The following is a 57,671-nucleotide window of genomic DNA, read 5'->3' on the forward strand; positions in this document are numbered from 1 at the left end:
AACCGGTACCCGAACTCCGGGTCGTCTCGGTGTGCGTCGAACAGGGCGTTGGCCCGGTACGCCTCATCGAGTTCGGCTGCTGTCACAGGCTCGGCCAGCCAGCGGTAGTAGGGCTGACGAGCAATCTTCAATACCCGGCACATCCGCCGCCACGGGGATCCCGTCGGCGGCCAGCTCGCTCACGAGCGGGTAGAGCCTTTTCCCGGCAGGTTCGCCTGCGACAGGTACGCGGCGGCCCGGCGCAGGACCTCGTTCTCCTGCTCGAGCAGCCGGATCCGTTTCCGTGCTTCCCGCAGCTCGGAGTTCTCGCTCGCAGTGGTTCCGGGCTTGATTCCGTCCTCGACGTCGGCGGCCTTCATCCAGTTCGTCAGGCAGGACTCGCTGATCCCGAAGTCAGCGGCGATCTGCTTCAGCTGCTGGCCCGGCTCGCGGTTGCGAGCCACGCGGACGACGTCGTCACGGAACTCCCTGGGATACGGCTTCGGCACGGGGCACATCCTTCCAGCAGTGCCTCCCGGCACCACAGATCAGATGTCACCTATCCGTGCAGCAGTCCCGAACAATGTGGGTCGAGTGAGAGTACTCATTGCCGAGCCGCCCCTCGATACGGCGCCCCGTTCGTTGCGGAGGCTGTCTGAACCCGCAAACGATCGCGATCGATCTCGCCGCGGCTGAGCGCGTCCGGGCGGTGCCCGATGTGAAACAGGCCGTCAGTGTGTGGGCAGATGAACACTGCGATTCCCTTGTCTCCGTGGTGCCGTTTGCGGACCGCTTTTGCGTCTGCACGGCGGTGGTAGCCGCGATGTCTGCAGTCCGCGCACCAGGTCCAGCGGGCGGCGGGATTGTGGGCTCGAGGGACCTGGGTGCGGGTGCTCATACGGCGCGTCCGATCTGCAGGTTGAGCCAGTCCGAGAGCCACTCGATGGCGCTGCGGCCGGCGTTGTCGACCACGAGGGTGTTGTAGTCGGTGTGGGCGCCGGAGGTGAAGAAGTCTGCGGCGGAGAGTCCTTCGCCGACCAGGGAGGCGAGGTCTTCGGCGTCTTGGGACTGGGACAGCTTGGTCAGCGAGTTCGACAGCGCGGGCAGGTCGAGGTTCTCGGCTTGGGTGGTGATGCTGGTCGTTACGGCGTTGGTCTGTTTGCCGAGCAGTTCGGGTGAGGTTTTGGCTGCTTTGCCCGTGAGCATGTTCATCGCCATGGACGCGAGGTCGAGACCGACGGGGACGAGGCCGGTCATGGCCGCGCCCGCACCGAGCGGATCCGCGAGCTGTCCGGGTGGTGGTAGCAGCTTCTCGACAGCGGCCCAGGCGATCTCCTGGATCTGCCCGACGAGGTTGGCGAGCCGGATGACGTCGACGTTGCCGAGGATTGACGCCACGAGCGCTGCGATCTGGGTTGCGCCGGATGGGTCCGGGATGATCGCGAGCACCTGTGCGACCCACTTCAGGTCCACGGCGGCGGCCATCTTCACCAGTGGGGAGAGCTGGTTGTTGAGCTGGCCGGCGATCTCGTGCGCGCCGTGTGCGTCGAGGGCAGAGACCTTCTGCGGCAGCAGGGTCAGGTTGTTCAGGATGCCGGGCATGTCGAGCGAGGTGATGCCGGTGGCGACGCCCAGGATCTGGTTGACCACGACTGTCGGTTTGAGCACCGACAGCACGCTGGTGGCCGAGGTGAGGGCATCGATCGGGGTCGATGCTACCGGGGCGATCTGGCGGTCGAGGGTGTCTGCGGCTTTTACCAGGGTGTGCACCTCCGGAGCGGTCGACGGTAGCTCGAATGCGTTGCCACCGGTCAGCTTGGTGGCGGTGTTGGCGAGTTTCGTTGCGGTGTCCACCGCGCTGGTGAGATCGGATTGACCTGCGTGGGTGAGGACTTGGGAGGCGGCGTGTTCGGCGGTGCCGACCGGTGCGGCGGCGAGTCGGCCGTTCTCTGCCGGGTTGGCGGCACCGGAGGCGAGCAGATCGGCCAGCGGTGCGAGGGTCGTGGCGATGGATGTCGCTGTGGAGGCGACCTGTGCGAGGTCGACGATCGGCTCGGCGAGCTGCCGGCCGAGGGTGGCGACGTTCGCTCCGAGTGCGGGCAGATCTGCATCGGAGAAATCGGAGGTCAGCGCCGCGGCGAGCCGGCTGTTTCCACCGTTCATCTCGTCTGGGGCGGTGCTGCTGGGACTCTTACTCAGGATCGAACCGAGCGAGCCCAGCAGGGGGCTCTCGCCCTTCTCGATCGAGCAGTACAGATCGTCCGGTGCGCAGATCGACGCGACGCGGCCCGACAGCGTGCCCATCCCCTGCGGGCGCGGGTCCGCGATACCGGTGCCGGAGGTTCGCGGCCCCACCGTCGCCGAGCCCTTCGTTCCGGCGCCGGGGTCGGCGAGCAGACCGACGGCGAGAACCCGGCTCGACTCGACCGGGCCCGTGCCGTGGCCGATGTCCGAGGCGAGGTCGCCGGCGGCGTCGGCGCCTTGCGAGTAGCCGGTGATGGTGAACTTCGTGCTGGGGCAGGAGTTCGCGACCTTCTCGAGGACCTGCCTGGCTTTGGTGACGGCGTCGGACTTGCTGTCGGCGTAGGTGTGCCCGTTGTCGAAGGCCCGGGCCATGTAGGGCAGCGTGTACACCTCGGCCTGGTCGCCGTGCTCGGCTGTGAGAGCGTCCGCGACAGGTCTGAGCATCCCCACCGGGGCACCGGGGTCGGCGTTCTCACTGGTCTCCCAGGTACCCGGGATAAGCAGGTTGAACGTGGCGGCGCAGCTCGTCGGGGCGGCGTTCGCGATCGCCGGTGCACTCAGCAGGACGCCGCTGCCCGCAACGGTCACAGCGACAATCAGTGTGACCGAGCGGCAGATTCTCGAACGTCTGGCGGGCATGGACACCTCGATGGGTGAAAGGGGCACGGGTGCCCACGTTCACCCAGTTCGGCATCGAAACTCAACGAGGTATCCCCCACCCTTGATCCCCTACCCTTTGCAGCAGCCTGCGCAGGGCCAGTGGCGGTGCCTCCGCAGGCTGCGCGGCCGTCGACGGGTGGGGCTGCGGTCTGGAGACTCCAGCGGGATCCGTACATCGGTCGGCGAATGATCCTCGTACACGGGAGCGCCGTCGGCGCTGCCCGCGAGGGGGTTCCGGCGCGAGCTGGTGCGATCGCGGCGGCCATCGCCGTCCCCTCACCAGCGCCGGAAGCGCCGGCGATCCCGGCTGGACCGTCGAGCAGACCGAGTGCGGTGCGGCGTGTGCTGAACTGCCCGCGGATCCCGCCTCGTTGGATGGCGATGAGTACGCCGGTGCTCCCGGAGCGCACGTATCGGATTCGACCCGTACAGCGCGGACGACAGGATGCGGTCGAGTCCGAGCGCATTGATGATCGCCTGGTACGACACCAGCAGCCGGGAGCCGCGCCGCGTGGAGACAATCGTGGTGACCGCGGAGATCGACCGACCCTCGAGAACCCGTCGACCGGAATTTCGATTGCAGGGAATCTTTACCCGAAAAGCTCAGTGGTGCAGCCACATTGTGTGAGTCGAGAATCTCACCGGATTGTCGGTCGGCGTGATCTGCCGGGTCCTTGTCGAAGCTGTAATGGAGCGCAGCTGGGTTAGACGGTCAGTTCGAGGCCCGGGGACGGTCACCGATCGTCACCAGCCGGTCCGACATTTCCTCGGACATAGGAGTCGACGAGCGGGGGATCGGCGGACACTCCTCCATCTCCAAGGCGGCGGCCACCGCTCGCGACATCGCTTGCACCGCTCGGGCTTGAATTTCGATCGCCGCGTCGACCGCGCCGAGCGCGATCACGATCGGTCCGCCGATCCACAGTGGGATTCTCACAGTTCTCTCCTCGATGTCTACTTCCCCGACTCGGACAAATGCCTGCGATGCAGAGCTGCCCGCCGGCTCACATGGAGAGCAGGCCGGCGAGCCTTCGCCGTTCCATATAGAGGCGACAGCGACGTGACGCCAGAGTAGTTGTGCACCAATATGGCTCGCGAGTAAGAGACCGACGAGTTGTTTTCTTTCGGGGGCGCCTTCGCTCGCAGGACACCCGTGGGCGCTTACCTCAGCGATTCGACCCCAGATCCGAGATGTCGCGAACTGATTCCCAGGTCAGCGAGTCGGCACTGGGCCGAGGCGAGCAGTGCGAGCCGTCACGAACGCGGCGCTCGCCGTCCTCGATCTACTGCCGACTGACATAGATAACTGTGTTAAATACCACATGGAAACGGCGCCGCCGCCTGTCTTATTCGATCCCGCAGCCGTCACCTACTCGCCGCTCCCTACCCTCCCGATTCGCGACCCCGCAGGAAGGAAGAGTGGCGACCCCCAAGGGTTCCATTTGCCTGCAAGGCCGAGCGCTCGCTCGAGCGGGTGTTCCGGCACCACTTCCGTCATTGACAGGAAGTCGTCATCGGATCTCGGTTTCGCTCAGCGGGATCTCCTGTCTATTCTTCTCTTCATCCCGCCTTCCCGCCTCCGGCGACAAGAAGTCCACGCATACTCGAACATGGTGAAGCAACTCCGATGAAAGGACGCTTCAATGGCGACTCGTAAGATTGTTGAATACGTCGATGACATTGATGAAACACCGATCCAGCCCGGAAAAGGCGAGACGATCCGTTTCGCGGTCAACGGAGCGGAGTACGAGATCGATCTGAATGCCAAGAACGCCAAAGAGTTTCATCGAAAGCTTGACTACTACATCTCTCATGCAACCCGTCTTCGCCGACGGAGGTCAACGTCGAGCAACGGGCAGACCGCAACGAAGCGAGACCCCTCGCAAACCAGAGCTATTCGCACATGGGCGGCGGCCAACGGGTACGAGGTATCGAGCCGAGGCCGGATCCCCGCGGAAATCGAAGAGGCCTACAATTCCGCACGGTAGTCAGCGCCGCTACACGCATGAGCGAACGCCCATGCGATCCTCGCGGAAATCTTCAGCATCCCCGGCGTGTAGGTATCCGACACGCCAAGGTCTCACCTACCTGGGTTGGTTTACTGAATAGTAGCCAGAATGGCCAGCCGAGCATGGGGAGACTGGCGGACCAAGGGCGGCACTCATGCCCTGGAGCGAGCGCTGCAAACCAGAGGTTCGCCACCAGATGACTGCACACTCTGCTACCGAATGACGTGTTTCGGTAGCGTCTGCGTCGGCTACCTGGAGTTCCGACAGTAATCGCGCGGAAAACAACGAAAATGGCTTGACCAGAGGTTATGTCGGCGGACGGGCTGTGTTCAGAACCGCACCTTGGTTGCGTCGGGGTCGTTCTCGTCGAGAGACGCCAACTCACAGGGTCGCCGACTGGCTTTCGACGAAATCGGGCGGATTTGCCGTAGTCGCTGGTTGAGGCGGGCCTGGGATTCAGGTGGTGGTAGATGGTTTGCGGAAGACGCTGAAGGTGTCGGATCCGGGTGACGGCGTATTTGCGTTTGCCGTGGTGGTCGAGTTCGTCGTATCTTGCGGGCCTCGAGTGCCTGTAGTCCGGTCAGGGCGCGGGTTCCCTCCGCCGACGCGGCCGCGGGCTCTTGCGGATTCCAGGCCTTCGAGGGTGCCTCGCGATGAGGTCGGCGGTCACCTCGGGGTGATGACCAGTTCGTCGCTGCGCCGTAGGTGATCGAAGGATTTGTCCCATTCCGGGCGCCGGCGTTTGCCGGAGGCCTTGTCCACCCGGATCCGTTCGCACCCGGCGGCGGTGAGGGGGCTGCTGTCACTTGGTGGTCGAACTGGGTCGCCTGTCATTCTCCGACTCGGAGAAAGCGGGCAAGGGGTGGCCCGCCGGGCGCGAGAACGCAGCGGAACTCGGCGAAGTACGAAGGCATGTCTTGTGGTGGAGCGTGAATGACCGAGTGCTGGACACGATGCCTTGTAGCGTGCCGTCGGCCATGTCCGGGGCGCTCGACAAATCGCCGGCTGCCTTCGGCGGGGAGGGTGCGTTGCGGTGCGTCACCGCTCACCGGCTGGACGCACATCACCGGCTGGCTGTTTGTTGGCTCTCCGGCGTTCCGCTCGGCGCTTGGCGTCCTCGTGTGCCTGACGAAGGAGGCGGTCTGCCAGCACGTATGTGCTTGCGCCTGGGTTGATGATCGACACCCAACCTTGCCTGCGATAGACCGGATGAGGAAGGACGACATCGGTAGCGGCGTAGTCACGAGGTCTCGCCTCGGCCCGGGGGTCCTCACCGGTGAGTTCAACGAATGTGTCCGTGCCGACGTGGATGTTCAGTCGCCAACGATCGGGATGGTCGAGGTCGCATGAGGCATCGTCGGGGTAGTTCTTCGTAACGATCGTGGCGTAGGGCTGCTCGCGCTGCGGCGCTTGGCCGTCGGGAGCGTAGTAGAAGAAGTGGTCGCCCCAAGCGATCTCCGGGAACGCGCTGCCCTGGCCGGGGGCAAGTTCAAGTACCCCGTCGAACGCTCGGATCGTTTCAAGAAGTTGGTCCATACTCATGGTTCAAGTGTGTAGTTGAAGTGCTTGTGGAGGGTTCGGTTGACCCGAGCGAACGAAGGGGTGCCACTGATGAACACCGCTGCCGTCGCGGCAGCGTCGAATTACTCCGCGCAACAGGTGCGTGATCTGGAGGCTCTGGGCGTGATCCCCGCTGCAGCCAGGTCACGCAACGGGTACCGACGGTTCTCGACACAGCACGTCCACGCCCTTCGCGCGTACCGTGACCTCGCTCAGGCTGTGGGGCCTGTCGAGGCGCGACGGGCAATGCGAGAGATTCGCCTCCTGCCGCGCGACAAAGCGGCGGCGCTGATTTGCGGGTTCCACGCCCAGCTCAACGAGGAGCGGCAGCAGGCACTCGCAGCACGCTGTGCGTTGGAGTCGATCCGAGCCGAGGCAACCACCGATGCGAAGCCCGTCGAAGGGGACTCGATGACCATCACCGAACTGTCCGACGCCCTCGGAGTGAGGGCGTCCACGCTCCGCTACTGGGAAAAGGTCGGCCTGGTGGCGCCTGAGCGGGTCACCACGCGAGCGGGAACAGCGCGGCGCTACACCCTCACCGCCATCCGGGAAGCACGAATCACCGCAGCCCTCCGAGCCGGTGGCTACCGCATCCCAGAGGTCCAGACGACGATCACAGCGGTCCGCGACCTCAACGAAGTGAGCCATTCGATCGCCGCGCTCGACACACGGCTGGAAGCCATCGCCCAACGCGCACTCGCTCTTCTGTGCGCCGGAACTCTGTTGGCAGGGATCATCGAGTCAGCCCGGACGGCATGACAATGCAGGCTGCGTTTTAGCTTCATCCGCGTCATCAACGTCCTGCCCCGCAACAACTGGACCTCTCCGCTGGGCTGACGAATGCCGATCGAACAGGTCCTCATCCAAGTGTCCACGAGGGGGCGGCAACCGCAGGTGAGCGAGGTCGGAACAGCGTGTCGCGGACCCGTAGCGGCTGGTATCCGGTGGGGCCGAGTGCGGAGGGTTCGGCGTCGATGTCGACCTCGATCGCACCGAAGAAGTTGATTTTCGCGCTGTGCGCGGGGCTGATCTGGGATGGCACCTCGTCGTCAGATGCGGCGCCCGGCTGGCCGCATCTGCTCAACCGCGAGGAGTTCCGCCTGGCTGGAATCAAACTGCGCGGCTTGGAAACCAAAGGACTCGCTGTCCGAAATCTGCCGGCCCCTGACCTTGGGCTTCAGTGCCAGTCGATGTGGATGTTGTCGATGGCGTCAAAGTGGAACCCGAACTGGTCGGTGTAGCGGTCGAATCCCTTGTTCTCGGGGTAGTCGATGGTCGCGTGGCGTTCGAGGATCGCGACGACGCGGGCTTGGTCGTCGTTGGCGAGCGCGGTGGCCAGTTCACGGGATTCGTCGGCGCTGAACGGGACGTCGGAGTTGGCGAAGTCGAGTGTGCGGGTGCGGTAGTCGTAGCCGACCTCGTCGCCGTTGCGGACGTGGACGCGGCCGGTGACGCGGATGACAGCCTGTTTGGGGGTGCCGTCGGGCCGCAGGACACCGGCCTTGCGCATCGTGTCGGTGGCTTTCGCGGCTTTCAGCTTGCTCTTGGCGTCGTTGCGCAGGTCGTTGGTCTGCCCGGACCGGTATTTGCGGACGGTGGACGGGCTGCGGCCGATCCGCTTGGCGACCGTGTTGACGCCACCGAGGCGTTCGATGGCGGCGCGGCGTTGGGCGAGTTCGGCGATCTCCGGGTTGGGGATCCGGTCCTGCTGGGCCCACCGACGCAGGGTGCGGTCCGAGGGTGGGGTGCGGCCGGCATCGACGGCGGCCTGGCGCAGGCCGGTGTTGCCGATCTCGGTGCGGATCTGCCGGACCGAGACCTTCGAGGTGAGGCCGGCGAGGCCGCGGCTGGTCTCCTGCGAGCGGGCGACGCCGTCGACGGCCGCGGCGGCGACGGTGACGTGCATGCCGTCGAGACCGGTCGCCTTGACCGGTGCGGTTTTCGAGCGCGGTGTCGGCAGGTGCAGTGCCACTACTCCCCCATTCCGCCATCATCATCGCCGGCCTCGAGGCCGGCATCGGTGTCCGTTCCGGCGTATGCGGCGGCGATCGCCAACCGCACATCGTGCGCGGTCTCCGCGGTGGCGAACGCGAGGAGGGTGTCGTCGGTGAGGTCGGCGTGCTTCTCGACGACCATCTTGCCGAGCGCGTCGCTGTCGTCGGCGACCGATTGTCCGTCACCGAGAAGGTAGACCCAGGAGTCGGTCATGGTGCGGATCGGCCAGCGGCCGGTCTCGCGTGCGATGCGCATGGCGACGCGGCGGCCGCGCCAGCGGCAGTGCGCCATGATCGCGGCCCGCCAGAGGGGTTGGTGGTGGTGTTGCATGCGGGTGGCGGTCCACATGTCGGGGTTGACCATGCGGCCGACGTAGCCCTTGTAGCAGGTGCCGATGAACCGTTTCATCGCGGTGTCACCGGTGGTGGTGGCAATAGCGCGGGCCTCGCGGAGGGTCTTGGCCCATTTGTCGAGGGCGCGGCCGTGTTCGGGGTAGGTCCAGGCTTCGGTGATGGCGAGGTCGTCGGTGTCGAGGCCCATGCCGCCGTCGGCGATCGGTGCGCGCAGTCCGTCGAGGCTGATGGTGGTGATCCAGGTGGTGACGGGTTGGTCGTGGCGCATGGCGGGGTGCGGCAGCGGAAGTTTGGTCGGGAGGGCGTATTGGGCGGCGGCGGGAAGGGTGACGCGCCAGATCCCGAATGGTGGTTTGTCGGCTGCGGCGGCGTCGGCAGCAGCGTCGCCGAGGAGCTGTGTCGGTGTGCCGTAGCCGAAGTCGAGCATGCCGGCGGAGGCGAGATAGGCGGCGCGTTGGTCGATGGTGACGATCGCGGTGGCGCCGTCGAGGTCGTCGGAGTCGAGGTGGTCGCGGATCCAGCCGGCGGCGGGTTCGAAGTCGCCTCGTGGCGTGTGGTCGATCGGTGGCATGGGGCCGGCGGTGGTGACGACGATGCCCTTTTTGGTGCGGGTGCGTTCGCGGCGGATCTTGTCGAGGACAGCGGCGCCTGTGCGGGCGGGAGTTGGGCCGGGCAGAACGCCGAGATACTCCGCGGACCAGGCGAGGCGGCGGCCGAGTTCGCGGGCAGCGGGCAGGTCGGCATCGGGGAGGTAGGTTCCGGCGGCCGGATTGCCGAGGATGCCCATGTCTCCGATGCGGTTGCCCCAGCCGAAGTCCTTGTTCCAGTAGGTCCAGACGTAGGGCTCGAGGACGACGTCGACCATCTGGGTGGCTTTGCCGATGCTGCGGGAGAGGTGGATGACGTGGCCGGGATCGCCGCGCAGTTCCCAGCCGGTGTCGGTGAGGGCGGGCAGTGTGGTGGTGATGACGTGGCTGAGGTCCTCAGCCGCGCGTAGGCGGAGTTTCTCGAGGTCGTCGACGTCGTCTTCGCTGCCGGGATCGATGGTCCAGCCGAGGAGCTGGCAGGCGTCGATGCCGACGATCCACACCTGAGCTGGGACGCCGAGGGGGGTCAGTGCGGCCCAGTGGATGAGTTTGTCGAGTTTGTCGATGGAGTCGACGGGGCCGGTCAGGCGTTGCCCGGACGGGCTGTAGGTAGCTGCGGCGGTGACGATGAGGGCGTGGCCGTCGGCGGCGGCTCCGACGGGTAGTTGTTCCCAGGGCTTGTGCTCGGTGTCGGGTTCTGTGGGTTCGCTGGATGGGGTGGGTTCGATGGACTCTTGTCCTACTGACGCAGCACGGTCCGGGGCTTGGTGTTCGCCGGTAGGGGGTTCAGCTGTCTCCTGCGGCGCTGCCGGTGTGGACGGGGCGTCGTCGGAGTCGGTGGGGGTTGCCTGAGTGTCGGTGTCTTCGGTCGCGGCGTTGTCTGTGTCGCGCGGTTCTGACTGGTCGTCGACAGGTTCAGGGTCGACATCGAAGAGTGCGAACTGCTCGCCGGGTGTGTTCACCACTCCCCCAATACCTCTCGTGACGCTTCCTGGCATGTGCGAGTGGACGCGCCCCAGCGGTGCACACCGAGGCTCGGGCTTCCGATGCGCTGGAAACCAGCGCCTGGCCGGCACACCACGAAGACTGTGGCAGCGTGGAGGACAGTCATCACCGGGTTGTCCTTTCGCAGTGTCCGGGACAGTGATGTGCGAGCGCGAAGGGTACGTGCATCATGGCGATAGAGCTTTTGCCACAATGTATTCCGCGCCACCGACATTGAACTGGTTCGATCGACGAGACGGGCCTGTGGCTGTGGCCCGCAGCCAGCCCCCCCCCCCCCCCCCCGATCCTGAAGGTGTTGGCTACGGGCCACCGCACACGCAGCGGCTCGCCGCTAGTCGAGGCCGAGTGCGTCGATCAGGGAACGCTGCTCCTCGGCGGTGAAGTGCCTGCGCACGGCCGCGGCGAGCACATCCGGCTCGACGCTGAGCTTGCGCAACGCCTGCAGAACCTTCTCCGCAGGTTCAACCTCGCCGGCAGGTTCCTTGGGTTCCTTCGGCTCCGACACCTCGGGTTCCGGATCGATGACGGGTGCGTCCTGGTCGCCGTCGGGGTTGTCCTGGGAGGCCTGCCACGCCGCGACCTGCTCCGCGCGGGGAACCTTCGCCAACGCGCGGGCCTCACGGATCGCGAGGTCACCTGCCCGCAGCGCATCCTGAAGTTCCGGTGCGAGTTTGAGCAGCGCGCGACGCTGGGACACCCAGCCCTGGGAGCGGCCGAGCTTCTTCGCCGCAGCTGTGGCACCGCCGAACTCGGTGACCATCAGCTCGACTGCCCTGGCTTCTTCGAGGACGTCGAAGTCGCGGCGGTCGATGTTCTCACTCGTCGCGGCCCAGAGGATCTCTCCCGTGCTGACGGCGATGCTGTCTCGGACGACGACGTCGAGGCCGGGTCGCGCGTACTTGGCGGCGGCGGCGAGGCGTCGGTTACCGTTGACGACAACGTATTTCGCGTCGCCGATCTCGTCCTCGTCACCGGGCCACAGGTTCAGCCACGCGGCGCGGCTGACCGCGGTGCCGGGCTGGAGCTGCCGGTCGACGATCGTGGACAGGTCCGACAGGTCTCCGACCTCGTCACGCGGATTGCGGGGGTTCGCCGCCAGATCAGTAAGCGGGACATCGGCGAGGAACTGACCGTCGACGATTTCGGCTACGACGGGTTCCGGCTTCACCGTCTTCTTCTGGTCAACCGGCGAGTTGTCCCCCACCGATCCGACCAGCGACGCGAAGTTTGCCCGCCCACCCTTGGGCGCCATCAGCGACCACCGTCCGCGAGCTCGAGGCTGAGCTTGTAGAAGTCCTCCCGCGCCTGGAGTGAGACACGGTTGGCTTCGTACTCGGTGACGACTCGGCCTTCGGCTGCGGCGCGGGTGTGCACTTTGTAATGGCGGATGACGGTGCGCGCGAGGGGCCATCCGTTGGCCTGGACGAACTCTCGGGTCTGTTCGAGGTCGGTTTTGCCGTCGCGGGGATCCCAGTTGTTGACGACGACGATGAACTTCTTGTTGAGCGGTTCGAGGACCTGCTTGATGGTGCGGGCTGTCGGGTCGAAGCACAGCGGTTCGGGTTCGATCGGAACGATGACGAGGTCCGCGACATCGAGGACTGCGCGTAGTGCGTCGCCGGAGCTGCCGGCGCCGAGGGCGTCGGTGCCGTCGTCGTTGCCGGACAGGTCGATCCATCCGGGGGTGTCGACGTAGACGTGCTTGATTCCGGGCAGTTTGTCGAGGTTGCGGAGGACATCGAGGTTGTCGTGCACCTGGTCGATGAGGAACGGGAGTTCCTCCACTCGCGATGCCCACCAGACAGCAGAGCCTTGGGGGTCGACTGAGATTGCTGCGACGGGCGACTGGACGTCGTCGTCATCGCGGGTGAGTACGTCCGCTTTCACGGCCGCGAGATTCATTGTCAGGGTGGATTTTCCGACTCCACCCTTCTGGTTGAGCATTACATGCACAGCCATCAGTTAACCTCCGTATACTTCGCCCCTGTTGGGGCTACTTCGGACTCCCACCGCCGCGATGCAATCGGGTGGTGATCAGCGCGTTCATCATCGTAATCGGTTCGAGGTCGAGTTTCGTACAGGACCTGGGGGCGACGATAGGCATCAGCGGGCGTGGACCTCAAGGAGGTGTCTTCGGGGGTTGCCGGGGACGGAGGGATCTGCGGGACGTTCGACAGACGACGGGTTGAGCCTCGGAGGTGGCCGCTCGTGCCTGGTTCTCGGAAATCGATTCTGCTGCAATCTGTTCGCTGGAACGTAATCCATTCTCGGCGTCGCATGCTGGGTCTTCGGGTTCGGCTGGCGGCGCCGTTCGGCGGGGAGCGCACCATGCCTGCCTGTCCCCCACGCCGCTCTTCTCACGCATCACTTCTTGTCAGAATTTTTGGTCACAGTTCGGCGTGTCGCGTGGGAGTGATCGCGCAGCGCTGTGCTAGGTCAACCAATGGTTGAGACTTTTCTCCCGGTGGATTCGATGCATTTTCGCAACGTCGATTGCCGAATGAATCACCTTGGCTCATTTCGTCACTGTGACACTAGTTCAGCCCGAGATACTCCGTCCGCGCCGGTCCTTCTCCGCGCACACCTGTTGGTGAGGAAGGTGTTATCGTGGCGGCCGCACCCGCTCGTAAGGGCTCAAACGGATAGAGCGCCGAACCTGCATCAAAGAGATCAACCGTACGAATGTCTTTACCGCGGTAAAGACAAGAAGACAGGCCTCATCGAACAGCGAACGATCCTCCACTACTCCGCGTATGCACTTCCCGCCAGTGCCCTCCAGAGAACCCGAGTGGTGCGCGTGCGTTCTCGCCCTCACCCCGCTGTGTTGTCGGCAGGCACCACTCTGTACTACTTCAACTCCCCGACCACTCCAGAAGGGTTGGGATTGCCGACACTATCGCAACCGTGCCAGCTATCAGAGGAACAGAACATCGATGCTCTTCCTAGCCCGCCAACCCCAAGATTCCCAGGCACGCTCCGAGACCTCTACGCACGGGAAACACCCCACCACCCATCGAAAAGTCGACCGAGACTCCCCCTTCAAGGCAACCGTCTTTACCGCGGTAAAGAGATGCGCGACCACCCAGATACCGGATGGGAAAGTGATTCAGCGAACAGACTCCAGCCTCGGCCCTGATCTTTACCGCGGTAAAGATCAGCCGCAGACATTGGACCGATAGATCACATAGCCCCGAAGATGCGATCCCCTCCGGCGTCCCAGAGAACCCGGACAAGGAGACGGCGCGATCCCCTCCCCCACCGAGATAACGCTGGATGATCGGGAATCTTTACCGCGGTAAAGACGACACTTGGTCCCGGCGACCCATAGCATCCAACGCGAAATACTTCGCCGGAATCCCGTCCAATCTTTACCGCGGTAAAGATCTCCCACAACCGACCATAAGACCCGACCTCCGAGGTCGTCACTCAACCAGTCCCCACTGTCTGACGCCGAAAGACGCCGACGCTCACCAAGCGTCACCGCAGTCTTTACCGCGGTAAAGACTGCCGTCACCGAGACAGGGCCGCCACTGTGTGTTGTGAAAGCGCAGCAGCTCGGAGGGCGAGCCCTCTAGAAGTCCTCTGGAAGCCCTCTCTTTACCGCGGTAAAGAACTGCACATTTCGGTGCCACAGGGATCTCGACCTGTGAACAGTAACCGGTCCGCACTCAATCTTTACCGCGGTAAACGCTCCTCCTCGGCCCTCTCGAATCACTCTGCCGACGGCTGACGTTACCCACCCTCCTTGACCGCGGTAAACGTCCGGGCGGAACGCAGACACGACTGCATGACACCGCGTCAGATCTACAAGACTTATGCGCCACCAACGGACCAGCTCTATGGCCGGTTGCTAATCGGCGTTGCAGATGCACACCACTCGCCCAGTCTTTACCGCGGTAAAGACTGGGCACAGCCTTGCGCGAAGCTGAGACACCCCGACGAAGCTGCCCTGAAAGGCGTTACGGCTCTCACGACACACGTCCCTCATGGCAACTCTTTACCGCGGTAAAGATGCAGGACAATCATTCGTGGTGAGGCTTCAGAGATTGCCTCACGAACTGGAGGCATGAAGAGTCTTGTCTTTACCGCGGTAAAGACTGGTCCTCTCGGGAGTGAGCTGCGGTCAGATGGCCTAGGAAGCAGCACCGACTACTGAACGCCATGACGGAAGGATCCCCTCTCTGTGCGCGCTCCGGTGCGCGAGAGATCCCCAACTTGCCTCTCAGCTCTTTACCGCGGTAAAGAGCTGATACGGGTGGGCTCAGAACCGCGCGCAGACTCGAACTTGCTTTACCGCGGCAAAGAGAGCGTGATGGTCGGTGAGATTCAAGCCTGATCAACATGGTTGTCGGGAAGGACAGTCTCGGCGCGCCGCCCCGAACGTTCTACCAAACATCCGGGATACCCGAACCGCCCTGGCATCGCGGCAGTCTTTACCGCGGTAAAGACTGCCGCGATGTAGACGGCCTTCCTCGAAGTGCTGCATGGCGTGGACGCGCTAGCACGCGCTCCGCCTCAACAGGAACATCACACGGCCTACCGACTGCGCCGCGATTCAGTCTTTACCGCGGCAAAGACTCACTGGTGGCGATGGAGACGGGCAAGCGCTATCTATGGAACTGTTGAAGTCCGGTGGCCCGAGCCGGCTCAGCACAACGACGAACACCCCGTACAGGCACGCTCGGATGTGGATGCAGAGGCTGAGGCTGAGTGCTGCTTCTTTACCGCGGTAAAGAAGCAGCACGGCGATGCCACTCGATCGAGATGGAGGCCGGGATGGATCGGCAGGAAGATCAAGGTCAAGTCGTCGGCGTGCGAGCGATTGCCACGCACGCACTGCTGCTGTTGTTGCCATGACTGCGCGCGAGGGTGTCAGTCTTTACCGCGGTAAAGACTGAACGCTGGTCAGCATCCTGAGTCGGCGGCCTGCAGCAAGCCACCTTGGATCCCGACTTAAGGCCGGGACAGGACGCACCCCACCATATGCAACACCGAACAATCTGTTGGCGAGACCGGAGCGGCGGATCGGGGAGTGGACCCAGTGAGTCTTTACCGCGGTAGAGACTCACTGGGTCGTCCAGGTCTCTAGGCGGTGAACGCGCTCGGTGCATATCTTGTCGGGAGGTCAATCGGATGGCCCCATGCGGCATTCTCGGATGGTTCGAGGAGCCGGCATCGGCTCGAGTCTTTACCGCGGTAAAGACTCGCAATCGGTATCAGCCCTGCTGCCGCGCGACAAGACGCTCGTGCGATGGTTCGCGTGGACATCGCGTAGCTCACAGCCCTACCCAGATCGGCCGGGATGAGTCAGCGTCTTTACCGCGGTAAAGAGATCAGGTCCTCGGTACGCATCATAGGGAACGGCCCGAGCAGACCTTTTCGCACGCGGCTTAGAGCGCCACTTCGACCGTTGATGCTCCGACTTGGCGTTTCAGTCTTTACCGCGGTAAAGACCCACTGGGGATGCCGCGTATGCGGAATCAAGTTGAGTTCGATGCGAGTTCTGGGATCTTGGGTCTTGGATGTAGAGCGCGCAGTCCTGTTGATGAGATTCTTTACCGCGGTAAAAATCGACGGCCGGTCACTTCGTCTTTAGGGCAGACCGTACATGTGCCATCGCAGCTTCACGGACGGACCTGGACGCGGTGTGCGCGGTTCGATCCCTCAACTCTCCTGCGGCCAACTGACGTTGGATCTGGCGGTCGTCCCGTGCCTTGATGGCGAGTTCAGTGGGGGAGGGGAGTGACCAATCGATTCGGGCAAGCCGCCAGCGGAGGAAGGCAACGGGATTCTTGAGTGCCCCCGCGTCAGGCCACAGCCAACCGCGGGCCTTGGTGTCGTCGCTCAGTGCTCGAGCGATGTCACGTCCGGACCACCGGTTCGGATCGACGGAATGGGCCCTGAGTGCGTCACAAACGGCCCCAATGTGTCCAGGAGGGTTCAAAGCTGGGGCGTGCCGAACTAGCGCTGCAGCAGCGATTTGAAGCGAGATTTCCCGCTGCTTGTGTGTAGGTGGGGATGATTGCCGCCTCGTGCACGTACGCGTGCGCGTTGTGGAGTTCTTCCTTACGGAAGAAGAAGAACTAAGAGTAGTACCAAGAGATTGGGGGCCACGGTCGCCTGATTGTGGATAACCGAGTCTCGGTCGCTTATCGGTGGGCGTGGCGGTCCGAGGGGACTCGACGATGGCGGTTCTGGGGGAGAGGAGCGCCCACACGCTGGTTGCCTTGGTTTGGTGGCGTCCGTGGTGGGCTTCGGCAGCCCACTGCTCGATCGTGCGGAGAAGCCGGCCGCGGACCATTTCTCGGGCTACTCCCAGCACGGACAACACTCGGCGGGCCCGTTTGAGGACGGTGACGGAGATGCCGGCCTTGTGTGCGAGGTGTTCTCTGGATGCGGTTACGCGTCGGCCGGTGCGGTGATCCGCCACGCTCGCCATGGTCACTGCGGCAGCGTAAACCCGTTCAGGGTCGATGCTGTGCTCTTTGCATCTTTGTAGGCCCGTCTCGGAATTGAGAATTTGCCGCACTTGGTGCTGCCATTGCTTTCGACTGGACCAAATCGGTGTTCTTGATTGCTCATTTGGATCGACGGGGAGGGACCAGGATCGCCCCTTTTGCTCGCTGGAATTATTGATTTCTTCGATTCGTGCGACATTTGTTGCTGCTGCTTTCGCGGCGACAGCCAATTGCTCGTCGAGAGTTTGTGAATCGGTATCGGTAGACGCACGCACTCCTGAAATCAGCGACGCGCCGAGAGAGTCGTGTGGATGTGTTGTTGCTTTGTCAGGGTATGCGCTACCCTGAGACGTACCGTTCACGGTAGTCCCTCCAGGGAAGTGGGCCAATCCGGTAGGAAAGCCCAGGTTGACGCAACACCCGAGTTCGAAGCGGCAACTTCGAACTCACCCAAAGAAAGCCGATTTCGGACAGAGAACTGAACAAGCTCGGCAGAGCTTCAACTCGGCGCGGTGGTGCGGGTCGAGTGACAAGGCCCCCGAAAGGGGGTTTTGTCTTGGGTTGTGCTGCTATGTAGTTCTGTACTTGTTACTGGTTGGTAACTTTTTGCCTCCTATTTGGGTTGGATACAGCCGCCCATATCTCACCATACTCAATCAATCGAATTGCGCAGCGACTCGCCCGACTAAAACTCCCGCGAGAATTTCTCTTGATCGTCGTGTGTGGAGAAATTCGGCCATGGGGCACACGACACCGCCTCGGGTCCCGGACCTTCATGCGTGAAAAACCAACACCGAACACAAAGTCCCGAAATGCTGGGATGGGTGGTGCGTTGCGACGATCCCGCTCCACATGGATCGACCGCACGGGCGACGAACCGGGTGGGTCCCGTCATGACACTGGCCGACGTCCTCGCTCGACAACCGCGAGCGCGAATGCCCCCACTTGACCGACCTGGTCTATCGACGCAGTTGCCGGGTCACGTGCGACAAGTTCCACAGTGTCGACGAACGCCGCATAACCAACCGATTCGGCAGCAGCGGGGGAGAGGACCACCGGCCCGCACGTCTCAACGAGATCGCATAGATCCATGGCAGCTGGCGACGTCTCCCCCTGTATGAGGCGGGCACGTAGAACCCCGTCTACCGACAGAAGCGCCCACCGACGACCGTCCCGGTCGGAGGCAAGTAGTGTCATGCGGTCCTCCTCACGTACGGATCGATCAGCGCCTCCCATTCGGCCAGCGCAGTGGCCACGAACCTGGCTGCACCCCGCGCGCTACACGAGGAGTGGACCGCGGCGAAGACTCCTAGGACCGCCTCGGTCCCACTGAACTGCCGACCGCTGATGTGGTCATACGCATCGGTCACCGTGTCAGCGATCGCCGACCACGCGAGCCTTTCACCGTTCGACGAGGCGTTGACGATTCCGGTCTCGACCAGACCCGCGACCCTCCGCCACATCGTGAGTGTCGCTCTCCCTAAACCAGTCAGCCGGCAGGCAACCGCGACCTGGTCCGTATAGCTGTATGGGAGAGTAGGGATAGCTGACACCAATCCCCACCGACGATCGGCATACAAACCGGCGAACCACGCCCATCGGTCGACCTCAGCGTGATCCTCGCTCGCAGGTGGATCAGTGATGCCCCATGCGATCGCCTCGAGTGGGCTGACGGTGATCACGCGGCTGCACCAGGGGCAGGTGTGACTGTGCTCGGAGAGGTTGCCTGTCTGCTGGGGCTCGACGAAGATTCGGCTTGAAACCCGCCGACCCGAGAGGTAGTCGCTGGTTTTGTCGTCTGTCGACGCTTCATGGCCTTCTTCGGCTTGCCGCAGGCTATCGCATAGGACTCAAGTCCATCGGACGAGATCTCGTCACCCGCAACACTGAACACGCGCCGGGCCATGATCTGCCCAGTGATCTTTTCGCCCCTCGCGAGTCTGCGCTCAAGCTCGCTGTCGCACTGTTGAAGTAGGGGGCATCTACCGCATGCCTCGAGTGCCCTTCGCCAGGGAGAGGGATCCCGTCCCCCGACGGTCCATCCAGCTCCCTTCCCCTCGCACAACCCGCTGTCGGCACGAGGCTGTGTGATGGCAGCTGCCCCTCGTGATTCGAGTTCGGCTGTGAGGCGTCGCAGTGTAGGGCAAGCCTGTACACCTGCGGTGTAGGTGAAACCACAGCGCCTGCAGCGTCGTTCGCCGCTGTGGTCTTGAGCCATCATGCGAAGTCGTGGCGTTTCGATGGCACTCAAGTTGATGTTGGTCGTCGGTCTTCGGTTCCCGGTTTTGGCGAGCTCGCGCAAGGCTAGAGCGACCGCGGGACACAGGGGAGCGACTGGCGTGAAAATGAAGCCACAAGCCATGCAGGAGGAGCCGCAGCGATCCGGTACGTGCATCCGGAGGGTCGATTGAGGACGTTCGGGAACAGTGCGGACGCTCCGACTATCTGCTGACTCTCTAGGTCTGGGGGCACTCTTCGAGGCTTCGTTGGCGACCCTAATCGGCAACAAGCTGCGAGCGGGAGCCGTGCTCGTATGCAACCTCATTGCGGCACCGGCCCCCTCGTGGATCGGGGACCATTTGTCATTGGGTGTCGATGTTCAACTTCGTGGAAGGCTGCGTGGGTTGGCGTTATTGGAGTTGAGCCTCGCCCGTGGAGCTTCCGGTAAGAGGTGAGTTCCCTGCTGGCGCATGAAGGGGCGCGGAAGGAGGAGATGCGAAAGTGTGTATGGTGCAGCATGTAGCTCAGCGCGCACAGACGCAGCTCAGATCTCGGCGTGGATTCGGTCTCGCTCGGGTCTACTGCGGCATCGCGGACGCGAGGATCGATTTCGACGCGAACCCCAACTAGGCGTGTGGTCCCGTGGCCATCTAACGTGTTCATTTGCAGGTCTCCGTGTATCTGCAATCGAGGCGGCGGGTGCTGACCCCACTGCCTCATGGCGGGTCGACTGCGCTAACAGCCGACTTGCTTCTCAGGGCAGCCCCTGACTGCGCTAACAGTCGGGGGCTGTTCATATCTCGTGGCCCAAGTGCGATCCTCCCAACCACGTGTTGCCAACAATATGTACCGACATAATTTGCCGACGTGCCGAGCCTATATCTGGAGGGGCATGGTGTCTACCAATCGTCGCCAACCTGCACTGAGGACTGATTCTGTGTCTCGTCGAGTGATGCGCGGCTTCGACCCGCACCGTTTGGTGGCGGCGCGGGTCCAGGCGGGCATGGAGCGTGGTGATCTCGCACGGCTTGCGGACATCAGTGTCGCTACGTTGTCCCGGTGGGAAACGGGTGCCCGTTCACCGCAAATCGATGTGCTGGCCAGGGTGGCGCGCGCCCTGGAGATCGAGATTGCGGCGCTGGTCTCGATCCCCAAGGATGACCGATTCCCTGGTGATTGGCGAATTCTGATCGGAATGACGCAGCCTGAACTCGGCGCCCGAGCTGGTGTCAGTACGGCGATGGTGGGTTCGATCGAGCGAGGCGAAGCGCGCCTAACCGACGAAGTGGCGACGAAACTATCGTCCGCTCTAGGGATTTCGCCAGATGACCTTCGCGCGGCGCATCGGCGTGCACGTAACCGTGAGGCGGGCACTCCAGCGTAGTAGCCGCAGTAGCCTTCCTGTGGCGCCCAGCGGGCCCCGCGGGCCCCGCGGTCTGCAGTACTGATAGCGGTCTGCAGTCCTGTAGCTGTCTGCAGGCTCGACAACGACACGTGACTGTGTATGGCCGGTTCGGCCGCATGCTCAGATCCGCTTCCTGGACGCACGTCAGTCACCGTATCGGAATAAAATCGGGAAAACAAAGGCAACACGGCGGTAGTGGCTCGATAGAGGATGCGGATAAGGCCGGTATGGAGGCGTCATGTTGGTGGTTGACGCCTGTATCATCCCTGTTATGGCGGAGGTTCTGACCAGTCCCGAGATCGCGCGTCTGGGCACTTTCATGTCCGCACGTCGCGTCGAGTTGGCCCTGACGTTCGAGCAGGTTGCCGAGCGTGGTGGACCCAGCCCCAAGAGCTTCACCCGCATCGTGCGCGGGTTGAAGCCGCGCCCGACTGGAACGACGTTGGCGAAGATTGACCAGGGGCTCGGCTGGGCCCAGGGCAGTGCAGCGGCCGTCCTCGCGGGCGGCACTCCTAGCGAGAAGCCCGCCTACAGCCAGGAAGACCTCGAGCGGCATGCGCGCCTCGTGGCCGAACTGCAACGTACCGGTGTGACGAGCGTGGCTGCTCGGGGAATCAAGGTCGAGGCTGACGGGACGCAGTTCGGTCCGGACGCGGTCGAGGCTCTACTCGAACTTCTTTCTCGGATGCCTGACGGGTCGCGACGATCCGATCAGCCCTCTTCCTAGCCTTGAGCCAATGCTCGGCAATCAGTGACGGATCCACACCCGTCGACGGCATCCGATCGGTCACCTCACGCTCTTCGCCCGCAGCAATCGCACGCGCAGTCAACACCAGTTCCACGGCATACCGGCTCAGGTACTTGCCGCGCTTCGGCATGCGTACAGAGTCGGGCAACGGCTCGATCCGTGGGGTCAGTTCGAGGAGTGCGTCGGCGATTTCGACCTTCATCCGGTGGAGCTGTTCTTCAGCGTCGAACTCGGAGTCTTCCAGGGTGAGCACCACATCGTGGATGGCCTTCGTGCAGTCCTCGTACATCGGTCGTAGGAGCCGGATCTCATGGCCGATCCACCACCGTTTGCCCGCGTCCTTGAGGCTCGGCAGGAACGACAGCAACACCACCAGGACGAACGGCAGCATGAACCGGCCGTGCACGCGTGAGATGGTGGCCGAGATCAGAATGTCGCTGGCGGTTCCGCGAGCCATCATGACGGCACCGAAGGCGATGCTCCCGACGCTGAGCGCGCCGATGAATCCACACGCCAGGATCATCCCCAGGCCGAGCCATTCCCGCAGGCCCTGCGCGCCGTTGTACTGGCGCGCGAACACCCACAGTGCGACCACGCACAGAGCGATCGGTACAAGCGCGTAGAGGACGAAGTAGGTAGCGAACCTCCAGTCGGGTTCTACGTACATCTCGTGGCCGGCAGAGGCGCTGGGGTAGCTGAGCGCCAGGAGCACGGCCACGATCACTGCGGGCATCGCATAGAACGCGAATCCCCGTCGGCGCGTGCCGTCCTCTTCGGGCTGGTCGAGATGGAGCACGAGTGCGACCAGCACGAAGCACGTGTAGATGAAGATCGCATGCCACAGGTCGGTCAGTTGGGGAGCACCCCAGGGGAGCACATGGCTGACGAGCAGCGCGACGGTCGGATCACATAGAACGACGACAAACCCGGCGGCCGCGGCCGCGCGATTGGCGGTGCGGTCCAACGTAGTGTCGTTGACCAACAGCAGCCGCAATCCGATGATCGCGACCATCAGCAGATAGCCCGCGTTCCACAGCAGGTACGACACCGGACGGTAGGGCGAGGGTGCGATGACGGCGACGAGCGTGAACGCCGCCAGCAGAGCGATGCTCGCCTGTGCTGCACGCCGACCGATGTCACTGCCGGTCCGCCTGCGGCGTCGACTGATGCTCAAAACAGCCGGAATGCCGCGGGTCGATCCCGCGCTGCACTGTGGTCGGGCTTCATCACCAGCAGTGTTCCGAACACCTCCGCCTCAAGTTCGATTCGGGTGCTGAACCGGGGCCTGAAGTCGGTGTCATGTTCGGAGAACATCGAGTTCACGCGCCGGAGCGCCGCGGTGCACACGTCGCGCGGGATGTTCGTTCCCATCAGCCGATTTGCGAGCTCGTGAGCGTCGAAGTCGTCGTCCGGGCTGTCGAAAGGCGCATCCAGATGCCCGAGCAGTATGTGGCCGAGTTCGTGGCCGCAACTCTGCTTCTGCTGTGCAGGCGAACTTGTCGGCCGCAGGAAGATCGTGTCGACACCACAGTTGCGTACCGTCAGACCGCAGGCAGTCGCGCCGCCGCGTGCTGTAGTGACGGCTGGGTCCATCGTTTCGACGACGATCTTGCGTCCGGTGACCCGGCTCGTGGCGGCGACGGCCTCGTTGATCGTCCACTTGCGTGAGAGGCCGAGACTGGTCACCACCGGCAGCAACTGCCCGCGCAAACCAGTGTCTGTGTGCGCTGGCACTCCAACGCTCATCAAGCACCCCCGATGCGACGTTTGAACCGCAGCCCTCCGAACTCGCGGTTCCGGACCCGGTGAAGTCTAGCCCTGCGAACGCGCACAAGCTGCGCGCAGGCTCATACACTGCAACCGACCTGTGCGCTAAGTCCGGTGTTCGGATGACGAGCGCGCCACCTGGATCGAAGGAGCCGTCGATGGGTGTTGTGCGCCCACCTCATCCGCCGAAGCGCGTGCCGTTGATCGGCGACATCATTGGTCTGGACGCGGTCAAGCCGATGCAGAACACGGCCCGGATCCTCGGCGAGATCGGACCGATCTATCAGCGTCGCATCCTCGGCATGCGGCTGACGTTCGTCGGCGGCGCCGACATCGCAGCCGAGGTCAACAACGACGCGACCTGGCAGAAGGCGGTGCCGCGGCCGCTCCAGTTGCTGCGCCCGATTGCTGAGGACGGTCTGTTCACCGCCTACAACGACGAACCGAACTGGCACAAAGCCCACGCGATCCTGGCGCCGGCATTCTCCCAGGCGTCGATGCGCTCGTACCACCAGACGATGGCCGACGTCGTCGACGAGATGTGTCGCGCGTGGGACGACGCGTCCGGGAACTTCGATGTCGCCGACGAGATGACCAAGTTCGCGCTCGAGACGATCGGCCGCTGCGGCTTCGGTTACCGATTCGACTCATTCACCCGAGCCGATGTCGACCCGTTCCTGCCGGCCCTGAAGGACTCACTCGGATACATTCAGGCGCAAGGGGTTCCGGTTCCGGGCCGCAAAATCATCGACGCCCTGACCGGTCGGACCGGCCAGCACCAGCGCAACGTCGAATACATGTTCCAGGTCGTCGACGACGTCATCGCGGATCGGCAGGCCCATCCGCACGACGAACCGCGTGATCTGCTCGACCTGATGCTCACCACGAAAGACCCGGAGACCGGCGAGCAGCTCGATGCGCGCAATGTCCGCAACCAGATCCTGACGTTCCTGGTCGCAGGCCACGAGACCACCGCCTCCGCGTTGTCGTTCGCGCTGTACCTGTTGGCTACCCATCCCGACGAAGCCGCGAAGGCTCGAGCCGAGGTCGACGCACTGTGGCCGGCCGACGACGTGGTGCGATTCGAGGACGTCGCGAAGCTGCGGACGGTGCGCCGGGCGATCGACGAGACGATGCGGCTGTGGCCGACCTCGCCCGGCTACTTCCGGGAAGCCAAGCGCAACACAGTCATCGACGGCCAATACCCGATCAAGCAGGGGCAATGGCTGATGGTCGTCCTGCAACAGGTACACCGCGACCCGGCGGTGTGGGGCGCAGACGCCGACCAGTTCCGACCTGACCGATTCCAGTCGGAGGAGGTTCGCGCGCGACCCGGCCATGGGTACAAGCCGTTCGGCACCGGCCTGCGAGCCTGCATCGGCCGCCAGTTCGCTTACCACGAGATGATTCTCGCGCTCGCCACGATCCTGCACCGCTACAACTTCACCGTCGACCCCGACTACACCCTCGAGGTCGCCGAGCAGATGACCCTCAAGCCGTCCGGCTTCCGACTCACGGTCACTCGGCGGGAGCGAAAAGACGCATCGGCTCCGTCCCCGGCTCAGTAGCCAAGGGACGGCCGCAGCGCCGACCCCGCACACCGAGCACCACACCCGCGACCAGCAACGCAGTACCGACAACGCCCGCGCCGATCGGTCCGTAGACCGTGCCCCACTGGATCATCCGTCGATATGTGGTGGCCATCTCGACCTGGTCGGCGCGGGTCGCCTCGTCGAACCCGGTGGTCATCTCGAGGAATGGCATCAAGTACATGTCGTCCGGGGTCCGGCCCCACGCCTGCCGGACACTCTCGCGGCCATCGAGCACCAGGCCGGTCACCGGCTCGACCCACAGATCACGGACCGTGCTGTAGATCCGGTGCATCGTCACCAGGTTTGAAGTGTCCATGCCCCACGTCGTCCCGGGCAACGTGAGTTCGGTGCCGGGGGCACCGAGCGCGTCGATCGTGTCCGACGGTCCCACCGTCTGGCTGAAATGATAGGCCGGCACACCGTCGATCTCGGTCTCCTCGACGAAGTCGAGGGGAAAGCTCTCGCGCATGTTCAGGTCGAAGTAGGGGTAGCTGCGCGGCTCCACCCCGAAGGGGAACTTGTACTGAAGCCCCTCACGCGGAACCTCGACCGCCGGCTCGGTTGGGCTGGTCTGGATCGTCGCGACATCCCCGGTCGGCATTCCGGTGGACCGGTTCACCGAAACCCGGTCGACGCTCGCGCTGAGGAGACCCGCATCGCCGCGCTTGTCGGTCCGGCGGATCGTGAGCCCGGCCTCGATCGTCGCCATGTCGGCGCTGACCGGGTCCTGCACCGTCACATGGCGCTGCGCGATCACCGGCACACCTGTCTCGATCTTCGGACGGCCCATCGCCAGCGCCACCGAATCCACCACCGTCGCTTCTGCCGTCGAGACCGTGGTCACGGCGAGATCGAGCGGCAGCTTCTTGATCCGCGGCGCCGCGTAGGTGGGTACCAGCACGGCAACGGTGAGCAGGAACGTACCCACCGCCATGAGCACGCTCGGCAGGGCGGATCGAAGACGGGACTGCATGGAAGAACCTCGGAATCATCGCACTGCTGCGGATGCAGCACTGTCCTCGTCGCCGCGAAGGCGGCGACACATACCTCTCGTGAACAGCTGGAACAACACGCCCACCGCGGTGGGGTGTCGCGACGCTTACTGGGATCCACGCAGCTCCGTATACGCTTCCTGTGCCTTCGGCAGGGCGGCGGCATACTCGCCGGCCGCGGTCTCGCCCTTCTTGTAGAAGTGCTCCGCCTCGTTGTATCCCCGCGGATCCGCCTTCTGGACGGCCAACGCGTAAGCACACGGGTCGTCAACGCTGATCGTGACAGTGCCGGCGTTGTCCATGAAGGTGTTGGTCGCAGCCCGGACGACATCCGCGGAGTCGGCCGCTAGGTTATACGCCAGCCGCCAGCCGAAGATGTCGCGGATGTCCGTCGCAGGCGGGGCCATCCGGCTCCCCGACCTCCATCCGGTCTCCGCCTCGGTCGCGAGAAGGGCTGCGATCGCCTGCTTCGGCGTGCCGCCGCGCTGCTCGACGGTTTCGACGATCGCGGTCGCATTGTCACGCTCGATCTTCACGCCGAGCTTGCTGATCGCGTCCGCGCCGAACGGCGACTCGGTCGCGGGTGCGGGTGCGGTCAGAATGCTGATCGGTGCAGCAGAGGGCTCTTCGTCGCTGCTGCACGCGGCCAGCCCTGCGGCGAGCGCAGCAGGGATCAGTGTTGCAGCAATGCTCTTGCGGGACACAGGTCCTCCGGGTCAGTAGCGAATATCGTCGATGAGCCAGCGGCCACCGTCGCGGACGACGGTGACCCATACCGTGGTGTCGGGATTGACCGTATCGGTACCGGTAGTGCCGATCGAAGTCTGCTTGATCGTGGCCACACGATGGACGACGGTATCGGTGTCCCCGGGGCAGCCGGAGCACCCGATCGTGACGTCGGCGATGACCTTGGCCTGGTCCTGAGCCCACTGGGACCACTCGATGCTCGGTCCACGTTCGGTGCGCGCGTCGACGTTCATGCGGTCTGCGAGGCTGTCGGTCAACCAATTTCGGGCCCGGGTGTAGGCATTGTTTTGGGTGGCATCGGTGGCCGGGTACCAGGTGAACACCACGGTCAGGCCCTGTCGGGCGGCCTCCTCAGCGCCGCGGGTGGCGCCCGGTTGCTCGGTCGTCGCGGCCTGAGCTTCGGTCACGACCGTCGGCGCGGCTGGCGCCGTCGTGGTGCTGGTCGTCGTCGCCGTCGCGGTCGACTCCTGGTTACCGTCGGTTCGCGAAAGGTAGGAGAAGGTCAGAACTCCCACTACGGCGATGATCACCGCCACGATGACGAGCTGTTGCGCCCTCATCGAATCCCCCTCCCAGGAACACCATTTGAGCCATTGACCAGGATAGGCGACACGTCCCCCAGGCTCCGAATGGGTGGTTCGGCGCGAGTGACGCGGCGGCATCGGCTCCGGATCCGAACGAGTGGCGCCCGTATCGGTGGAGAGGCGGTGAGCGAAAGGATCTGGGCGTGAGGGCAACTTCTCGAACGTCGTACGATTGTGACGCTGGGACTTGCATGGATGACACGTTCTCTCACATCATCCGACGGGCCTTCATTCCGGCCTGAAGTGGGGCTTCCTTGACGACGTCACCGGTGTTGGGGGCGTGCACCATCTGCCCGCCGCCGGTGTAGATCCCCACGTGCCCAGGACCGTTCGGCCCCCAGCTTCCGAATACAAGGTCGCCGGGTCGGGTCTGGTCGAGCGGGATCTCGACTCCGATCCGCCACTGCTCCTCGGACGTGCGGGGGAGGGTGACCTTGCCGGCGGTCGCCGCGTGCACCGCGTACGAGGTCAGGCCCGAGCAGTCGAATCCGCCTCCGGACGGGCCGGCGGTGCCGCCGCCGCCCCACACGTACGGGGTGCCGAGGTATTCGCGTGCTGCGGCGACGACTTGGCCGCTGTCGCCTGTGGCGTTCGGGACGAATCTGCCTTGCGAGTTGGGGTTGGCGAATGCTGCACGGGCCGTGGTGATCTTGGCGACGTAGTCGCGGGTTTCGGCGTAGGGAGGAATTCCGTCGTACTGCTGTACCGCACCGTTGCCGGCGTTGTACGCGGCCAGGGTCAACTCGACCGGATCACCAGGGGCCGAGGACACCTCCTGGTAGAGCGCGCACATGAAGTGGGCCTGCGACATCACTGCGTCGCCGATCGAGTTCGGATCCACGATGCCGTCGCCGTCGTAGTCCTTGCCCCAAGTGGCCCAGGTGCTGGGCATGAACTGTGCCGGGCCCATCGCACCGGCAGGGGAGACCGGGGCGCCCTGGCCGTGGCGGAATCCGTTCTCCTGTTGGAGTTGCGCCGCGAGCAGTGGTGAGTCGATCTCGGGACAGACGCTGCCGGCGCGGCGAAGCCACGGCTCGAATTCGGGTGGTACGCGGCCGAAGGCGAGCTCGCCGCCGCCGGCCATCCCGAACCCGGAGCAGTCGGCGGTCGACCGGGTGGCCGCGACGAGCCGGACGGGATCTCCGCGCTCGGGGTCGGTGGCAGCGGCACTGTCGCCGGACTGGCCGATGATCTGGGGAAGCATGGTGACCGGGTCAATCGCGGTGCCGCCCTGGAGGCGGCCGCCCTCCCAATATTCGAAATGCAGGTGAGCGCCGTTGGACTGGCCGTCGTTGCCGATGTCGGCGATGCGATCGCCGGCCTTGACCATCTGCCCCTCATGTACGTGCAGGCCGGTGTCGAACATGTGCCCGTACACGGTGCTGACCGGCCGCCCGTCGACGATCGAGTCGACGACGATCCAGTGTCCGAACCCGCTGGCCGGACCGGACTTCACGACGCGACCGTCGAGGGCGGCGAGTATCGGAGTGCCGATGGGCCCGGCGAGGTCGACCCCCTGGTGCTGTGTGCCCCACCGCTCACCGAAGCCGGAGGTATAGATGGTCGTTCCCGGCGCGACGGGCATACGGATCGGACCGGAGATGGTCAGCGCCAGGTCCTCGACGATCGACCCCGACCCGCCGCCGACATCGGATCCGGTGTCGGCGGGGACGATCCGGCACGGATCACGCGGGATGACCGGGGTGCCGAGCGAGCATGCGGAGATCCCGATGACGATGGCCGCCGCGCCGGTCAGCAGCAGCGCCCGACGGGCGCCGCCGATGCTCATCGGCCCCCCGGGATCGGGGTGTCGAGATCCGGGATCGGGATCGGCCCGGGCACCGGGACCGGATCGCTGCCACGGTCCCGCGTCGGTGCCGACGAGGGTTTGTCCAGGTCGAGCGTCGGTCCGACCGGCGTCGACGTCGAGGGAGACGATGTGTGCGGCGCGGTGGACAGTTCGGGCGCCTCGCTGGTCGTCATCGGCGTGGAGGTCCGCGGAACTGCCGTCGACGCGGGCAGTGAGAGGGTGTCGACCGGGGTCAGATCGAGGGTGGGCAGGGGAGTGTCGACCACCCACCGCTTCCCGCTGGCCGCGTCCGCGACGGTGACTGAGACCTTCAGGTCCCCGGCCTGGGTCGGGACGCTCACCCGCACCGTGGCGCCGTCGCTGCCCTCGGCCACGGTGCTGACGGTCGGACCGGTGATGACCACCGGCGTGCGCGGGCGGGCCGCGATGACGGTGTCGCCCGGCCTGTCGGCGGTGTGTCGGCCGAGGGCATTGGCCCACGTGCTGTCCGTAGCGGTGGTGTCGACGAACGCATGTGCGTACGCCATTGCAGTGGCCGGGGCGCTGGAGGCGGCCCATGCTGCGGTCTTCGTCACGACAAGCGATTCGCTCACCTCGTCGAGCTCGTAGCTGATCGATTCCGCCCCCGCGGCCGGCTCAGCCGCCGCCGCGGCAATCTCGTGCGTCGCAGCTCGGGGCGCCGGGTTCTCCCCGAACACCGCCCCGCCCGCGAACAACACCGCCGCGACACCGGCCACCGAGATCGCCAGGTGGGTGCGTGAGAAGAGCACCCACCGGCGGATCGGCGCGAGAACGGGATTGGGCCCAGAGGACGCCATCAGAGGTACCGGTCCTTCGGTGTCGAGGCGGACGGCGCCGAGGCGTTCCACACTTTCGCGGGTGCGGACTTGATCGACGACCGTGTCAGCGTCGCGGTGGCGTGCGCCGACTGCCGCTGCCGCGGCGCGGGGGTGAAGACCTTCATCGGCGCGATCGCCGAGCGGTCACCGCCGTCCCACCGCTGCCCGACGCTCGCGGTCAGCAGCTCCTTGCGGGCCTTGCGCTCCTGCACGATGGCGTCGGCCTCGTCCTGGTCGAATCGCTTCCACGCCGCGGCACCGGATTTCACAGCGCGGTCCGCATCCTTGGCGTCTACCTCGCCCTTGCCGCGGGCCAGATCCAGGCTGGTCACCGCCGCGATGCCCGCGATCCGCGCGTCCCGCTCGTCGCCGGCAGCGGCGGCCTGACCCATCCGTACGGCCCGGCCCAGGCCCTGCGCCTTGTGGGCATCGGTGCGCGACTTTGTGAGGGCCTGCTGACGCTGGTTGTTGAGCGCACGACCTTCGGGGCGAGTCGGCGCCCCGCCAGGGCCGGCGATTTCGCCACTGGTTCGACGTCCCCACCGTTCGCTGGCCTTATTGGCGATCGTGCCGGCGGCGGCGCCCGCGCCCGGGCCTCCGACAGTGGCGGCCGCGGCGGCGAACGCCTTGCGCTTGATCGCTTGCTTCGCGCCGCGGGCCTTGCGGTTGACCATGCTCGCGCTGTTCTGGGTGAACGTCTGGCTCATCCGCTTGAACGGACGCATGATCGCCCAGCACACGACAGTCAGCACGATCATGAACCACAACCGCCAGGACCCGTCAACGGCGCCGTTGGCGTTCACGTAGAGCTGCACCAGTGCCATCAGGTAGAGCGCGACGATGACCGCGCCGGCCACACCCCACATGTAGGCGGAGGCGAGCATGCGCATCACGCGCGAGAGCCAGCCACCGTGGGCGATCGCGATGGGAATCCAGATTGGCGCGAAAAGGACCGCGAACCGAATGGCAAGCAGCGCTACCAGTTTGAGCATGGACGCCCCGATCCACAGCAGCGACGGCATGGCGAGCTTGAGCATGCCCATGAACCCGATCGAGGTCCGGCCCGAATCCTTGCCCTGGAACTGGTAGTAGGAGAGCTGGTGGTCGGTCTCGAGGGAGGCGACGATATCGCGGAACTTGTCTGCCTTCCGCTCGGCAAGCTCGGTCTGAGCGGTCGGATCGTCCTTGACCGCGTGCTGCTCGTCGTAGGTGAATGCCAGCGAATCGCGCAGCTCCGGACCCAAATTGGCTTGATCCGTCGGGTCGTAGTTCTGGCCGAACCAGCCCTTACGCCAGTCGTCGAGGTACAGCTTGTCGATCAGCACATTCCGGGGATCAGTGGCGCCGGCGCCCAGCGTGTCCCCGTCCGGGCCGAACTGCACCGCGAAGATCTGGTCCTGCGTCTCGGTAATCAACGACCCGAACGTCTCGTCGGCCACCTGAAGGGCCTTCTGCGGTGCGCCGACCATCAACGCACCGAGCGTGAGTGCCGCTGCCGCGAACGCCGTCGTGCGGGTGACCCCGGCCGAGTCCTCTCGCAGTGCCTTCCACAGCACGATTCCCGCAACGACGGCCAGTGCGATGCCGATCCACTGGCCGTAGATGCTGCGCATGCCCTGGCTGATCGAGTAGACGATCTGGTCGAACTCCGCCAGTGCCGGCTCGACGCCGGCGTCGGCGGCGGCCTGGCCGGTCTTGGTCTGGTCGTCGAGCCAGAACGCGGCGGCCGCCATCGACTTGCCGATCGTCATGAACGTGTTGCCCACGGTGGTGTCACCGACCGCACCGGGCGCTTTGACCAGGTCCGCGCCGCAACCGAGATCGTAGGTGTGCCACTTGAGCCCGGCCCACCCGTAGGTCTGGTAGCCGCTGCCGCCGGCGCTCGGGCGGTCGGCGCTGGTGGAGTCGAAGTTCGTCTCGACGACCTCGTTGGGGAACTCCGGCGCCGGGACCTCCTTGCATTCGAAGCCGCTGGCCGCTGCCACCGCGCTGCCGAGGCCGATCCACGAGACGGCGGCGAGCATCAGCACCACCAGAAGCCGTCCCACGAGCCCCGTGTGCCGTCCCGAATGGCGTGCGAGGCTGAACTCCCCGCCCCGGCCGGTGCTGCGGCGCTGCGGGCTCATCCCACCGCTCCCACGGTGCGGGTGGCCCGCGAGTCCAGCGCCTCAAAGACATGCGCCAGGTGCACGAAATGCGTCCAGTCCGAGCGGATCAGTTCGATGTCGTCGGCCATCTTCACCACGAACCGACGGGCCTGGTCCAGGTGCTCGGTGTCGGTGTCCTCGTCGAGGGTGTCCTCCCCACCGCCGCCGAGACCGGCCAGCAGCGACTCGTAGCCCTCACCGGCCGGCAGATTCAGCAGCTTCAGCGCGCCGTCGATGGCGTGGGCGTTGCCGCCGAGGTCGCCGATGATCACCTCGTACGTCAGCGCGGACTTGTCGTCGGTGCCGTCGACACCGAGGTAGTCGTCCGGGAGCTGAGAGCAGACGAGAGCGCGGACCTTGTACTTGCGAGAGTCGCGGGCGATCCGCAGGTTCAGGGTGCGGCCGGCGCCGGTCTGCTCGAGGTACTTGTTCTCGTCGAGGAAGAGCACCTTGCGCTCGTAGCGTGGCAACTCGTAGACGAGGCGATTCGCCATCCACGCCGCCATGTGCATCAGCGGGCCGGCCATCCGCTGCTGCGGGGTCCACTGCGCCGGGTCGGTGCCCGCCGGCGGCAGTTGCAGACCCGGCATCGTCAGCACGGTCAGCCTCACTATCCGTTCCGCGTCCGAGGTATCACCGACGGTGCCCTCGCCCGGGAACAGCACCCGCGCTTCGGCGAGCTGCGACATCATCGACAGGTCCTGGTGGATCGACCGCGCGCACGAGATCAGGTCGACGTTGGTTTCGTTCTCGCCGTCACCGATCGCAGCGATCGCGGCCAACACCTCGTTCAGGTTGTGGTTTCGCCCACCGCCGACCATGTTCGCTGCGGTCTGGAGCACCGTCTCGGTCCACTGATGCTCGAGGCGAGCCGGGGTCAGCATCATCTTCAGCACCGACACCGCCACCGAGATCCGCTCGGCTTCGGCCGCGCGCACATCGGCCTCGTACTGCGCCTGCGCCGCCGCGAACGGGTCGGCATCGTCGGCGTAGTCGGCGCTGGCCGGGTCGTACTCCGGGTCGTCGCGTCGCGGGTCGACGATCACCCGGTACGGGTTGAGAGAGCCGGGCCGCGAGGTGCGACCGGTCAGGGCCTGCACTTCGGCGATGCCGCGGAACTCCGGGAGCTGCGCGAGCTTCTTGAGCGGTCCGGACGGGTCGAGCACCACACCGTAGGCACCGGCCCGCACCGCCTGGTAGACGAGCATCCCGGCGAGGAACGTCTTCCCGGATCCGGGCACCGCGACGATCGGGGTCAGGCCGGACTTGTGCTTGGATTCGTGCGCGGCAAACATGTTCCAGATCGCCGGTCGGGGTGCGATCGATGCCGTCTGACCGATCACCACTCCGGTGCGGTCACCGATCCGGTCCCCGACCGCCGCCATGCCCGCCGACAACGCCTCGACGCTCATCCGCCGGCAGTGCGCGACATTCGCCAGCGGCTCACCCGGAATGAACTCCCGCAGAAGCTGATACTGCCCGTGCTCGTGTTCGAGTCGAATGCGCGGTGAGTACATTTCCTGGAGGAGAGCGACCTTCTCCTTCGCCTCCTGCGGCGTCGACCCGACCACGAGCACGCGGTAGAAGCCCTCGGTTCGTACCGACAGCCCCGAATGGTCCTCCTCGATGTCGGAAATCACCTGCTGCGCAAGCGCGTGCTGCTCGGCCAACTCCGGCGGCGCGACCTGATCGTGCTCGACGGTGTAGTGGTCGAACTGGGATTCGATCCGTTCCGTCAGCCGACGCAGACTCCGCAACGTCTGACTCTTCGTCCTGAGCGTGATCCGCTCGGACCACTCCAATGGCTCACCCGACGGGTCGCCGATCACCTGCCAGGGCAGCATCTTCTCCGGGATCGGTAGTGGTGCCATCCGCCCGACCGTGAGCACGATTGCATAGCCGGTGTAGTCGCGGCCGCCGACCTGCCCGCGCACGGTGGTGTAGCCGTCGCCGGGCGTGAGTTCGAGGTTGGTCAGGTCTTCGAGGGCGGCGACGTCGGATTCGCCCCAGTCGCCGCCGCCGGAGATCACCCCGTCGGCATCGAGCGGCAGCCCGAGCGACGCCGACCGCAGCAGAAGGTAGTCCATCTGCGCGGCGGTGGCCGGCCTGGCGTTCACGCCCTGCCCGGACAGGTGCCGCTCGATCGTCGCGAGGTGATCGGCGATCGCCTTCTGCTCGCTGCGGAACGCCTCGCGCGCCCACCGGTGGATCAGCTTCGCGATCCGACCCAGCAGCGTCATGTCGACGACCGGGACCAGCCACTGACCGAGGGTGTCGAGGCCCTTCGCGAGCCACGAGCGCGGCGGCAGCTCCACACCCCAGTAGCGGCCCTTCTGCGTCGGGTTGCCCCACAGCATCGCGTGCTGCTGACCACGCAGGTAGTCCGCCCACGACAACGCGCCCGGCACGTCCGGGATCGGCTCGGCCCATGCGTCATGGTTCTGCGCCCACTGCCGCACCGGCCACGGTGTGCGCACCAACCGCCGATGCAGCCCGGTCACACCGGATTCGGCGAGGTTCGCGACCACCAGGGCTTCGTTCTGGATGTAGCGGCATTGCTTGCCGACCGGGCGCATGTTCCACGGGCCCGGCGGCTGCACGAACCACGCCGTCGACTGGCGTCGGGTGCGCGTGACGTTTCCCTCCACCCCGACCAGCGCGAGACGCACCGCCTTGCGCTCGCGGTCGACACGCTTGCGCGCCGCCGTGGCCTGCCGGGTGAACTCGGCGTCGGGATCGGTGCGGCGGCCCCGCCTTGTGCCCCGCTTCTTGCCTGGGGAGGCCGGCTCGATCAACGTCGGCGTGGGTTCTGGGATCACGTGCGGCGCGGGCGGCGCGACGCGACTGCGCGGAACCTGCGACCACGCCAACTCCTGCGTTGCCGCAGTCACGGGTGGCGCCGCAGCGGCGTTGCGGCTGGCTGCCATCGCCGCCGACCACGACGGCGGCAACGCACCCGGCGGAACAACGGTCGGTTCGGGCTCGTCGAAGTTCGGGTCGAACAGTGCGGCGATGTCGTTGTCGGACTGCATGGTCATCGGGGCAACTCGCCTTCGATCGGCGCGGACGTGGGAGCGCTGCGCTGCGCGCGGACAGTGGCAGGAATGCGAAGCACGACGGTCTGACCGGGCTTCGGCGGGCGCGGAGCGTTCAGGTCGTTCCACGCGGCCCGCAGCACCGACCGGACCGGGTGATCGGCGTTGACGTACTTCGTCACCTTCGCCGTCAGCACGATTGCGATGACGACCATCACCGCGAGCGACCGGAATCCCAGCGGAACGTGCACGATCGCGCGACCGACGAGGAAGACCATCACGAAGATCGTCGCTCCGAGCCCGATCGCGGCATAGCGAATCCGGAACGGGAACGTGAACCCGGTCGGGCCGAGGAAATGACGGTCCACGCGGTGCAGCAGGTCGTCGTTGTCGATCACGGTTGGCTCCCTTCGATCAGCGGACGCGAGAAGGCACGGCCGGGTCAGACCTGGATGCCGATGAGGCCGAGGAGCCAGTTGCCGACGCCGGTCGCCGCGGTCTCGCTCTGCGCGATCGAGAACCACGCCAACCCCACGAGCGACAGGCCGCCGACGGTGACGACCTTCGACAAGTTGCCGCGCATGCCGCCGATACCGATGACGCACGCACCGAGAAGCAGAATCGTGAAGACGATGTTGTCGCCGATCCACGAACGCACACCCTCGGTGTTGACGTCGGTCGTCTGGGCGAGTACATCGACGCTGAGGGGCGTGGTGGTTGCCAGGTCGACGACTGCGAACGTGAAGGACATGAGCACTCTCCATCGTGAGATTCGGTGGGTGCACCTGAATGTGGATGCACGCGAACCTATGTCGGTGTCCGCTTTCATCTCAACGGGGTGTCTGCGCTCCCATCGGGGTGTCGCCACAGGTCCGCGCGCTGCCAGATGCTGAGAAATTCGTCTTCACGGGTCGATGCGCAGCAGGATCCACCGTCGCTTGCGACGCCGCGATACACACGAGTAACAGCACTGCGCGCAAGTGGGATTCGTTCGGCAATCGATCAGCAGGCGAGTCGTCGGACGCGACAATGCGGCGAGCGGTTCGACGGCAGCGCGGCGGGACGAAAACGCAGGCGTGGCGACGGCGCCTCGATCGGCTGCTTGCCGACAGGTTTCGCGCGGTGATCGCGCGGGGTGATCGCGTGCCCTATGGGCCATAGCGCGGATGGTTCGCATATGGGCGCTATCGGGCACAGGGACTGTGGGGCGACATAGCGGTCCGAACAAGGCTGAGAGGGGCGGTGTGTCGGTGCGGTGCTGGGCACGGTGGTGCAGACCCGTGTACGCGGTGGTCTCGGCAGGCGGATCGAGGACCGGTGAACCAGTGCGTGGGACCTGCTCGTACGAGCGGTGAAAAATGCGCCGGATTTCTGTGGTGGAATCGAGCGCTCGAAAAAGGCGCCTCTCACATTACCCCCTCCGGGGGTCACTCCCCCCGGCGTTCCTTGGGGGGAGTTTAATCCAAAATCGACTACGCCGCAACGCTTTTCGATGGCGCCCATGTCGGACGCTATCCGGAGCGTTCAATCGATCGCCGCGAGAACGACCCGCCAACGAGACATGTAAGCGCTCTGCGTGACGTTCACATCACCGCCCGATCGGGCGGTCCCGCGGCGCTATCGGACCGCCTGTGAGTGTGCTCGACCAGGCGGTGGTGGAGCGCTCCGCACAGCGGTGGGAGAGGCGGTCGACGGGGTAGTGGTGAAACGGGTCGCGTAGCGCTCGGTGGCCCCGATGGTGGAGCGCTTCGCGTAGCGATCGACAGACAGTGTGGGAGAGCGGTCGCTGAGCGGTTCCTCGGGTCGAATCCGGTGTGTGCGAGCGGCGTCCCTCGGCACCGCGCACGTCGCTGGGGGAGTGGAGACACCCAGTTGTGGAAATTCGCGGGTTCTTGTCACTGTGCGCAAGACGCCTCGTCGAACGGCGTTGGGGAAGCGTCGAGGCGAACGAAAGGTGCAGGCGGTGAGCGGAAACCAGGATCCACTGAAGGACTGGTTGGTCGCGATGTGGCGTGACATCGTCGGTGAATCCGGCAACACCCGCGGCCAGCAGCTCGGTGAGGACGGCCGGCCGACCCGCATCCGCCGATTCACTCCGCTCTCGCCGATCGGCGTCGCCGCCGCTGCGTTCGCCGTCTGCGCCCCGCGCATGATGTCCGCGGCCACAGGAGACGAGCAGGTCACAGAGGTGCTGACGACACTGCACGGATACCGTGCGGTGCTGATCCTCGCCGCCGCCGTGCTCGTCGCGGTAGACGTGCTGCGTCACCGATCGCACCGGTGGTCGCAGGTGCTCGAGTCGGTGGTTCACCAGTGCCTGGGGGCTCTGCCGAAGAAGGTGTCGCTCGCGTTCCCGTCCGGGTGGCGGGTGCTTCGACGCGCGACGATCACGCTGCATCGAGGCACAGTCGTGCGGCCCAAACAGTTCGAGGAACTCTCGCGCGCCATCGAGGCGATCGCGGGCAGCAGTGGCGCCCAGAAGGTCAAGGTTCGCCACATGGCGCAACAGGACCGGATCGTCATCCGCCGGGAAACCAGGGAGCCGGACAACCGAAGCGAGCGGCACCAGGCACTGCAATCGACCCTGGATGCGACCTCGATCTTCACGAACCCGAAGGTGACGGTGTCGGCGCGCGCCGAGGACGGCGTCGAGACCGGCTACCGGATCTCGTTCGAGCGGTCGATGAACGCCGGTGCACGGGGCTTCCAGGCCAAGGTCGAAGAAGCACTCATCGCCAACGCCGGCGAACACGAATCCAGCAGGAACTGGACCACCGACTGGTACCCCGACAAGGGCTACCTGATCATGCGGCTGGTCGCCCCGATGCCCTCGCGCGTCGATCACCCGCTGGAGCTGGTCGACGAGAACCTACGGCACCTGCCCTATGCGACCGGTGAGGCCGAACGGACGATGTTCTGGGACGTCTCCACGAGGTCGAACAAGCCGCACTGCCTGATCGTCGGCCCGACCGGTGGCGGCAAGACCTCGGTGATCCGCACCCTGCTCACCGAGGCCGCGCGCCGCGGCATCCCGTTCGTCGGTGTTGATCCGAAGATGATCGAACTCGACGGCCTGGAGGGCTACCCCGGCTGCGGCGCGATCATCTACGACGCGGTGCGTGCGGCGATGTTCGTGCGTGCGCTGCACTCAGAGATGATGGCGCGCAACGCCTACATCCACGACATGAAGGTGGAGGGCTCGCAACTGCCCTTGATGATCGCGGTTCTCGACGAGTTCTTCATCCTGTCCGGCAAGTGGCAGCGGCTGATGAAGACCGGCGACGACGAGACCCGCGCTCAGCTCAAGGAACTCGACCCGCTCGGCGCGTGGGCCGACCTCGCCGTGCTCGCCCGCTCGGCCGGTATCCGTCTTCTGCTCGGCGTGCAACGCCCCGACGCCAGCCTGTTCGGCGGCGCGAGCGGTAATGCCCGCGACAACTTCGGCACCCGCATCAGCCTCGGTAACCTCTCGCAGGACGGCGCGCTGATGATGTGGGGCGACTCCACCGTCGGCCGCGAAGTCGACACCTCCGTCCCGGGCCGCGGCATCGCGATCGGTGAGGATGGCAGCCCCGTCGACGCGCAGATGTGGTGGACCCCGAACGTCGACCGCCACCCCAACAAGTGGAACCAGCTCTCCGAGGGCGAGATGGCGATCATCGACGGACTCGCTCCCGTCGAAGCGCCCGGGTTCACCTGCTACTCGACGGAGCTGGCCGGATTCATCGAAACCGAACGCGCGCTGGCCAAGCGGGCCCGCGAGTACGGTCGGGCCGCCGAACCGGTCGTCATCGGCACCGGTGATCACGCCGCTTCGGCCACAACCGACCCGACCGACACGGTGACCCCCGCGGAGATGGATCCGCAGCCGCAGGCCGACGCTGATGATGACGACTTCGCCGACGTCATCCCGGCTTCCGCGGTCGAGGCCGGGATGACCGTGCTCGTCGACGACGACAACGGCGAACTCGTCCCGGTCACCGTCGCCGCGGTCGACGTCCGCCGCGACGGCAAGGGTGATGTCACCTCGACCGTCCTGACCGTAGGCACCGGACGCGTGAAGACCCGCATCACCTTCGACGCCAGCGGCGTCGTCGTCCTGCCCGAACCCGACCTCGTCGGAGCAGCGGCATGACCACTCGGCTGTTCGCACGACCCACACCCAGCTCCACCGAAAGGGACCACCATGAGCCGCCGAATCTCCCAGTCGATCACCCCCACCGCCGACGACGTGACCGCACTGCGCAGCCCGTTCGTCTCCAAGGGCGCCAACGACCCCGTGATCAAGGCACTGCGGGACTACTTCAAGGACACCTCGCCGGGGTGGCTGATCAAGCTCACCGAGGAACAGGAACTCACACGTGACCGGCTCGCCGAGATCCGCGATGCCGCAACCAAGCGCCGCGCCGTGATCGAGGCACTGCCCGAGGGCGCCGCCCGCACCAAGGCCCTCGCCGAGCTGGAACAGGCCGAGTCCGTCGTCGCCGACATGGACACGGCACTGGCCGGTGCCAGTGCCTTCGGGGTCGACTAGCGATGCCCCCGCCGACCGTCGAGGTCGAGATCACCTCCAAGACCACCGCCCGCGCGAGGTTGGAGGACGCCGACGTGCCTCCGATGGAACTGGAAGCAACCGAGAACAAGACGTTGTCCGCGGTCGTGCACGAGTTCCTGCACACCATCGCCAAGGGGCAGGACTCCACTGTCGACGTTGTCTACCGGACCGGGAAGGACACCAAGTTCCTGACCGTCGGCCCGGACGGCCGCGCCGAGGAACGCGCACCGAGCATGCCCCTGCCGATCGTCACCGACGCCGCGCCCGCACCGAAGCCTGCCTCCACGTCGCCCGTCGGGCCGGCGGTGGTGGCCGCCGAGTCGATCGACTACGCCACCACCCCGGAGCCCGCCGCTTCCACATCACCGCCCGCGCCGCCCTTGCCTGCACAGGATGCTCCGCAACCGGTCTCTGCCCCAACACCTTCCCCAGTCGGGCAGCGGCCCGCAGAAGCGGCCACAGGGCCGATCACGGGTCCGCTCGACGTGCTCTCGCAGTTGTCCGCGCCGCGCGCGAATCCGGCATCGAGTGACCCAGCTCGGCTCGGGATGCGCGGGCGGCTCAACGCGATGCTCGGCCTCGAGCTCGCCCCGAAGTCCGGCTCCCACGAGATGTGGTTGCGCGGCTCGCAACAGGCGATCGCGAGGCCGCTGCCCGAGGGTGCGGTGATCACCGTCGCGAACGTCAAGGGCGGTGTGGGCAAGACCCCGACGTCGATCGGCCTGGCCGAGACGCTGGCCGAGTATCGCGGTCCCGCGACCGTTGCGTGCATGGATCTCGGGGAGGTCGGTGGCAGCTTCGCCGACCGGCTCGCCGTGCCCCCGGCCGCCGGGCAGGACATCACCAGCCTGCTCGGCTGTGTCGATCTCGCGTCCGCCGAGGTGCGCCCGTCCACTCTCGCCCGGTATCTGGCCCGGCAGCCGTCCGGCTCCTACGCCATCGCAGGGTGCCCCGGGGCCGAGGCGCCGTTGAGCTACGACCACGCCGCCGCACTCGGGGTGATCCTCGGTCGGCACCGAGAGGTGCTGGTCGCCGACACCGGCAACACCAGTCACTCCGGAGCCTGGCGATGGGCGATCACCGCCGCGCACGCGGTCCTCGTGCCTGTCCCGCTGCGCTTCGACGCAGCCGCGGCCGCGCAGCGGACCCTCAACACGATCGCCGCCGTGCGCCCGGACGTGCTCGCCCGCACGATCGTGGTCATCACCGACGGCCCCGGGGACGCGCCGATGGTCGAGACCGACACCGTCGACGCGTTCTCGAAGCTGGGGGTTCCGGTGTGCCGGATGCCGTTCGAGCCGTTGTTCGCCTCCGGTGAGCCCATCGCACTCACCGGACTGCGGTGTGCGACCCGGGACGCACTGACGGTGCTCGCGGCCACCGCCGTCGACCGGATGGCGGGCGCCGTGGGCTGATGCGCTGACCCACCCGGTCGCACCGTCCTAGCTCCGACCCCTCCCGATTCCCTTGGATCCGGGCCTCAACGAGAGGCCGATCCCAGACGAAAGGCGATGCTCGATGAACCACGACATCCACACCGGCAACCGCGCCGCACGCCGCAGCTCCGGCGGCCGGCACCGCAAGGTACAGCGCCAGGCGACCACCGCGCTCGTCGCGGCCGCCGCTGTCGCTGCTGGCCTCGCACTGGTCCCGTCCGCCGGGGCCGCGCCCACCCAGGGCGGCACCACCGGCGGCGGCACCCAGGGCGGCACCGTCGGTGGCGCCGCCCAGGGCGGCACCACCACCGCGCCCGCTCCGGCTCCGGCCTATGTGCCCGAGGCTCCGGCGCAGCCCACGACCTGGGTCGAGACCCCGCAGACGTACGCGCCGGAGAACATCGAGTGGCGGGCAATGCCGAACTATGACTACGAGATCGAGACCTACGTCGCCCCGGAGTACACCTACATCGCGCCGGTGCCGGTCGAGACGCTGCACCTGCCCGTCGCGGTCACCCCGACCGCGCCGATCATCTCGCCGCGCAACAAGATCCGCTTCGGTGATTCGCTGTTCGAGCAGCCGAACTGGGTCTCCGACTCGGACGCCGAACGCACCAACAACACGAGTGCGATCTTCGAAGCTCAGGTCACCGACTTCTGGCGGTCCATCGGCGTCGAGACCACGCGCGCCGAACGTCTCGCTGCCTCGCAGGTCGCCGGCGGTGTGACCGGTGCGATCGGCGGCGCCACCGCGGCCGGCGTCCCCGCCGCCCTCGTCGGCGGACTGATCGGCGGCACCATCGGCGGCGTCCAGGGCGCCTACCTCGGCACCGTCATCCCGACTCCGATCCCCGGGCTGCCGGTCGTGACCAGTGGTGCCGCCGGGACCGCTGGTGGTGCGGCGATCGGTGCGGCGGTCGCCGGTGTCCCGGCCGCCGCAGTCGGTGGTGTGGCCGGCGGTGCGGCCGGTGTCGCCGCGGCCACGAACTTCGGCGCTGGCGACCTCACCGAACCCCGGGAAGTCGCCGTCGACGACGTCGAGCACGACGCCATCGTCGAGCAGACCGCCGAGACGCTGGCCGACTGGGAGAATTCCGGCCCGGTCGGTGCGTCCGCCGCCGACGCGGTGCAGACCGTGGCCCACGCCGCGCCGGTCGTCGACCAGCAGGTCCGCGACTTCATCACCGCCCAGCCCGGCGGGCAGCAGGTCGTCGAGCAGGTCGACATGGCCCTGAACGACTTCTTCACCACCGCCACCCCCGGCCTGACCGCCAACCTCATCTCCACCGCGGTCGGCGACGGAATCGCCCAGTACCGCAACTGAACTGGAAGGGCGCTCACCATGAAGAAGTCAAACATCAGGCATCGGGTACAGCGTCATCCCGCCGTGATCGACCTTCTCGGTGGGGCGCCCACAAGCTCGTCGGGCCGAACAAGCTCGTCGGGTGCAGCCACCGCGGCTGCATCCGACGGCCCGGCCGGCCCGGGGCCGCGTTCGACCCGAACACTTGCCCTCGCCAGCGGCGCCGGGGTCGTGGCCACCGCGGTCATCGGCGCCGCCATCTGGGCCACCACCGGCAACAGCGGCGAACAACTCGAAAACACCGCGGCCGCAGCCACCACCACCGCCGTCGACGAGGACACCCTGCCGATCATCGACCTGCCCGACCCGGCCGCGACAACCACGGCCGCATCGCCGGAAGTCGACGACGAATGCCGCGCCGACCGCGGCGACCAGAACTCCGGCGCGGGCGTCATCGCCGCCTGGAATCACGCCTACTACGCCCAACGCAACGCGGCCGCCGCCCGAGCCCTTGCCACCCCGAACAGCACCATCGTCCCTGCCGACCAGCTCCAACCGTTCATCGATGCCGTCCCCGCGGGCACCAACTACTGCGTCGCCATCACCCCGATCTCCGAGAGCACGTACACCGTGGATCTGACCGAACTGCGGCCCGACGGCCCGGTACGCATCCCACAAACCATCACCACCAAGAAGATCGACGGCCGCTGGTTCATCGACGTCGTCAGCTGACAGGACCCGAGAGGACACCACCGACCGTGAACACCCCGCGCACCACCCTCGGCCGGACCGCCGCCGCCCTCGTTGCGGTCGCGGCTCTGGCCGGCTGCGGCAGCGACGACACCCGGGACGCCGCCTCGGTCACCACCTCCACGAGCGGAGCGATCGTCACCGACACCAGCACCGACCTCGGCAGCATCGTCATCGGCTGGGGAGATGCCCACTCCGACACCGAGATCACCACCCCCAAACCCGACGACGTCACCGCCCAATGCGCCGGCCACGGCGACGACCTCGCCGCCGACATCACCGCCCCGCACGGCTGGAACATCCACGCGGTCCACGGATCTCAGATCCTGACCGTCGAGAACGCCGACCTGAACCTGCCGGCCGCCGACATCGACACCACACACCACTTCCTCGACGTCCCCCAGTCCGTTGATTGGTCCGAACCCGACCAACTCGACATCGCCGCCACCACCGACGCCCCCACGGACTGGCCACGAACGCACAGCGGCCGCGTCCAACTCTCGATCCACATCGACTGCCGCTGACCTGAACCGACGACATACCCCCCGACGAGCCGTGGACGGAGATGAGAACCTGCTCGCATGCGCGCCACGCGTCGTGTCGATCCGGATCGCACGATCGGTCGCGAGGGTGGCACCACACTGCCTTCCGGGGCTGCCTTACGGTTATCTGTGGCGGGGGGCGCCCACGGTGGCCGCTGTCGACTGATCACCGGACTACGACTAGGGCGGGGGCCTTGCGGACAATGACCATCACCGCGGCGGGGACACCGCTGCTGCAGAAGACCTGTATTCACACTGTGCCTTGCCATCTACACCATCTCATCTGCCGAAGGAGCGCACACGCATGAACGACCCGCACGTGATCGAACTCGAGTTCACCGTCCGCGCCCGCGTCCGGCTGCCGAAGGACGTCTTCGTCGACGTGGTCGCAGAGAACCCCGACGCCTGGGAACGAGCCGTGGTCAACGAACTCCAGCGCGACATCGTCGGCGGAGACGCAAAAGCCAACTTCGAGAAGGTCACCGCGACCGTCTCGGACATCGCGATCGAGCACGACGACTTCCAACTCGCCGCTCACTGACCTTGCCACCTGCACCCGACCGAGAGGTCCTGTGCCACTTTCCCCAAGAGCAGGCCTCTCAGATTGGTTGGCTTCTCGCGGTGCGGCCGGCGGGTGCCGCCAAAGAGTGAGCCCACCTAACATTCAGGTGGATCGGCGGATGGCATCTGCAGCCGGAAAACCCTTGGCGACGAACGCGACAGCTCGGGAGCCAGGAGCGACTGCAAACTGGGCGAGCGCTGTTTCGTTCAGCCGGCAGTACGCGAGATCGGCGGGCCGCCCCAAGCCCGGAGGCACAGCCTCCGAGCCCGGCCCGGAGCCCGGTGAGCTCGAGACACGTCGGTGGGGAGCGGCCCGCTGCTCGCCGCTGACCCGACCATAGTCAGCGGTACCGACAACGGCACTGACGGTGCTACCGGCACGGCCGAACAGCTGGGGCCGGGATCCACTGGCGCACGGTGAGATAGCCCTTACCGTTGCTGGTCGGGATCGCGAACGCCGTCGACGTACAGTCAGCAGTGCGAGGAGGAGCAGGTCCTTCCGCGCAGGCGGCCGGTAGCCGCAGATCGGGCAGGTCAGCTGGTCTCCGCTGCGTGGGGGGCCATTGCCTGTGCCGGATCCGGTGCCGCGGCCTCGACCACCGTTGTGGGTGGGGCTGCGGTGACCGATTCGGCGGGACGTGGTGGCAGGTGCCGGTAGAGGGTCGATCGGGTCAGCCCGGTCTTGGCGGTGATCTCGGCGACGGTGGCGCCGGCGTCCCGTAACTGGGTGGCGTGGGCGATCTGGGATTCGGTGACCACCGACGGACGGCCGGTGCGCAGGCCCTTCGCGGTGGCGACCTGGCGGGCGTGGGCAGCGCGCTCGAGGGCGTAGGTGCGTTCCATCTGCGCGAACAGGGCGAGCAGCACGACCGCCAGTTGCGCCATCGGATCATCTGGATTGCTCGAGTCGATGCGGATCGGATCGGCCAGATTGCGGATCCCGACCCCACGCTCACGCAGGTCATGAATCAGGTTCAACGTGTCGCGGACGTTGCGGCCCAACCTGTCGAGAGTGTGGACCACGATCACATCCCCATCGCGGGCGTAGTCGAGCATCGCGGTCAGACCCGGGCGGTCGGTGGTGGCCCCGGACTTGCGGTCGACATAGATACGGTCCGGGTCGATACCGGTGGCGGTGAGGGCGTCGATCTGCCGTTCGAGGTCTTGTTTGGTCGTCGACACCCGCGCATACCCGAGTTCCATACTCCCAATCGTATCGAATGTCGTCTCCGTAGTATTTTTTCGAGACATTGTTGTGGAACTAACTTACGGCACGCCCTGGTGAACGGGCGTCGGTGCGGTGTTCGGCCGGTGTCGGGGCTGGTTTTTCTGCTCTGACCGAGCAACATTTTTTCGTATTACATTTTTGGGTATGGCTGACGAGACAATCAATGGAACCCCCGTCACCGACAAGATGATCACGCAGTGGGCGGACGAAGCCGAGGCCGGATACGACGTCGCCACCCTGCGCAAGCGTGGCCGCCCGACGATCGGGGACGGCCCCGGAACCGTCGTGCCGGTCCGCCTGGACGAAGCCTTGTTGCAGGCGTTGAACGCTCGTGCAGAACAAGAGCATGTGTCCAGGTCGGAAGCCATCCGGGAAGCGGTCCGCGCCTGGACTCAGGTCGCGTGAAAGCGCACAAATCCGCCCTCGAACATGGAATCGACGAAGCCGACAGTGTCTACGCAGTCCAACACCGCGCCTATGCCGTCGACTCGATGACGACAGCCTCGCACGGGAGTTCCGGCTTGGTTTCGACCCGAACGGCCGACTCCTGGAGCTGGTCGTCCTGAGCTTCGGCAGCAGCAACGAACTCCTCATCCACGCGATGAAAGCCCGCTTGCAGTACTTCGATCTCCTCCCTTGACCACCAACCGACCAGCCCCGGCAGCCTCCGTGCAGGGTCGTCAGTGCATCACGCCACCCCCGACTGAAAGCGCCGTCTCAAAACCAAGGAAATGAGAAGCCGGGCTACCGCCTACTCGGAGGCGTCGATCGCCTGTACCTGGGTGTGAGGAAGCAACTGCTGGACCAGTTCCTCATGTTCCCGCATCGCGTCAGCTCGTTCGGCTGCCTCGCGCTCCCGAAAGGTCTTGGGCCCCTGTGGGACAATTCCCGGCGACTTGGACAGCACGGCCGCGGGTGAAGGGGGTCAGGTTCCGTTGAGCACGTCTACACACTTCGACAGGTTTCTCAGGAACATCACGCTTACGGCCGATGAGCGAGCCGACGCGACCTCGCGAAGCAATGTGGTGGCGAAGAAGTTGCATGAGCACTTCTATCCGACGACCTCCTACACAGGCAGCACAAAACTCCTGATCGGCTCACACGGCAAGCGGACCAGGGTCCGACCCGTCCGAGACGTCGACCTCATCTTCCGCATACCGGGTTCGACCTTCCTCAGGTTCGACGACTACTCCGGAAACGGGCAGTCCGCACTGCTGCAGGAGATCCGTGGACTTCTCCTAGCTCGATACCCTTCCACGAAAGTGAAGGGAGACGGACCCGTCGTGGTGGTGCCGTTCACCAGCGGCCACACGGTTGAAGTATTGCCGGCCTACTACGCCGAAGATCGCGACACATACTGGATCCCGAACACGCGTGAGGGCGGAAGCTGGATGCCGTCGAACTATTCCGCAGAGTTCAAGTATCTGGATGACTCAGACAGGGCGACGAACGGGCAGACTCGCCGGTTGATCAAAATGATGAAAGTCTGGCAACAGCACTGCAACGTGCCCATCAAGTCGCTCTGCATCGAGCTGCGAGCCATCAACTTCCTGTCGACGTGGGAGCATCGCGGGAAGACGTCGACGTGGGATGACTGGATGGTCCGCGACTACCTGGCCGAACTGATCCGGTACGCAAACGGGACATGCAAGATTCCGGGAATCTCCGAGAAATGTGAGTACGGCGACGCGTGGGTCTCCAAGGCAAAGACCGCCCTCCGCAATGCCGAAGAGGCCTGCAACTATGAGGGCAACGACAGTGACGAGGCAGTCGCCGTGTACATGTGGACGAAGATCTTCGGAGACCAGTATGACGAATGACCCGATCCTCGGCGTAGTCCGGGAGACCTTCGGTCGTGTGGTCTACACCCATAAGACGCACGAGAAGGACCGCGAGTTCGCGACGCGGCGGGCCACCAGGCTGAAGAGGACCAACGTCGTGCTCATCGCGCTGACGTCAGGCGGACTGGTCGCGACGGCGATCGTCGGCGAGACGGGTTACCTGTGGATCAGCGCGATCCTTGCGACGCTGTCGCTCGGGTTTTCCGTGTTCGAACTCAACACTGACCCGTCGGAGGAAGCCGCTCGCCATCGGGCCGCTGCAAAGAGTTTGCTTGTGATCCGTGAGCGCTTCACGCATCTGATTGCTGACATCTGTACCGGACTTCCCACTGACGAGGCTCGCGCTCGCCGCGATTCAATCCAGGCCGACCTCGACGAGATCTACCACCAGGCACCGGACACCAGCCGTCGCGCATACAAGGCCGCGAGCCAGGCGCTCAAGGTGAACGAGGAAATGACGTTCACAGATGAGGAACTCGATCGCTTCCTTCCCGCACAGCTTCGGATGAGAGCTCAGCGCTATTGACCGGTGACGCATCCACTTGGCTCCCAGCTGTACCCCGACTGCTCGTTGGGACACCCGACCTCTACCGGTTCCGCGCGTCCACTGCGCCGGTAGTTGCTGCAGACCTTGTTGGGGCGCGTGTGTTGTGATGCGCGATGATGCACTTCTGACGCACGGGATGATGCAGACCGTGCGTCGACCGTTGGACGCGCACGCGCGTAAGCGTCCAACAGTCATCGTCGAGTGAGCCTTGTAAGGAGCGTTGTGAGCACCCTCGGTAGTTTCATCTGGTCGATCGCTGATCAACTTCGGGGTCCTTACCGCCCTAACCAGTACGGCAACGTGATCCTCCCGCTCACGATCCTGCGCCGCCTCGACTGCATCCTCGAGCCCGACCGGGCGACGGTGCGCGCGCTCGCCGCGAAGTACGACAACCCGAATCGGCTCAAGGTCGAGGTGAAGAAGGCCACCGGGCGGCCGTTCTACAACACCTCGAACTACTCCTTCGACAACCTCCTCAAAGACGCCGACGGTTTGGCGGACAACCTGGCCGACTACCTCGACCGGTTCTCACCCGATGTCGACGTGTTCGAGTACTTCGACTTCAAAAAGGAGATCCTCGCCCTGGAGAAGGCGGAGCTGCTGCGCGAGGTCGTCACCTCCTTCAAGGCCGTCGACCTGCATCCGGACGTTGTCTCCAACGCCGACATGGGCGATGCGTTCGAGTACATCATCCGCAAGTTCAACGAGGCCGCGAACGAGACCTCCGGTGACCACTACACCCCGCGGGACGCGATCCGGCTGCTGGTGGATCTGCTGTTCGCCGAGAAGGACGCCGACCTGACCGAGGCCGGCATCGTCCGCACGCTGTACGACCCGACTGCGGGCACCGGCGGCATGCTCGCCCTGGCCGAGGAGCACCTGCTCGCACAGAACCCGGACGCGAAGCTGAGCCTGTACGGCCAGGAGTACAACGGGCAGTCGTACGCGATCTGCAAGTCCGACCTGCTCGCCAAGGGCCACGACGCGACGAACATTGCCTTCGGCAACACCCTCACCGAGGATGCGTTCACGGGCCGGCACTTCGACTTCTGTATGTCGAACCCGCCGTACGGCGTCGACTGGAAGCAGTACGCCAAGGCGGTTACGAAGGAGCGCGACGAGGCCGGCCCCTACGGCCGGTTCGCGCCCGGCCTCCCGTCGACCTCGGACGGGCAGATGCTCTTCCTGCTGCACCTGGCACACAAGATGCGCGCCCCCGAGGACGGCGGCGGCCGGGTCGGCATCGTCATGAACGGTTCGCCGCTCTTCAACGGCGCCGCTGAATCCGGCCCCTCGAACATCCGCAGGTGGCTGCTGGAGAACGATCGGGTCGAGGCCATTGTCGCGCTGCCGACCAACATGTTCTTCAACACCGGGATCGCCACCTACATCTGGATCCTCGACAACACCAAGCACCCCGACCGCAAGGGCCTGGTCCAGCTCATCGACGGCACCTCGTTCTGGACCAAGATGCGCAAGAACCTCGGCTCCAAGGGCCGCGAGATCAGCGACGCCGACCGCGCCGAGGTCGTGAAGTTGTACGCCGACTTCACCGACGCCGACCCGGACTACTCCAAGGTGCTGCGCAACGACGAGTTCGGCTACTGGACGATCACCGTAGAGCACCCCCTCTTGAACGAGGACGGTAAGCCGGTTGTGGACCGCAAGGGCAAGCCCAAGTCGGACTCGAAGAAGCGCGACACCGAGAACGTCCCGTTCACCTACGGCGGTTCGACCGCCGGTGCCGCGGGCAAGGTCGAGGTCATCGAGGCGTACTTCGACGCCGAGGTGAAGCCGCACGTCCCCGACGCCTGGATCGATTGGGCGAAGGTCAAGACCGGGTACGAGATCCCCTTCACCCGCCACTTCTACAAGTACGTCCCGCCGCGGCCACTCGCAGAGATCGACGCTGACCTGGAGAAGCAGGTCGCCAAGATCCTGGGTCTCTTGCGGGAGGTGGAGCAATGACACGATTCGGGCATGCAATGGTGAAGATCGACGAGCGTATCCCGGGCATCGATCTTCCGCTGATGTCGGTCTCTCAGACCAGGGGCGTCATCCGGCGCAGTGAGCTAACGGATGCGCCCCAGCGTGCGGAATCGCTAGACGCGTACAAGGTATGCCGACGGAACGACATCGTATTCAACAAGATGAGCATTCGCGCCGGCGCCATGGGCGTCGTCGCGGAAGATGGTCTCGTGACCTACCACTACGAGGTCATGCGGCCACGCGAAGGAACCGACCCGATCTTCATCGCCTACTTGATGAAGTCCTCCTGGTTCACCGAGGAACTCATCAAGCGCGAACGCGGGATCGGCGCAGGCGATCAAGCCAACGTCCGCACCACTGAGGTTCCCTTCTCAGTGCTGAAGACCATTGACGCGTACCTTCCCGGATACGCCGCGCAGCGCGCAATCGCCGACTACCTCGACCGCGAGACTGCCCGCATCGACACGCTCATCAAGGAGCAGCAGCGCCTGATCGAGATGCTGCGCGAGCGTCGTCAGGCTGTCATCGATGAGTCGTTCTCGACTCTTGGTGAACCCAGTGTCCAACTGCGCCGATACATCAAGTTCTTGACGAGCGGCTCCCGTGGCTGGGGCGGCTACTACGCGGATCAGGGGGAGCGTTTCCTCCGGATCGGGAACCTGCCGCGAGCCAACCTCGAAATCCGTGGTGACATCCAGTTCGTGGACCTTCCGACCGACGTGACAGAGGGCTCACGGACGATGCTCCAGGAAAGCGATTTGCTCTTCTCAATCACCGCATATCTGGGATCCGTAGCCGTGGTCGAGGGCGATTGGGTGGGCGCGTATGTCAGTCAGCATGTCGCACTTTGCCGCCTGGAACGTGATCAAGTCGACCCCAGGTTCATCGGCTGGTTCATGCTCACCACAACAGGTCAGCACCAGCTCAACGAAGGCGCAGCGGGTGGCACAAAGATGCAGTTGGCGCTCGACGACATCAGAGGTCTTCGGGTGCCCACGGCTCCCATTGAGCAGCAGCACCGCATTGCTGCACACCTGGACGTGCAGACCACGAAGATCGACACGCTGATCGTCGAGACCGAGCGGTTCATCGAACTCGCCCGCGAGCGGCGATCGGCGCTGATCACGGCGGCGGTGACGGGGCAGATCGACGTGCGCAAGGTGGCGTGATGGCGGATCACAACGAGGTCGTCTTCGAGTCCGAGATCTGCGCGGACCTGGAGTCCGATGGGTGGCTGTACTCGGCGAATGACGTCGGGTACGACCGGGCGCGGGCGCTCTTCCCCGAGGACCTGTTCGCGTGGCTGGAGCAGACCCAGCAGGCGGCGTACGAGAAGGCGTTGAAGGCCGCGGGGTCGCAGGCGAAGTTCCTCGACGTGCTGACCGCGGCGCTCGACAAGCCCCTCGAACATGGTGGCGGGACGCTGAACATCCTGCGCAACGGGGTGCAGTACATCGGCGGTGGCCGGTTGAAGATGGCGCAGTTCCGCCCGGAGACCAGCCTGAACGCGACCACCAACGAGCAGTACGCGGCGATGCGGGTGCGGGTGATGCGGCAGGTGCACTTCTCCACCGCCGACCAGCGCAGCATCGACCTGGTTTTCTTCGTCAACGGGCTCCCGGTGGCCACCGTCGAGCTGAAGACCGACTTCACCCAGTCTCTCGACGAGGCGATCAACCAGTACCGCAAGGACCGGAATCCGCTGACCAACGGGCGGCCCGAGCCGCTGCTGTCGTTCGGGCACCGGGCGCTGGTGCACTTCGCGGTCTCCAACGACCTGGCCGCGATGACCACCCGGCTCGAGGGCGAGAAAACCCACTTCCTGCCGTTCAACATGGGTCACAAGGGTGGCGCGGGGAACCCGCCGGGTGAGGCCGGCCGGTCGGCGACGGCGTACCTGTGGGAGCGGGTCTGGGACAAGGACTCCTGGCTGAGCATCATCGGCCGGCTGATGATCGTGGAAACCAAGGAAGAGTGGGATGTCGCGACCGGGACGTCGGTGCGGCGCACCGGCATGCTCTTCCCGCGGTTCCACCAGTGGGAGGCCGTGACGAACATCGTGGCCGCTGTCCGTGAGGAAGGGGTGGGGCAGCGCTACCTGATCGAGCACTCGGCAGGGTCGGGGAAGACGAACACCATCGCTTGGACCGCGCACCGGCTGGCGCGACTGCACGTGGACGACAAGAAGGTCTTCGACTCGGTGATCGTGGTCGTGGACCGCACCGTGCTCGACGGGCAGCTCCAGGAGGCGATCCGGCAGATCGACGGGTCCGGGAAGATCGTGGCCACGATCAGCCCGGAGGACGTCCGGAAGGCGGGGGCGAAGTCGAAATCCGGTCTGCTGGCAACCGCACTCAAGAACGGGGAGCTGATCATCGCGGTGACGGTGCAGACCTTCCCGTACGCCCTCGAAGAGATTCGCAAGGATTCATCGCTCAAGGGGCGACGGTTCGCGGTGATCGCCGACGAGGCGCACTCCTCGCAGTCCGGCCAGATCTCCTCCAAGCTCAAGGCGGTACTGACCGCGGAGGAGGTCACCGAGATCGAGGAGAGCGGTGAGATCGACGTCGAGGCGATCCTGGCCTCGGAGATGACCGAGCGGGCCGAGTCGGAGAACATCTCCTACCTCGCGTTCACCGCAACACCGAAGAACAAGACCCTCGAGCTCTTCGGTCGTAAGGGGACTGACGGGAAGCCGACCTCGTTCCACCTCTACTCGATGCGCCAGGCGATCGAGGAGGGCTACATCCTCGACGTGCTCAAGGGCTACCAGACCTACGACACCGCGCTGAAGATCGCCGGCCAGACCGAGAGCCGCGACGGCGGCGAGGTGGAGGAGTCCGCGGCTCGGAAGGGCCTGATGCGCTGGGTGAAACTGCACCCGACCAACATCAGCCAGAAGGTGCAGATTATCGTCGAGCACTTTCACATCAACGTCGCCCACCTGCTCGCCGGCAAGGCGAAGGCAATGGTCGTGACCGACTCACGCAAGGCCGCGGTGAAGTACAAGAAGGCGATCGACGCCTACATCGCCAAGCGGGCCGCTGAGGATGCCTCGTACAACTACCGCACCCTGGTCGCGTTCTCCGGTGCGGTGACGATGGACGAGGACGAGCAGTGGGTGTCGGAGTGGGGGCCGCAGCCGAGCAAGGACGACGAGTTCACCGAGGCCAACCTGAACCCCGGCGCCGGGGCGGATCTGGCCGCCGCGTTCAAGGGCTCGACGTACACGATCATGCTGGTCGCCAACAAGTTCCAGACCGGGTTCGACCAGCCGCTGCTCTCCGCGATGTACGTCGACAAGAAGCTCTCCGGGGTGACCGCGGTGCAGACGCTGTCCCGGCTCAACCGCACCCACCGCACCGCGAGCGGGGAGCGCAAGCGCAAGACGTTCGTCATCGACTTCGTGAACAAACCCGAGGACATCCGGGCCGCGTTCGAGCCGTACTTCACCGGCGCCACCATCGAGACCGAGACCGACCCGTACGTCGTCGCGCACCTCGCCACCAAGCTCGCTCAGGCCGGGATCTACACACCGGAGCAGGTGCGTGAGGTCGCCGAACTGTGGGTCACGCGGAAGGGCAACAACGCCCTCTCGGCCGCGATCAGCCCGGCCAAGCACGACTTCGCCCGCCGCTACGCGGCGGCGATCGAGGCCGACGACAAAGTCACCCTCAACACCCTCGACCTGTTCCGCAAGGACGTCGCAACCTACGTCCGGCTCTACGACTTCATGAGCCAGATCGTCGACTACGGCGACCCGTACATGGAGATGCTGTCGATCTTCCTGCGACTGCTGGACAAGGTCATTGCAGACTCGTCTTGGGCTGCGGAGGTCGACCTCTCCGATGTAGTGCTGGTCGGGGTCAAGCACAACAAGGCGGCCGCGGTCGACATCGCGCTGACCGGTGAGGGCGAGCTCAAGGGCATCGGCGCCGCGGGCACCGGCACCCGGAAGGAGCCGAAGTACGTCGCTTTGCAGGTCGTCATCGACAAGATGAACGACCTCTTCGGCGCTGAAGCGTTCACCGAGTCGCAGGTCCGTGAGTTCGTGCAGGGACTGGTGCAGCGTCTGCTTGCGTACCCGGACCTGGTCAAGCAGACCGCGGTGAACTCGAAGAAGCAGTTCATGGAGTCGAAGGACTTCCAGGCCGCGGTGACCGAGGCGGTCGTCGACAACCAGGAGGCCCACAACACCATGGCCGACTACTTCTTCAGCGACGGACCCGGCATCAGCGCTGTCATCATCGCGCTCGCGGACGCCTTCTACGAGGCAGCGATCGATAGCGAATGAGAGGGCTGGGCTGCGGCTCCTCCTGCTGAGGCGAGCGGATGCGGACATGACATTTACAAAATCCTCCTGACCAGCATTTACGGTGTATTTTCCGTCGATGCTGTGGTGACCCCTACTTCATCGAGCGCGGCTGCAAACGGGCCGTGCCCACGCGGCTACACGGGGGAGTGACCCGGCTGACCGGTACCGGAATCCGGGTGGCGGTGTCCGGCTCGGCCGAGTCGGAATTGCCAAAAGAGCCGGCCAACGGCTAGTCGGCCAAACCAGCTACGTAGGCATCGATGCACTGCTGAAGCACCACGAGTGAGAGTGGAGCCACTTCGTCGAGGTCCACGTCACCGAAATCCTCAAAGCTTCCGATGTCCTTCTCGATGCCTGTCCAGAACCGCCTGATCGCTTTGAGAATGGCCAATGCGTCGGTGAAGAGGTCAACGTTCGGCTCGAACTCGGGGTCGATGACGTACTTGATCAGCTCATGCGACAACTCATGGCGATGGGCATAGATGTCGTCCAGTCGGTCGGCTTGCGCCAAGGTGATGGCTTCCAAGCCAACGAGCCACAGCAGAGACGCCCTGAACCGATTCTTCGGTGAGTGGACCAGGACCTGTCGCTGATACCCCTCCTCGTCGAAGAGCCAGCCGGTCTCGTCGAATCCTCGGCAGTAGAACTGCCGCACCTCGCCTAGCACCGACTGCTTGAGCATCTCATGCGTGATCTGGTACAGGCCGGCGAACGACAGGGTTGCTCGAATTCGGTGTGGCTGCAGCTTGTCTTCGAATCGCTGCTTGTATTCGTCGAGGTCATCCGCATGGCTCACCGCGTCAGTGTGGCGGATCTCGTCAGCCCACGCGAAGTGTCATAAGAGCCGCTTACCGGCCCACAAACCGGGGCGCCGCCGGCGGGGAGCGGGGCCACGCGACGAGCCGCGTGTACCGCTGCCGGGACGGCCTCGCCGAGGTACCTGTCGTCACCCTTCACGGGCACGTCGAACGGGCGGCCATCGCGTGGGCGATGACGTGGGCATCGGTGCTCCACGACGACGCCGCTCTCGAGCAGTGCGGCGTGTCGGGCGGGGGCGACGAGTATGACGAACCCTTCGTCCAGCTCGAACGCGCGTACCGCGTGATCGAACGCGTGCATGTCGGTGTCCTCGATGCTTGCATGCGGGCATCGGAAGGGCTGACCGATAGACCCGGAGTGGACGGTTGCCGCGTCTCAGTTTCGTTCGACCGTGTAGTCCATCGCCAACTCGTCGTAGGTGAGTTTGCCGGCGAGGAAGGCCTCGGCGTTGCATTCGGACAACGCCTGTAGTTTCAGTGCCATCGCCTCGTACTCGTCGTGTATGTCCCTGGGACGGAACCGCAGTGATCGGGCGCCGGAGTTCCGTGCCGAGAGCTTTCCGGCGGCGAGCACGTCCTGCCAGGTCTTTTGGGACACGTCGCTGCGTACGTAGTAGACGCCGTGTGCCCCGGCGAAGGGGCTGATCGCGATGGCGTCCTCTTGCCAGGGCCCCTCGTCGCGGGCCTTGATCACCAGGATGACGTAGGTCCTGTCAATCGTGGAGGTGTCTACGTCGAGGCTGTTCTGCGCGTTGAACTCGCCTCGCATGAGGGTGCATCGGTCCTCGCCGAAGAGCTCGATGAGTTCGTCCAGGACGTCGAGCCGTTCCTCGTCGATGTAGGAGTTGCTGCTTCCATAGAGAAGCTGAGCGCGACCGGGGCTGCGCAGATCGTCGAGAGTGAACCCGCCTCGGTAGCGCGGATCGTTCGGCTTCCTGTCCCAGGGCGGCCGAACGCCGGCGGCGAGCAGCGCGGCCCGGTAGTCCCGGTACGTGGTGACGGGGTCGTGCCACTTGCTGATTACGGTGAGTCGGTCGCCGACGATGTCGCGCAGCAGTTGCCGCAGCTCGTCGCGTTTCGCGGCCGGATCTTTGAGATGCTCGGTCAGTAGAAACAATGCCGCAGCCTCGTGCTGCCGGATCTCGTCGGTGTGCAGTCGCGCGAGCCGCCCTCCGCTCCCGCTGATGAGCGCGCGTGCGATGGCCTGGCGTTGTTGCAGTATTCGGGTCTCGCCGGACAGCAACGCCAGGTACAGCAGCCCGCGCAGCACCGTCAGGGTGCTCACATCGGAGTCCGACGAGGGGTCGTCCCAGATCAGGGTGCGTTCGACCGTCGAGTACAGTACGGACGCAGCTCCCGGTTTGGGAACCCCATGTGAGCCAACGTCTTCCAGCAGACGCGGTATCTGGAACTGGTCCTCGGTGGTCTCGACGAACTCCTTGACTCCGTGGATGCAGCGCGCATAGTGGGCTAGATCCAGCACGGACTCCGGTATTCCGGGGTCGGGCGAGTCGTCGGCTGTGTGGGACACAGTGCTGGGGGCGATGAAGTGCAGAAAGCCTTCCATCCTCGGGTCGAGGTCGTCGTACAGTCGGAACGTCTGTCGTAGTCGGTGGACGAGGTCGGGGCCGCCGAGAACCTCGGCCATCTGCAGCAAACTCGGGTCGTGCGACATGCTTCCTTCTGAACGGCGCGGTCATGGGATCGGTGGGGGTGCGCATCGACGGGCACCGGCCGAGGGCTGATTGGACATGCAGGCGTGGCCACTTCACCGGGGGTGTGTGCTGCGGATGCTCCATTGCCTGGTCGAGCGATGAGAGGTTACATGGTCGGCGCTCCCTGGTGGGCTGAGTGTCGCCACCGCGTTCTGCTGAGCGGTGCATCGCGGGAGCAGCGCCTCATCGCTCATGTCGAAGACGCCTGCCGCTCCAATCAATCATGCGCGGAAGCGTAGTCCGACGACGGTGCGCCCACGGCGAGGGGCAGCCCTCGGCGCGACCAACCCGAAGTTGCTTCCCTCCCCGTCAGTGGCTACCGTTTCGCCCCAGGACAGCAACTTTTCCTTCCAGAGAATGAGCATCCTGCAGAGGGGCCCGAAACCGTGATCAAGTTTCGGGCCCCTTTCACACGCGTCCAGAGGCCTGTGCCAGGTCGGCGCGCATACCCGATACCGTCCGGGTCTCGAGACCCGGAAGCTCGACCACAGTGCCGGTACCGCCCGCGCCCCGCCCGCCGACTGACGGACTCCACCTCGCGTGGAAGGGCTGAACGGCGCCGAGTGACAGGCGAGACGATTCCGGATCCAACAGGCTCAGTGTCGGTGCACCACCGGACGTTGCATTCCTCGAGTCGCAGACGAACAAGATCAAGAAGGGGCGGCACTGTCCCTAACGCAGTCACGTACGAACTGTCTCCGTTGCGGTGACGCCCTACATACCGAGGGCGGAGTCTATGTCGCGCCGCATCCAGAAGGGTACATCGAGCCGCACAAGGGTGCCGCGGGGACGGATGGTCCGGGCGTACTCGGCGAAGAGGTGGGCCTTCGCGGATTTTCCAGTGGACTCGTAGCGTTGCTCGATGCTCGCCAACAACACCTGAAATTCCGGAACAGTAATCCTGATGTCGTTGTGCAGGATCACCGTGCGAGGCGGCTTCAGCTTTGGCGCTTTCGGTACCGGCTGCACGGTATCGGAGGACGACGACCTTCGATCAGCGACGGGTGACTTCTGTTTCTGCGACGTAGTGGTCACAAGCCCGGTGGCGCTGAGCTGGAGATCGCCGAAATCGGTCCAGTGCGTGCGTTCGTTCGGCAGTTGGGTCCCGAGTCGGAGGAGTCGACTGTCCGCGGCGTCTTGAAGTGCAAGGTGCAGTGAGTACCCATTGCGGCGGAGCAGACTCCGGGGCGCGGTTTGTCCGGGACCGAACAGCCAGCTCACCCACTGCGACGAGGCAAGGAGTCGTGCCTCACGTTCCTTCCAGTCGGAAAGGTCGGCGCCTCGGAGCGCGACGACGATTGATCCCTGTCCGTTCGGGAGTTCGACGGTCAC

42 protein-coding genes and 1 pseudogene (1 of these 43 running past the window's edge) are annotated in these 57,671 nt (G+C 65.3%); 18 read left to right on the forward strand and 25 right to left on the reverse strand.

Annotated features, from left to right (window positions below; translation table 11 throughout):
- Positions 1–179: 179 nt before the first annotated feature.
- The 3 genes from ACFYVR_RS23235 to ACFYVR_RS23245 all read right to left on the reverse strand — a co-directional run bounded on the left by ACFYVR_RS23235 (position 180) and on the right by ACFYVR_RS23245 (position 3,787).
- Entirely contained in the window at positions 180–488 is a 309-nt protein-coding gene (locus tag ACFYVR_RS23235; protein WP_387477618.1) for a transposase, read from the reverse strand.
- Between the two features lie 385 nt (positions 489–873).
- A complete protein-coding gene (locus ACFYVR_RS23240; protein WP_387477620.1) occupies positions 874–2,862 on the reverse strand; it encodes a cutinase family protein in 1,989 nt (662 codons plus the stop codon).
- A 733-nt stretch (positions 2,863–3,595) separates the two neighbouring features.
- Entirely contained in the window at positions 3,596–3,787 is a 192-nt protein-coding gene (locus ACFYVR_RS23245) for a hypothetical protein (protein WP_387477623.1), read from the reverse strand.
- A gap of 739 nt (positions 3,788–4,526) precedes the next feature.
- Here ACFYVR_RS23245 and ACFYVR_RS23250 point away from each other — a divergent pair.
- Positions 4,527–4,871: an Lsr2 family protein gene (locus tag ACFYVR_RS23250; protein ID WP_387477626.1), complete on the forward strand. Its 345-nt coding sequence runs from the start codon at positions 4,527–4,529 to the stop codon at positions 4,869–4,871.
- Positions 4,872–5,930: 1,059 nt separating this feature from the next.
- On the opposite strand, the gene ACFYVR_RS23255 is transcribed toward ACFYVR_RS23250, so the two are convergent.
- The gene (locus ACFYVR_RS23255) at positions 5,931–6,434 is read right to left on the reverse strand and encodes a DUF6194 family protein (RefSeq protein WP_387477627.1); all 504 of its coding nucleotides are present in this window, start codon (positions 6,432–6,434) and stop codon (positions 5,931–5,933) included.
- Between the two features lie 69 nt (positions 6,435–6,503).
- Between ACFYVR_RS23255 and ACFYVR_RS23260 the strand changes: the two genes are divergently transcribed.
- Entirely contained in the window at positions 6,504–7,214 is a 711-nt protein-coding gene (locus ACFYVR_RS23260; protein WP_387477629.1) for a MerR family transcriptional regulator, read from the forward strand.
- Between the two features lie 100 nt (positions 7,215–7,314).
- Here ACFYVR_RS23260 and ACFYVR_RS23265 read toward each other — a convergent pair.
- From ACFYVR_RS23265 to ACFYVR_RS23290, 6 genes and pseudogenes are all read right to left on the reverse strand, one after another.
- Positions 7,315–7,546 (reverse strand): annotated as a pseudogene (locus ACFYVR_RS23265) (hypothetical protein); the annotation flags it as partial.
- 86 nt (positions 7,547–7,632) lie between these two features.
- Positions 7,633–8,427: a hypothetical protein gene (locus ACFYVR_RS23270; RefSeq protein WP_387477631.1), complete on the reverse strand. Its 795-nt coding sequence runs from the start codon at positions 8,425–8,427 to the stop codon at positions 7,633–7,635.
- On the reverse strand, positions 8,427–10,352 hold the full coding sequence (locus tag ACFYVR_RS23275) for a hypothetical protein (RefSeq protein WP_387477633.1): 1,926 nt from the start codon (positions 10,350–10,352) through the stop codon (positions 8,427–8,429). Before ACFYVR_RS23275 ends, ACFYVR_RS23270 begins: the two co-directional genes overlap by 1 nt.
- A 374-nt stretch (positions 10,353–10,726) precedes the next feature.
- Positions 10,727–11,647: a ParB/RepB/Spo0J family partition protein gene (locus tag ACFYVR_RS23280; protein WP_387477635.1), complete on the reverse strand. Its 921-nt coding sequence runs from the start codon at positions 11,645–11,647 to the stop codon at positions 10,727–10,729.
- Positions 11,647–12,354 (reverse strand): ParA family protein, encoded by a 708-nt coding sequence (locus ACFYVR_RS23285; RefSeq protein ID WP_387477637.1) that lies wholly within the window; start codon positions 12,352–12,354, stop codon positions 11,647–11,649. Before ACFYVR_RS23285 ends, ACFYVR_RS23280 begins: the two co-directional genes overlap by 1 nt.
- Positions 12,355–18,046: 5,692 nt before the next feature.
- Positions 18,047–18,535 carry a hypothetical protein gene (locus ACFYVR_RS23290; RefSeq protein WP_387477639.1) on the reverse strand — a complete coding sequence of 163 codons (489 nt, stop codon included), beginning with the start codon at positions 18,533–18,535 and terminating at the stop codon, positions 18,047–18,049.
- A gap of 1,490 nt (positions 18,536–20,025) precedes the next feature.
- Between ACFYVR_RS23290 and ACFYVR_RS23295 the strand changes: the two genes are divergently transcribed.
- Both ACFYVR_RS23295 and ACFYVR_RS23300 read left to right on the forward strand, forming a co-directional pair.
- On the forward strand, positions 20,026–20,457 hold the full coding sequence (locus tag ACFYVR_RS23295) for a helix-turn-helix domain-containing protein (RefSeq protein ID WP_387477641.1): 432 nt from the start codon (positions 20,026–20,028) through the stop codon (positions 20,455–20,457).
- A gap of 292 nt (positions 20,458–20,749) precedes the next feature.
- Positions 20,750–21,205, forward strand: coding sequence for a helix-turn-helix domain-containing protein (locus tag ACFYVR_RS23300; RefSeq protein ID WP_387477643.1), 456 nt, complete (start codon positions 20,750–20,752; stop codon positions 21,203–21,205).
- Here ACFYVR_RS23300 and ACFYVR_RS23305 read toward each other — a convergent pair.
- Entirely contained in the window at positions 21,093–22,400 is a 1,308-nt protein-coding gene (locus tag ACFYVR_RS23305) for a DUF6545 domain-containing protein (protein WP_387477646.1), read from the reverse strand. The two genes, ACFYVR_RS23300 and ACFYVR_RS23305, sit on opposite strands and share 113 nt — an antisense overlap.
- Entirely contained in the window at positions 22,397–22,936 is a 540-nt protein-coding gene (locus ACFYVR_RS23310) for an ImmA/IrrE family metallo-endopeptidase (RefSeq protein WP_387477648.1), read from the reverse strand. The genes ACFYVR_RS23305 and ACFYVR_RS23310 overlap by 4 nt, the downstream gene beginning before the upstream one ends.
- A 215-nt stretch (positions 22,937–23,151) precedes the next feature.
- On the opposite strand from ACFYVR_RS23310, the gene ACFYVR_RS23315 reads away from it, so the two are divergent.
- Positions 23,152–24,561 carry a cytochrome P450 gene (locus ACFYVR_RS23315; protein WP_387477651.1) on the forward strand — a complete coding sequence of 470 codons (1,410 nt, stop codon included), beginning with the start codon at positions 23,152–23,154 and terminating at the stop codon, positions 24,559–24,561.
- Here ACFYVR_RS23315 and ACFYVR_RS23320 read toward each other — a convergent pair.
- From ACFYVR_RS23320 to ACFYVR_RS23360, 9 genes are all read right to left on the reverse strand, one after another.
- Positions 24,512–25,558, reverse strand: a complete 1,047-nt coding sequence (locus tag ACFYVR_RS23320; RefSeq protein ID WP_387477654.1) for a DUF3068 domain-containing protein — start codon at positions 25,556–25,558, stop codon at positions 24,512–24,514. The two genes, ACFYVR_RS23315 and ACFYVR_RS23320, sit on opposite strands and share 50 nt — an antisense overlap.
- A gap of 126 nt (positions 25,559–25,684) precedes the next feature.
- A complete protein-coding gene (locus ACFYVR_RS23325; protein ID WP_387477657.1) occupies positions 25,685–26,281 on the reverse strand; it encodes a hypothetical protein in 597 nt (198 codons plus the stop codon).
- A 12-nt stretch (positions 26,282–26,293) separates the two neighbouring features.
- Positions 26,294–26,860 carry a hypothetical protein gene (locus tag ACFYVR_RS23330; RefSeq protein ID WP_387477659.1) on the reverse strand — a complete coding sequence of 189 codons (567 nt, stop codon included), beginning with the start codon at positions 26,858–26,860 and terminating at the stop codon, positions 26,294–26,296.
- 256 nt (positions 26,861–27,116) lie between these two features.
- Positions 27,117–28,697 carry a peptidoglycan DD-metalloendopeptidase family protein gene (locus ACFYVR_RS23335; RefSeq protein WP_387477661.1) on the reverse strand — a complete coding sequence of 527 codons (1,581 nt, stop codon included), beginning with the start codon at positions 28,695–28,697 and terminating at the stop codon, positions 27,117–27,119.
- Positions 28,694–29,536, reverse strand: a complete 843-nt coding sequence (locus tag ACFYVR_RS23340) for a hypothetical protein (protein WP_387477663.1) — start codon at positions 29,534–29,536, stop codon at positions 28,694–28,696. The genes ACFYVR_RS23335 and ACFYVR_RS23340 overlap by 4 nt, the downstream gene beginning before the upstream one ends.
- Positions 29,536–31,683, reverse strand: a complete 2,148-nt coding sequence (locus ACFYVR_RS23345; protein WP_387477665.1) for a hypothetical protein — start codon at positions 31,681–31,683, stop codon at positions 29,536–29,538. Before ACFYVR_RS23345 ends, ACFYVR_RS23340 begins: the two co-directional genes overlap by 1 nt.
- Positions 31,680–34,742 (reverse strand): ATP-binding protein, encoded by a 3,063-nt coding sequence (locus ACFYVR_RS23350; RefSeq protein ID WP_387477667.1) that lies wholly within the window; start codon positions 34,740–34,742, stop codon positions 31,680–31,682. Before ACFYVR_RS23350 ends, ACFYVR_RS23345 begins: the two co-directional genes overlap by 4 nt.
- A complete protein-coding gene (locus tag ACFYVR_RS23355) occupies positions 34,739–35,137 on the reverse strand; it encodes a hypothetical protein (RefSeq protein WP_387477669.1) in 399 nt (132 codons plus the stop codon). The genes ACFYVR_RS23350 and ACFYVR_RS23355 overlap by 4 nt, the downstream gene beginning before the upstream one ends.
- A gap of 44 nt (positions 35,138–35,181) precedes the next feature.
- A complete protein-coding gene (locus ACFYVR_RS23360) occupies positions 35,182–35,490 on the reverse strand; it encodes a hypothetical protein (RefSeq protein ID WP_387477671.1) in 309 nt (102 codons plus the stop codon).
- A gap of 1,212 nt (positions 35,491–36,702) precedes the next feature.
- Here ACFYVR_RS23360 and ACFYVR_RS23365 point away from each other — a divergent pair.
- From ACFYVR_RS23365 to ACFYVR_RS23395, 7 genes are all read left to right on the forward strand, one after another.
- Positions 36,703–38,874, forward strand: coding sequence for an FtsK/SpoIIIE domain-containing protein (locus ACFYVR_RS23365; RefSeq protein WP_387477674.1), 2,172 nt, complete (start codon positions 36,703–36,705; stop codon positions 38,872–38,874).
- 51 nt (positions 38,875–38,925) lie between these two features.
- Complete coding sequence (locus tag ACFYVR_RS23370; RefSeq protein ID WP_387477677.1) at positions 38,926–39,273, forward strand: hypothetical protein; 348 nt, start codon at positions 38,926–38,928, stop codon at positions 39,271–39,273.
- Positions 39,274–39,275: 2 nt separating this feature from the next.
- On the forward strand, positions 39,276–40,709 hold the full coding sequence (locus tag ACFYVR_RS23375; RefSeq protein WP_387477680.1) for a ParA family protein: 1,434 nt from the start codon (positions 39,276–39,278) through the stop codon (positions 40,707–40,709).
- Positions 40,710–40,812: 103 nt separating this feature from the next.
- On the forward strand, positions 40,813–42,054 hold the full coding sequence (locus ACFYVR_RS23380; RefSeq protein ID WP_387477682.1) for an insoluble domain protein: 1,242 nt from the start codon (positions 40,813–40,815) through the stop codon (positions 42,052–42,054).
- Between the two features lie 210 nt (positions 42,055–42,264).
- Positions 42,265–42,765, forward strand: a complete 501-nt coding sequence (locus ACFYVR_RS23385; protein WP_387477684.1) for a hypothetical protein — start codon at positions 42,265–42,267, stop codon at positions 42,763–42,765.
- A 26-nt stretch (positions 42,766–42,791) separates the two neighbouring features.
- Entirely contained in the window at positions 42,792–43,307 is a 516-nt protein-coding gene (locus tag ACFYVR_RS23390) for a hypothetical protein (protein WP_387477686.1), read from the forward strand.
- Positions 43,308–43,629: 322 nt separating this feature from the next.
- Positions 43,630–43,866 carry a hypothetical protein gene (locus tag ACFYVR_RS23395; RefSeq protein ID WP_387477687.1) on the forward strand — a complete coding sequence of 79 codons (237 nt, stop codon included), beginning with the start codon at positions 43,630–43,632 and terminating at the stop codon, positions 43,864–43,866.
- 554 nt (positions 43,867–44,420) lie between these two features.
- On the opposite strand, the gene ACFYVR_RS23400 is transcribed toward ACFYVR_RS23395, so the two are convergent.
- Positions 44,421–45,089 carry a recombinase family protein gene (locus ACFYVR_RS23400; protein ID WP_387477689.1) on the reverse strand — a complete coding sequence of 223 codons (669 nt, stop codon included), beginning with the start codon at positions 45,087–45,089 and terminating at the stop codon, positions 44,421–44,423.
- Between the two features lie 169 nt (positions 45,090–45,258).
- Here ACFYVR_RS23400 and ACFYVR_RS23405 point away from each other — a divergent pair, with 169 nt between their 5' ends.
- The 6 genes from ACFYVR_RS23405 to ACFYVR_RS23430 all read left to right on the forward strand — a co-directional run bounded on the left by ACFYVR_RS23405 (position 45,259) and on the right by ACFYVR_RS23430 (position 53,785).
- Complete coding sequence (locus tag ACFYVR_RS23405; RefSeq protein WP_387477691.1) at positions 45,259–45,519, forward strand: ribbon-helix-helix domain-containing protein; 261 nt, start codon at positions 45,259–45,261, stop codon at positions 45,517–45,519.
- 491 nt (positions 45,520–46,010) lie between these two features.
- Positions 46,011–46,934 carry a nucleotidyltransferase gene (locus tag ACFYVR_RS23410; protein WP_387477694.1) on the forward strand — a complete coding sequence of 308 codons (924 nt, stop codon included), beginning with the start codon at positions 46,011–46,013 and terminating at the stop codon, positions 46,932–46,934.
- Positions 46,924–47,481, forward strand: a complete 558-nt coding sequence (locus ACFYVR_RS23415; protein WP_387477697.1) for an SLATT domain-containing protein — start codon at positions 46,924–46,926, stop codon at positions 47,479–47,481. The genes ACFYVR_RS23410 and ACFYVR_RS23415 overlap by 11 nt, the downstream gene beginning before the upstream one ends.
- 243 nt (positions 47,482–47,724) lie before the next feature.
- The gene (locus ACFYVR_RS23420; protein WP_387477700.1) at positions 47,725–49,470 is read left to right on the forward strand and encodes an N-6 DNA methylase; all 1,746 of its coding nucleotides are present in this window, start codon (positions 47,725–47,727) and stop codon (positions 49,468–49,470) included.
- Positions 49,467–50,660 (forward strand): restriction endonuclease subunit S, encoded by a 1,194-nt coding sequence (locus tag ACFYVR_RS23425; protein ID WP_387477703.1) that lies wholly within the window; start codon positions 49,467–49,469, stop codon positions 50,658–50,660. Before ACFYVR_RS23420 ends, ACFYVR_RS23425 begins: the two co-directional genes overlap by 4 nt.
- Positions 50,660–53,785 carry a type I restriction endonuclease subunit R gene (locus ACFYVR_RS23430; RefSeq protein ID WP_387477706.1) on the forward strand — a complete coding sequence of 1,042 codons (3,126 nt, stop codon included), beginning with the start codon at positions 50,660–50,662 and terminating at the stop codon, positions 53,783–53,785. Before ACFYVR_RS23425 ends, ACFYVR_RS23430 begins: the two co-directional genes overlap by 1 nt.
- A 250-nt stretch (positions 53,786–54,035) precedes the next feature.
- On the opposite strand, the gene ACFYVR_RS23435 is transcribed toward ACFYVR_RS23430, so the two are convergent.
- From ACFYVR_RS23435 to ACFYVR_RS23445, 3 genes are all read right to left on the reverse strand, one after another.
- A complete protein-coding gene (locus ACFYVR_RS23435) occupies positions 54,036–54,602 on the reverse strand; it encodes a hypothetical protein (RefSeq protein WP_387477709.1) in 567 nt (188 codons plus the stop codon).
- A 398-nt stretch (positions 54,603–55,000) separates the two neighbouring features.
- Positions 55,001–56,299 (reverse strand): hypothetical protein, encoded by a 1,299-nt coding sequence (locus tag ACFYVR_RS23440; RefSeq protein WP_387477712.1) that lies wholly within the window; start codon positions 56,297–56,299, stop codon positions 55,001–55,003.
- 754 nt (positions 56,300–57,053) lie between these two features.
- Positions 57,054–57,671, reverse strand: partial view of a hypothetical protein gene (locus ACFYVR_RS23445; RefSeq protein WP_387477713.1) — the 3' portion only. The gene runs 129 nt beyond the window's last position; only the last 618 of its 747 coding nucleotides appear in the window; its start codon lies off the right edge, out of view; its stop codon occupies positions 57,054–57,056.

The organism is Rhodococcus sp. NPDC003318, assembly GCF_042879035.1.
Taxonomy (GTDB): Bacteria; Actinomycetota; Actinomycetes; order Mycobacteriales; family Mycobacteriaceae; genus Rhodococcus_G.

Coding starts and splice junctions, on each gene's coding strand:
- ACFYVR_RS23345 (WP_387477665.1), bottom strand. CDS start 31,683: ATGAGCCCGCAGCGCCGCAGCACCGGCCGGGGCGGGGAGTTCAGCCTC.
- ACFYVR_RS23295 (WP_387477641.1), top strand. CDS start 20,026: ATGCGCGGCTTCGACCCGCACCGTTTGGTGGCGGCGCGGGTCCAGGCG.
- ACFYVR_RS23315 (WP_387477651.1), top strand. CDS start 23,152: ATGGGTGTTGTGCGCCCACCTCATCCGCCGAAGCGCGTGCCGTTGATC.
- ACFYVR_RS23300 (WP_387477643.1), top strand. CDS start 20,750: ATGGCGGAGGTTCTGACCAGTCCCGAGATCGCGCGTCTGGGCACTTTC.
- ACFYVR_RS23405 (WP_387477691.1), top strand. CDS start 45,259: ATGGCTGACGAGACAATCAATGGAACCCCCGTCACCGACAAGATGATC.
- ACFYVR_RS23400 (WP_387477689.1), bottom strand. CDS start 45,089: ATGGAACTCGGGTATGCGCGGGTGTCGACGACCAAACAAGACCTCGAA.
- ACFYVR_RS23380 (WP_387477682.1), top strand. CDS start 40,813: ATGAACCACGACATCCACACCGGCAACCGCGCCGCACGCCGCAGCTCC.
- ACFYVR_RS23360 (WP_387477671.1), bottom strand. CDS start 35,490: ATGTCCTTCACGTTCGCAGTCGTCGACCTGGCAACCACCACGCCCCTC.
- ACFYVR_RS23335 (WP_387477661.1), bottom strand. CDS start 28,697: ATGAGCATCGGCGGCGCCCGTCGGGCGCTGCTGCTGACCGGCGCGGCG.
- ACFYVR_RS23425 (WP_387477703.1), top strand. CDS start 49,467: ATGACACGATTCGGGCATGCAATGGTGAAGATCGACGAGCGTATCCCG.
- ACFYVR_RS23430 (WP_387477706.1), top strand. CDS start 50,660: ATGGCGGATCACAACGAGGTCGTCTTCGAGTCCGAGATCTGCGCGGAC.
- ACFYVR_RS23350 (WP_387477667.1), bottom strand. CDS start 34,742: ATGACCATGCAGTCCGACAACGACATCGCCGCACTGTTCGACCCGAAC.
- ACFYVR_RS23285 (WP_387477637.1), bottom strand. CDS start 12,354: ATGGCTGTGCATGTAATGCTCAACCAGAAGGGTGGAGTCGGAAAATCC.
- ACFYVR_RS23320 (WP_387477654.1), bottom strand. CDS start 25,558: ATGCAGTCCCGTCTTCGATCCGCCCTGCCGAGCGTGCTCATGGCGGTG.
- ACFYVR_RS23240 (WP_387477620.1), bottom strand. CDS start 2,862: ATGCCCGCCAGACGTTCGAGAATCTGCCGCTCGGTCACACTGATTGTC.
- ACFYVR_RS23440 (WP_387477712.1), bottom strand. CDS start 56,299: ATGTCGCACGACCCGAGTTTGCTGCAGATGGCCGAGGTTCTCGGCGGC.
- ACFYVR_RS23340 (WP_387477663.1), bottom strand. CDS start 29,536: ATGGCGTCCTCTGGGCCCAATCCCGTTCTCGCGCCGATCCGCCGGTGG.
- ACFYVR_RS23370 (WP_387477677.1), top strand. CDS start 38,926: ATGAGCCGCCGAATCTCCCAGTCGATCACCCCCACCGCCGACGACGTG.
- ACFYVR_RS23395 (WP_387477687.1), top strand. CDS start 43,630: ATGAACGACCCGCACGTGATCGAACTCGAGTTCACCGTCCGCGCCCGC.
- ACFYVR_RS23280 (WP_387477635.1), bottom strand. CDS start 11,647: ATGGCGCCCAAGGGTGGGCGGGCAAACTTCGCGTCGCTGGTCGGATCG.
- ACFYVR_RS23260 (WP_387477629.1), top strand. CDS start 6,504: ATGAACACCGCTGCCGTCGCGGCAGCGTCGAATTACTCCGCGCAACAG.
- ACFYVR_RS23375 (WP_387477680.1), top strand. CDS start 39,276: ATGCCCCCGCCGACCGTCGAGGTCGAGATCACCTCCAAGACCACCGCC.
- ACFYVR_RS23415 (WP_387477697.1), top strand. CDS start 46,924: ATGACGAATGACCCGATCCTCGGCGTAGTCCGGGAGACCTTCGGTCGT.
- ACFYVR_RS23255 (WP_387477627.1), bottom strand. CDS start 6,434: ATGAGTATGGACCAACTTCTTGAAACGATCCGAGCGTTCGACGGGGTA.
- ACFYVR_RS23250 (WP_387477626.1), top strand. CDS start 4,527: ATGGCGACTCGTAAGATTGTTGAATACGTCGATGACATTGATGAAACA.